The following is a 56199-nucleotide window of genomic DNA, read 5'->3' as shown; positions in this document are numbered from 1 at the left end:
CTCGCGGCGGCGCTCCTTCTGCTCGCCGGGTGCGGGCTCAAGCCGGCGTCGGCGTTCATCCCGCACATCGAGCCCGGCAGCATCCGTCCCGTCCCGGACCTGAAGGACGCGACGATCCGGGTCACCTCGAAGGAGTTCACCGAGCAGATCATCCTCGGCAAGATCGCGGTGCTGGCGCTGACCGCCGCCGGCGCGAACGCGGTCGACCACACCAACGTCCAGGGCAGCGTCACGTCCCGCAAGTCGATCGTCAACGGCGACAACGACCTGATGTGGGAGTACACCGGCACCGGCTGGATCACCTACCTCGGGCAGGAGAACCCCATCCCGGACCCGCAGAAGCAGTTCCAGGCCGTCCGCGACCTCGACATGAAACGCAACCGCATCGCCTGGCTGGCGCCGCCCGCACCGCTCAACAACACCTATGCGATGGCGGTCACCACCGCGAACCAGAAACGGTTCGGGCTGACGGACCTCTCCGACATGACGAAGGTCCCGGCGGGGCAGCGGACGTTCTGCGTCGACCCCGAGTTCTTCGCCCGCAACGACGGGCTGCGCGGAATGCTGAAGGCGTACGGGCTGTCGTACGGGTCGAGCGTCCCCGCGACCAATGTCCGGCAGATGTCGTCCGGCGTCGTCTACAACGCCACGTCGAGCGGGAAATGCACCTTCGGCGAGGTGTTCACCACCGACGGGCGCATCCAGGCGCTCCGCCTGCACGTCCTCGGCGACAGCAAGCACTTCTTCCCGAACTACAACCCGGCCATCACCGTCCGCGATTCGGTGCTGCGCGCCCATCCGGAAATCACCGGCCTCTTCGCGCAGATCAGCCCGAAACTGACGACCGGCGTCATGCGGAACCTCAACAGCAAGGTCGACGTGGACGGCGACGACCCGGTATTCGTCGCCCGCGACTGGATGCGCGAGCAAGGTCTCATCAAATAGCGGGAGCGCCTCCCGGCGGCACCACTCGCAGATCGTGCGGCGCGCCGTTCTCGATGAGCCGCCACAGGGCGTCGGTGTCGAGATGCCGCTCGACGAGGTCGCCCAGCGCGTTCAGCGTCGCCTCCCGCAACGCGGCGAACCCCACGTCCGGCGCCGGGGTGAAATCGCGGCCGGCCGTTTCCGCGACGTCCTTCAGGAACGCGCGCCGGAATCCGTCGTTCTCCATGGCGCCGTGCCAGGTCGTCCCCCAGACGGCGCCCGAACGGCACCCGTCGAGGAAGGGCTCGCCGCCTTCCACGGTCACGATGCCGTGGTGGATCTCGTAGGCGTCGACGTCCTCGCCGTATGCACTTCCTCTTGGGCGCCCAAGGGTTTTATCCCTCTCGAAAACGACCCTCGCCGGCAGCAGGCCGAGCCCTTCGACGCGGCCGGTCCCCGATTCGACCCGGTCCACGATCTCCTTCGCGAGCATCTGGTGGCCGCCGCAGATGCCGAGCACCGGACGCCCTTCCCGGGCCCGCCGCACGATCTCGTCCGCCATTCCCCACTCGCGCAGCCACGCCAGATCCTCGACCGTCGCCCGCGTCCCCGGCAGCACGACGAGATCGGCCTCCGCGAGATCGCCGGCGCTCGCGGCGTACCGCACCACGACGCCCGGCTCGCAGGCCAGCGCGTCCAGGTCGGTGAAGTTCGAGATGCGCGGGAACCGCACCACCGCGATCCGCAGCGTCTGCCTGCCGAACGGCGCGGCGGCATCGGGACGCGGCGCGTCCAGCGCGAGGGTGTCCTCGGAATCGAGGTACAGCCCGAGCGTCCACGGCAGCACGCCCAGCACGGGACGGCCCGTCAACCGCCGCAACTGCTCAAGGCCCGGCTCCAGCAGTTCCTTGGCGCCCCGGAACTTGTTGACGACGAACCCCGCGATGAGCGCCTGATCGGCCGGCTCCAGCAGCGCGACCGTGCCGAAAAGCGACGCGAACACCCCGCCCCGGTCGATGTCGCCGACCACGACGACGGGAAGGTCCGCCATTCTCGCGAGGCCCATGTTGACGATGTCCCCGGCGCGCAGATTGATCTCCGCCGGGCTTCCCGCGCCCTCGCAGACCACCACGTCGTACTCGCTCCGCAACTCCTCCAGGCTCTCCTTCACGACCCCGCGGAGCCATTCCTTGTGGTCGCCGTACTGGAGCGCGTCCACCTCGGCGACCGGCCGGCCCAGCACCACGACCTGGCTGCGCCGGTCGCTCCCCGGCTTCAGCAGAACCGGGTTCATGACCGCTCTCGGCTCCACCCCCGCGGCCTGCGCCTGCATGTACTGCGCCCGCCCGATCTCGGCGCCGTCCGCGGTCACCATCGAATTCAGCGACATGTTCTGCGCCTTGAAAGGCGCCACCTTCACGCCCTGCCGCGCCAGCCAGCGGCACAGCCCGGCGGTCACCACGCTCTTCCCCGCGTCGGACGTCGTCCCCGCGACCAGCAGACCGCTCACCGCAGCCCCCACACCAGCGCCGCCGCCGCGAACGTCGCCGCCGCCGACAACCGCACCGCCCTCCCGATGTCCCGGACCTCCGGAGTCCGCCCGTCGCCCATCTCGGGCCGCCTCTCCACCGCGCCGCCGTACGAATTCGTCCCGCCCAGCCGGACGCCGAGGGCACCCGCGAACGCCGCCTCGCACCGTCCCGCGTTCGGGCTCGGGTGATTGCCGCCGTCCCGCCGCAGAACGCGCCACGCGTCCCGTCCCGAACAAAGGACGACGAGCATTCCCGTCAGCCGCGCCGGAACCCAGTTCGCCGCGTCGTCCAACCGCGCCGCGGCCCATCCGAACCGTTCATAACGCGGATTCCTATAGCCGACCATCGCGTCAAGGGTGTTGACGGCCCGATAGGCCAGCAGCCCAGGAACACCGCCCACGGCTCCCCACACCAGCGGGGCGATCGCCGCGTCCGAGGTGTTCTCCGCCACCGATTCCACGGTCGCCCGAGCCAACGCGGCCTCGTCCAGGCCCTTGGGATCGCGCGCGCACAGATGCGAAAGCCGGTCCCTGGCGGCGTCCAGATCGCCGTCCTTGAGAACCCGTTCCATCGCGAGCCCTTCACGTCCCAAAGACGTCCCGCCGAGAACGGCCCACGTGGCGGCCGCCGTGACCGCGACCCTCAACGGCCCCCGCGCCGCCCGCTCCAGCAGCACCCCCGAAGCCACGGCCCCGCCCACCAGAACCCCGGCATAGACAACACCCGCCGCCCGCGAATCCCGGTAGACGAGCCGCTCGAACCTCGCCGCCAACCGCCCGAACCCCGCGACCGGGTGCCCCCTGCGCGGATCCCCGAGCAGCGCGTCCAGCGCCACCCCGAGAAGCAGACCCTCAGCAGAGCCTCGCATCAAGCTCATCCCAGTGACGCTCCAACCAGTCCTGCGCCCGCCGGATCCGCGGGCCCGCCCCACCCTGCCAGATCCGCGCCCAACCTCCGCCTTCGGCCGCCCTCGCCCGCATCGCCTCGTACGACCGCTCGAACCGCACCCGCGCCGCCGGCAGCACGTCCCGCCGCCGCTCCCGGTCCAGCCCGTACGCGTCGCAGAGGATCCGCACCCGCCGCGCGACGTCCGCCCCGTACAGCAGCGCGTCGCGGTCCGCCGGATCGGCGATCGGCGCCCAGTGCCGCAGCGCCGTCACCACGTCGTACAGCCGCGTCGTCGGCCGCGCCAGGTCGAAATCGATCAGCGCCGCCGGGGCTCCCCCGCGGAACACCACGTTCTCCGGCGTCACGTCGCAGTGCCCGATCAGCTCAGGCGGCCCGTCCAGATTGGACGCCTCCCGGTCCCAGTCCCCGTCGGGCACCCCGTAGGGGGCCACCGCGTCGTGGTACCGGCGCAGCAGCACGCCGACGCCCCGCAGCGCGTCCTCGGACACCGCATACCCCGGCAGCGGCCGGTGCGGCACGTCCCCCGGCACCCAGCTGAGGATCTCCCGCCCCCGGTCGTCCACGCCCAGCACGCGCGGCGCGCCGTCGAACCCGGCCCCCTCCAGGTGCCGCAGCAGCCCGTGCACCGCCGCACTGTGCGCCCGAAGCGGCCTGCGCACCGTGTTCCCCACCCGCACCACGCCCTCCGTCACGTCCCCGCCGGAGAGCGGCACCTCACTGTCCACCGCCACAGCAACCCAAGATATGACCCCTCGCCCACCGCCTCGTCCCGGCGCGTCGCCTGGTGGCACCGTTATGGATGTGGAGCCGGAGGACGCGCAGCCTTACACTGTGTCCCGGCGTCCCGCCGGGCCGCCGAGCGCCCGTAGCTCAGCTGGATAGAGCATCGGTCTTCTAAACCGACGGTCGCGGGTTCGAATCCTGCCGGGCGCGCCACCCCTGACCAGCATAAACGCGTACTTACAAACCAAGCTCCACGCCTGGAATGTCCGCACGTCAGCTCGATGTTCGCTCGGATGCCAGACCCCTGTCGCCAGCGCGTCGGTCACGACGTCGTGCGCGGTTTCGGAGCATCGGTATGCACGCTCGACGGCACCCCGCCGGTCAAGTCCCGGGCCGACAGCTCTACAAGCGGAAGATCCCGCCCTACCGTCTACGTGGTGCGAGTCCGGCCTCGAAGGCGATGATCGCCAGGTGGACGCGGTCCCGGGCCTCGAGCTTGGCGAACAGGCGCGCGACATGAGTCTTCGCCGTCGCCGCGCTGATCACCAGCCGCTCGGCTATCTCGGTGTTCGACAGTCCCTGTCCGACCAGTGCCAGCACCTCTCGTTCCCGGTCGGTGATCTCCGCGATGAGACGTGAGTCCGCGGCGGGCTCGGCGGCCGGTCCGGGGGCCGGGGTGGCGGGCGTTCCGGCGAAGTCCGCGATCAGCCGCCGGGTCACGCTCGGTGCGATCAGCGCGTCGCCGGCCGCCACCACGCGGATCGCGTCCAGGATCGCGTCCAGGGCCATGCTCTTGAGCAGGAATCCGCTGGCCCCGGCGCGCAGTGCGCCGTAGACGTACTCGTCGTCGTCGAAGGTCGTCAGCACCAGCACCTTGGGCGGGTCCGGCTCGGCGGTCGCCTGCCGGGTCGCCTCGATCCCGTCCATGCCCGGCATCCGGATGTCCATCACCACGACGTCCGGACGCAGCTCACGCACCAGGCGCACCGCCTCCCGGCCGTCGGGGGCCTCGCCGACCACCTCCAGGTCGTCGGTGTCGCCGATCAGAATCGCGAGCCCGACCAGCAGCAGCGGCTGGTCATCGACCAGCAGCACCCGCACGCTCATGCCGGGAGCCTCGCCGTCACCCGGAATCCGCCCTCCGGACGCCGGCCGGCGCTGAACTGGCCGGACAGCAACGTCACCCGCTCGCGCATGCCGAGCAGGCCGAAGCCGCTCCCGCCGGCCGCGGTGAGCCTGCGACGGCCCGGCCCGCCGAGACCGTCGTCCCCGTCGTCCACCACCTCGATCGTCACTCCTTTCGGCTCATAACCGACCGCGACCCGGCACGTCCGCGCCCCGGAATGCCGCACCACGTTCGTCACCGACTCCTGGATGATCCGGAACGCCGACAGTTCGATCTCCGGCGGCAGCGGACGCCGCTCGCCCCGCCAGGTCACGTGGACCCGCACCCCGGCGTCGGCCGTGCGTTCGGCGAGCTGCGGTACGTCGGCCAGGCTGCCGGCCGGCGCCAGCGGAGCGGCCTGCGGCATGGCGTCGTCCGGCTCGGCGCGGCGCAGCGCCCCGAGCATGCGCTGCAGTTCGAGCAGCGTCTCCCGGCTGGTGGTCTCGATGCCGGTCAGCGCCTGCCGCGTCTGCTCGGGCTTGGTCTGAACGACCCGTGCCGCCGCTCCCGACAACACCGTGATGATCCCGATGCTGTGCGCGACGCTGTCGTGCAGTTCGCGGGCGATCCGCAGCCGCTCGGTCAGGACGGCGCGGGCCGCCCTCTGCTCGTCCAGGGCTTCGAGGTATTCACGGCGTTTGCGATACACCCCGCCGAAGACCCACGCGACCGCGAAAAACAACGCGAGCCCCCCGGCGAACTGGGCCGCGTCGCTGACGGTCTCCCCGGGGATGTGGGTGACGTTGACGAACGCGGCCGCGACGGCCGCGACGGAACCGACGGCGGCGGCCTTCGGCCGCCGGACGGCGAGGTACCCGCCCAGGGCGACGAGCAGGACGAACACGATCGAGGGCCGCGCGCCGAAGATGTCGCCGATGACCGCTTCGCCGAGGACCGCCGCGAAGACCGCCGGCGGCAGACGGCGCACGAGCAGGACCGGAAGGGCGAGCACGAAGAAGAGCCCGGTCCGAGAGGCCGGCATCGTCCAGACGAGCATCAGCGCGTAGAAGCAGGCGGTGGCCAGCACCATGGCCTGTGACATCAGCCAGGTCACGCGCTTCGACGTCGAGAGTCGCTGGAGAAGCTCTTCCATGCGCCGATCGTATTCAGCGGCGTCGGATCCGCGCGTCGCCCCGGGGATGTACGCCGGTACACCGCCGGGCCGATGGCCTGGGGATACGGTGACATCCGCCGGCCGACGCGACGGACGGCGTTCTGTTCCTAGCTTCGTGGACATGACGAATGCACCGCTGATCGATCTTCGTGACGCGACGAAGAAATACGACGACGGCCCGCCCGCGCTGGCCGGTGTGACCTTGGCCGTGGCGTCCGGTGAGTGCGTGGCGATCCTCGGCCATTCCGGCAGCGGGAAGTCCACGCTGCTGAATCTGATCGCGGGCCTGGACAGGCCCTCCAGTGGCAGTGTCACCGTCGCCGGCACCCGCGTCGACCGGCTCGGTGAGACCGGTTCGGCGAAGTACCGCCGGGCCTCGATCGGCATGATCTTCCAGTTCTTCAATCTGCTCGACGACCTGACCGTGCTGGACAACGTCATGGTTCCGGCGCAGCTGGCGGGGATGGGGAAGGGTGAGGCGAAGCGGCGGGCCATCGAACTGCTCGGCTCGCTGGGCATCGACCGGCATGCCGGCGCCTACCCGCAGCGGCTGTCCGGCGGGCAACGGCAGCGGGTGGCGGTGGCCAGGGCCCTGATGAACAAGCCCGCGCTGCTGCTGGCCGACGAGCCCACCGGCGCGCTGGACTCGAACTCGGCCGAGGGCGTGCGCCGGCTGCTGCTGGATCTGAACAGCGAGGGCCAGACCATCTTGCTGGTGACCCACGATGCGCAGCTGGCCGCGAGCACCGCGCGCCGCACGATCGAGCTGGTCGACGGCGTGGTCGAGCGGGACGTCATCAACGACGGCAGCGGTGCCGGCTTGGCCGCCCGCACGCCGCTGTCCCGTCCGACGGGAGCGGCCGGATGACACTGTGCGAGCCGCCGATGCCCCGGCGCCTCTTCGAGGCCGCATTCCATGCCATGTCCCGCGTGCTGCCGGCGGTGAACCGGTGAGCGCCCTGGGCAAGGTCGTGCGCTCCGGCGTGGGCCGACGCCGGGCCCAGTCCTTCGTCATGGCCCTGACAACGTTCGCCGCGGTGACGTCCGCGGTACTCTCCCTCGGCCTGCTGGCCGTCGTGCAGGCCCCGTTCGAGCACGCTTTCAGAGCCCGCGACGGCGCGCACCTGGCGGTCCAGTTCAACGGTTCGAAGGTCACGGCCGCGCAGGCCGCCGCCACCGCCCACGCCGCCGGCGTCACCGAGGCCGCCGGACCGTACCCGATCGCCGCCGCCCTGGACACGACCGTCGGCACGGACTGCCCCAAGAAGGGTCGGGCCGGTCACGACAACGGTCCGATCACCGTCACCACCCGGCCCGGCCTGGGCCGCACCTCCGGGATGGACCAGCTGGCGCTGACCCGGGGGCGCTGGCCGTCCGGCCCGGGCGAGATCGCCCTGCCTGGGCAGCACTACGCCATCGACTGCTTCGGCGGTTCGGTGGTGTTCTCCTCCCTGCCGGGCAAGCCGTCGTTCAAGGTCGTCGGCTTCGGCGGCTCGGTGACCGACAGCGCGACCGCCTTCGTCACCGCCGATGGTTTCGCGCGGCTCACCGCCGCCGGCGCCGAGTCCGACGAGCAGATGCTCTACCGGTTCGCCAAGGCCGGCACCGCCGCCGACATCGCCACCGGCAAGCAGGCGGTGGCCGCCGCCGCGCCGGCCGGCGCGGTCCAGAGCGGCCAGTCGTACCTGATCGCGGAGCAGCAGGCGACCGGGAACGCCAACGCCTACGTGCCGTTCCTGATCGCCTTCGGGATCCTCGGGGTGTTCCTGTCGGTGCTGATCATCTCGATCGTGGTCAGCGGGGCCGTGGCCTCGGGAATCCGGCGCATCGGGATTCTGAAGTCGTTGGGCTTCACCCCTTCGCAGGTGGCCCGCGCCTACACCGCGCAGGCCATGATCCCGGCGACACTCGGCGTGGTGCTCGGCACGGTCTTCGGGAACCTCCTGGCTGTGCCGATCCTCGATGGGGCCACCAAGCAGCTCGGCGCGGCCGGTACCACGATTCCGTTGTGGGTCAGCGCCGTGGTGCCGCTGGGCACCCTGCTGATCGTCGGCGTCACGGCGTTGATCCCGGCACTGCGGGCCGGCCGGATGCCGACGGTGCGGGCTCTGGTGGTCGGCCGCGCCCCCAAGGCCGGGGGCGGTCGGACGGCGCAGCGTCTGGCCTCGCGGCTACCGCTGCCCCGGGCCATGTCGCTGGGGCTGACCCAGCCGTTCGCCCGGCCGGGCCGGGCCGTCCTGGTCGGTACGGCGGTGCTGTTCGGCGTGGTGAGTGCCACGTTCGCGGTGGGGCTGGAGACCGGGTTCAACAAGTACCTGGACGTGAACTTCTCGGGCTTCAGCGAAGGGTCGAAGATCGTGATACCCGCGGCCGACGTAGGCGTGCCCTGGGGTCGCTACGGCCCCAACGACCCGCGCAACCCGCACCTGGACGCCGCCAAGGTGGCCGCCGCGCTCGCCAAGACCCCGGGTACGAAGGCCGCGTTCGGCTGGGGCGACAGCGGCGCGACCATGCTCGGCGGCCCGCCCGGCGGCGAACCGACGACGGTGTACACGGTCACCGGTGACTTCTCCTGGACGCACCTGGAACTGCTGTCCGGCCGCTGGTACTCGGCGCCCGGCGAGGCCGTGGTCGGCGACAAGCTGGCCACGGCGGTGGGAATCCACGTCGGTGACGACGTCACCGTGGTGCAGCAGAACAAGCGACTGTCGCTGAAGGTCGCCGGCATCAACTTCAACACCAACATGGGCGACTACACGGTCATGACGGATGCGGCCACCTTCACCGCCGCCGGACTGACCCCGCACATCGACCAGTTCAACGTCGAGCTTGCCTCGAACGTCAGCGGATCGGCCTGGTCCGCCTCGGCCGCCGCCGCGCTGACCCCGCTGAACGCCTCGGTCCAGGGGAACTCGGACGGGGGCGAGAACGTCGTGGTGATCATCATGGGCGCCCTGGTGGCCACGCTCACGCTGATGCTGATCGCGGTCGCCGCGCTCGGGGTGCTGAGCATGGTCGTGCAGGACACCCGGGAGCGGGTTCATGACCTAGGGGTCTTCAAGGCCCTCGGGATGACACCCAGGCAGACCATCGCGATGGTCCTGACCTCGGTGACACTCACCGGCCTGATCGCCGGGCTGATCGGGGTCCCGATCGGGGTCGCGGTGGAGAAGGCGACGCTGGCCCCGATGGGGAACGCGATCGGCCGGCACCTCCCGCCGAGCGTGAGCCACACCTACACCGCCGGGCTGCTCGTCCCCCTGCTGGCCGGCGGGATCGTGATCGCCCTGCTCGGGGCACTGCTGCCGGCCGGCTGGGCGGCACGGACCCGGACCGCCACCGCGCTGAGGACCGAGTAGGACCGAGCAGAGCCGCCGGTCGCCGCAGAAACAGCGGTGCCGGGCACTGCACGGCGCGGTAAGAACGCCAATGCCGACCTCCCCCGGTTGATCCCCTCGGGAGGTCGGCATTCCGGCGTTCTTCCCTTAGCACAAAGGCGTGAGAGGCACCCAGCATGGCGGTCAGCGTTTCGACCTGTTGCCCGCCGCGCCTCCGCCGGGACGCCGCCCGGAGCCGGCGGTGGCCAGCCAGGTCTGGAGGGCCCAGCGCCAGGTGAGGGCGTGGGCGAGGGTCTGCGCGGGCGGGGGCGGGGCCGCGAAGTCGGTGAGGGCGCCGAACTTGCGCAGCCGGTGCTTGACGGTGTTCGGGTGGACGTGCAGGGCATCGGCGGTGCGGCCGGGGTGCTCGCCGTGGTCGAGGTAAGTGAGGGCGGTCTCGGCGAGGAGGCGGTGGAACTCGTCGGACGGGTCGAGGCGGGCGAGGTGCTCGCGGGCGAGGACGGCGCCGAACTCCGGGTGGGCGTCGAGGGCGACCGGCATCGCCAGGTCCGTCAGCCGGCACAGGCCGTCCAGGCCGCGGCGGCGGGCGGAGGCGAGGGCGGTGCGGCAGAGGCGGTAGACGGCCGGGAGGTCGCGGGGGCGTACCGGCGGGCCGGCGACGGCGAGGACGCCGGTGCGGTCGGGCAGCCGGGTCGTGACGGCGCACCAGTGGCCGTCGACGAGGCCGGAGACGCCGTCGGGCAGGGCCATGCAGGCTTCGGTGCGGCGGGCCTCGCGGGGGTCGCCGATGTCGGTGACCAGGCAGTGGTAGCGGCGGGTGGCGGACAGGCCCGCGTCGGCGGCGCCGGCGGGGCCGCCGCCGAGCAGGTCGCGCAGGGCCTGGACGCGGGTGGCGTGCGCCGACTGGGCGAGGCTCACCTCGGACTCGCGGTAGGCGTGGATCAGCCGGTTCTGCAGGTTGTTGGCATAGCGGTCCAGCTCCATGATCTCGCCCATCATGGAGTCGAGGGAGACGCCCGCGGCGCGGGCCTCGTGCATGAGGCGGGTCAGCACGTAGGAGCGGCCGCCCTGGAACCCGTCGAGGAGCGCGGCCAGCGGGACGCCCTGCAGCGCGCGGTCGGTGGCGAGCCGGTCGGCGGCCCGGGTGTCCTCCTCGCTGAGCCCGGACGTGTCGATGAACGCGGCGGACACGACGGCGAGCAGCGCGGCGATGTGCCGCCGCACCTCCTGGACGGGCAGCGCCGCGATCGGCGGGGACTCGGCGCGGGCGGCCTCGACGACGGCGTCGAGCAGGCCCGGGTCGGCGCGCATGCGTTCCATGAGCCGGCGGAGCACGGTGCGTTCCGACATGTCCTCTCCCGCAGGGGGCGCCGCAGGATGCCTGCGGCGCCCCAGTCTGCCCGGTTCAGCCGGCGGGCGTCAGGGCCGCGACGGCCTCCGGGGCCGCCAGGCCGGTGCGTTCGCGTTGCGGGAAGACGCCCACGGGGACGCGGGCGACCTCCTTCGCCGTGGCGTAGTCGATGACCGAGACGGCGTTGGCCTTGCTGAGGGAGACGAAGCAGCGCGTCCCGTCGGCGCTGGTCGTGCCCCAGTACGGGAGGCTGTTCACGGGGTAGTTGAAGATGCCCTTGGTGGACAGGTCCGAGGTGTTGACGATGGCGGTGTAGTCGTCGATGGTGCCGACGTCGCACAGCTGCCGTCCGTCTCCGGACAGCGCGAGGCCGTGGTGCGCGGAGTTCTGCGGGTAGTCGTCGGGGCTCAGCGACTTGCCGTGGTCGCTGTACGGCATCGTCACCGTGTTGACGATCTTCCCCTGGTTCAGGTCGTACTTGATGAACCCGTTGAGGTAGGACTGCTGGGCGTAGAAGGTGTTCCCGTCGGGGGCGATCAGGTTCGGCCGGATGCCGTGCGGGAACTTCCACGTCTTGACGACCTGGAGCGTGTTCGCGTCGACCTTCTCCAGCAGGAACGAGCCCTTCAGCAGTTCCAGCGACTTCGGCAGCGACGTGATGCCGATGCTGGTGTTGTAGATGTAGCGGCCGTCCGCGGTGAAGTCGTTCTGGTGCGGATAGGTGCCGGTGGAGAACTTGCCGGTGACGGCGCCGGTCCGCGGGTCGAGCACCTCGGCGACCTGCGCGGTCGTCGCGGAGATCACGTACTTGGTGCCGTCCGGGGACAGGGCGGCGTGGTCGGCGTGGAAGCCGTCGAGCCGGGTGTGCCACAGCTCCTTGCCGGTGACGACGTCGAAGGCCGCGGCGTCGTCGAGGTTGCCGCGCGACACGTACAGGGTGCGGCCGTCGGCGGCGAGCTGGACGTCGTCGACGAACCGGTCACCGCCCTCGATCTGCTTGACGGTCTCGTATCCGGCGCGCTGGACGACGGTCATGTCCGCGAGGCGCTGCTGCAGGTCGGGGATGACGTTGAACGAGCCGAGGTTCTGGTAGGTGCGGCCGTCGATGAAGCTGACGCTGCCCGACTGGCTGTTGCCGACCAGCAGGACGTCCCGCAGCGCCGCCGCGCCGGCCGCCGGCGCCGCCGCCACCGGCGCCGCGAGCGCCGCCGCGGTCGCGGCCGTCGCGGCGCAGGCCGTCAGGGATCTCCGTCTTCTGGACATCGCGTCTCCTCAGGAAGTCGCCCCCGTGGGATGGGTAGCGTCAAGTGTGAGGAGCGGGACGGGCGCGGCAAAGGTCGCGGGAGCCAACGTGCGGGCGGCCGGATGTCGGCGCGCGACAACCGTCCGGAGCCCGCCGTGCGCCGGCGTCCCCTCTGATCGCCGGCGCACGCGTTCCGCTATGACGTTGTCAGCGGACGACGTCGTAGGTCAGGTGCGTCGCGGTCGATGTCGGGGCCACGCTCCGCCGCACCAGCGTGCGCGGCGCTCCGCCGGTGAAGAGCGGCGTCCCCGAACCCAGCAGGACGGGCGCGAGGTGCAGCGTCAGCACGTCGACCAGCCCGGCGCCGACCGCCGAGCCGACCGTGGCGCCGCCGCCCATGAGGACGACGTCGAGGTCCTTGCCGCCGTCGGCCGACGCCGCCTCCGCGCGCTCGCGGGCGGCGGTGACGGCGTCGGCCAAACCGGTGGTGACGAACGTCCAGTCGAGTTCGGCGAGCCGCAACGACTCCGGCGGGGAACTCGTCACGACGACGAAGGCGGGCCTGCCGGCCTCGCCGGCGCCGTAGCCGACCTCGTCGTCCCAGCCGTCCGGCCCGTCGACCACGTCGAAGAGCCTGCGGCCAAGGACGACGGCGCCCGAGCGCGCGGTCGCCTCGCGCAGGACCCGGCGGTCGCCGGGGTCGTCGGAGAACGCCCAGGTGTGCAGGGCCTCGCCACCGGTGCCGAGACCGTTGCCGGGGCCGGGGTCGGGCCCGGTGACGAAGCCGTCGAGGGAGACCGAGATGTCGGCGATGATGCGCGTCATGCAAGGACAGACCGGATCCGCCGCGCAAACTCATCGGCGTGATCTCCACCGCGATCGGGGCCGTGCACGGCCGTCCGCCATCAAGCGCTGGGCGAGCGGGTCACATCGCGATCAGGGTTCGCAGGAGGTCGAGGTCGAACCAGTCGCCGTTGCCGCCGTGTTGGTGCAGGTAGGCGCTGCTCGCACGGGCCTGGCAGCAGGCCAGGGCGAGTTCCGGGTCGACGCCCGCCGCCGAGCCGTAGCGGCGGATGCGGGCGAGGACGGCCGCTCGCGCCATGAGGCGGGACGGTCGTTCGGTGATGACCGTGAAGGCGTCGAACGCGGCCGTTCCCCGTCGCCCCTGGGGATCGATGGCCAGCCAAGGCTCGCGTGACGCCTTCAGGACGTTGGCGTAGTGCAGGTCGCCGTGCAGCATCGTCGGGGTCGCGTCGGCCGCGAGTGCGCCGATGACCGCCCGGGCCCTGTCGACCGCCCCCGCGGGAAGCAGTCCGGGCGCGGCGGCGGCCTGCTGCAGCAATTGCCGTTCCCACAGGCGGGTCGCGTCCGCTAGAGACGGCATCTCCGGAGGGGCGGGCACTGCCAGGCGGCGCGCCAGTCCGCCGGCGATCTCGATGGCCTCGTCGACCGACGCCACCGAATCCAGGGTCCGCGGGCCCGCCCGCTCCAGCAGCAGCGCGAACGCGTCGTCATCGCTCTCCAGGACCCGCACGGCACCGCGGCCTGCGAAACAACGCAGCGCGATCGCCTCCGCGCGGCTGCGCCGGTGCGGATAGGAGATCTTGAGCACGGCCGGCCCACATGCGCACGCCACCGGCAGCGCGACCGCCGTCTCACCGTGCCATGCCGGGCCCGCGGGCTCGCATCCCCACTGGTCGGCATGGCGGACGATCAGCTCCGGCAGGGCGGCGATCCACTCACGTCCCGCCTCGCCCTCGCGGCGCACGACCGACTCGGCCAGCGCTGTCGGGATCGTCACCATCACCGGAACATTACAACGCGGCCCCATGTCATCGGCCGGTCTCGACCGGCACCACCGTTCCGCGACCGGGGGCGAAACTCGTTGGCTCTCACAATTCTTCTCCGGCCTTTCGCGGCGGAACCCGCGAAGGCGGAGAGAAGGCCGGGATCGGGCCTGTTCGTTGGCGATATGTTCCGATCGTGAGTTGGGACAGCGAGGGTGTGCTGGCGGGCCGGTACCGGAGGCTGGGGCGGATCGGGCAGGGCGGGATGGGCGCGGTGTGGCGTGCCCACGACACCGACCTGGACCGCGAGGTGGCCATCAAGGAACTGCGGGTGCCCGAGCAGGTCACCGAGCAGGAACGGCGCGTGTGGTACGCGCGGATGGAGCGCGAGGCCCGGGCCGCCGCCCGGCTGAGGCACCCGGGGATCGTCACCGTCTACGACCGGGTGATGGGCGAGGACGGTCGTCCGTGGATCGTGATGGAGCTGATCCACGGGCCGTCTCTGGCGCAGGTGCTGACCGAGCAGGAAGCCCTGCCCGAGCAGCGGGTCGCCGCGATCGGGCTGGCGATGCTGGCGGCGTTGTCGGCCGCGCACGCGGACCGGATCGTGCACCGCGACGTCAAGCCGGCCAACGTGCTGCTGGAGGGCGATCGGATCGTCCTCACCGACTTCGGCATCGCCGCGGTGGAGGGCGACGCCACCCTCACCCGCCCGGGGACGGTGCTGGGCACGCCCGCCTACATGTCCCCCGAGCAGGTGGCCGGCCGGGCGGTCACTCCCGCCTCGGATCTGTGGTCACTCGGCGCGACCTTGTACGCGGCGGTGGAAGGGCGCCCGCCGTTCACCGCTCGGACGCACGGGGCATTGTTCATCTCCATCGCCACCCAAGACCCCGCTCCACCCGAATGCGGCGAGCCGCTCGCGCACGTCCTGAACGGCCTGCTGCGCAAGGATCCGGCCGACCGGCTGTCCGTCGCGCAGATCCGCGCTCTGCTCACCACCGTGACCGGCTCTGGCGGCAGGCCCGGCCCCCAGGCCCGGCAGCCCGCGACCCGCGCCGACACCCTCCGCTACACCCGCGACCTGCGCGTCGCACCTTTTCCAGACGACAAGGGGCCGTCCCAACCGGGTCGTGCCTCCGGGGGTCTGCCCGAACAGGAGGCGGTCGCCAAATACCGGCAACTGGCCGAAGCCGATCCCGACCGCTACCGCGCCGACCTCGCCCTGTCACTGCGCACCCTCGGCCTCGCATTGTGGAAACTGAACCGTTTCGCCGAGGCGGCGTCCGCGGAACAGGAGGCGGTCGCCAAGTACCGGCAATTGGCCGAGGCCGATCCCGACCGCTACCGTCCCGACCTCGCTCTGTCCTTGAGCAACCTCGGCAGAACGCTGAAGGATATGGACCGCCATGCCGAGGCCGCGCCCGTGAGACAGGAGGCGGTCGCCAAATACCGGCAATTGGCCGAAGCCGATCCCGACCGCTACCGCGCCGACCTCGCCTCATCGCTGTACAACCTCGGCGGCACACTGTGGAAACTGGACCGTTTCGCCGAAGCGGCACCCATGGAGCAGGAGGCGGCCGCCATCCGCCGGCGGCTCGCGGAGGCCGACCCCGACCGCTACCGCCCTGCCTTCGCCGCGGCGCTGAGCAGCCTCGGCGTGACGCTGTGGAAGCTGGACCGTTTCGCCGAAGCGGCACCCGTGGAACAGGAGGCGGTCGCCATCCGCCGGCAGCTCGCCGAAGCCGACCCCGACCGCTACCGCCCCGCCCTCGCCTCGTCGCTGAGCAACCTCGGCAGCACGTTGAAGGACTTGGACCGCCATGCCGAGGCGGCAGCGGTGAGACAGGAGGCGGTCGCCAAGTACCGGCATCTCGCCGAGGCCGATCCCGGCCGCTACCGCGCCGACCTCGCCCTGTCGCTGCACAACCTCGGCAGCACGCTGTGGAATCTGAACCGTTTCGCCGAAGCGGTGCCGGCAGAGCAGGAGGCGGTCAGCATCCGCCGGCAACTCGCCGAAGCCGACCCCGGCCGCTACCGCTCAGCACTCGCCTCATCGCTGCACAACCTCAGTCTCACGCTGAAAAAGCTGGACCGCCATGCCGAAGCGGCCCGCCTGAAAAAGGAGGCGGACGCCATCCGCAAGGAGTTGGGCCGAAGCTGACCCGCGGATTCAGCATTTGAAATGCTATCCGGCGATCTTGGCGGCCGCCGTACTTGTCGCCGCCCTCTTGTTCGTCAGCGTTTCTGGTCCTCTCCGGGTTGGGCGAGGGGTAGGTGGAGAGCCACGCGCAGGCCGCCGGACTGTGGGGATGCCAGCTCTATGCGGCCGTGCATGGCGGATATCGCGGCCTCGGCGATGTGCAGGCCGAGTCCTGTTCCGGGGAGGTTCTCGGTGGCCGCGGAGCGGTAGTACGGCTTGAGCACCTGGTCGAGCTCGTCCTCGGGAATCCCGGGCCCCTCGTCGGCGATCACGATCGAACCGTGCTCGCCCTCGGTGCGCACAGTGATCGAGACCCGCCCTTCGGGGGCGTATTTCTCGACATTGCCGAGGACCAGGAGCAGGCATTGGCGAAGGCGGACCGGGTCAGCGTGCACAAAGAGGCTTCGGGGCGCCGAAAGCAGTGACCGGTTCGCCACCGGGGGAACGCTCTGCAGCGTGCGGCGCACCAGCGACGGCACGTCGACGAGTTCGGTCGTCGGGACGGCCCGGACGGCGGGCAGGTCGGCGTTGATGGCCACGACCAGATCGGCGATGACGCGCCGCATCATCTCCACGGCATCGTGGATCGCCTCAAGGGACTTCTTCGCGTTCTCCTCGGTGACGACATCGTCGAGCAACTGGGCATGGCCATGGATCATGGTGAGAGGGGCATGCAGTTCGTGTTGCGCGGAGACCAGCTTCAGGTGCCGCCCGTGGTCCAGTCGCAGGCCGGCCGTTCTGTCGACGAAGACGGCGGTGAGCAGCGAACCGGCGGGCGCACCCGCCGATGCCGAACACGAGACCTCCACCCGCAGCGAGCGGCCGCCGCTCATCGTCATCCTCGCGATGCCGGAGCGCATCCCGGCGAGGTCCACCGCCTCACCGCCCTCGTCGGTCAGGGTGAACAGGTCGGTGACGCGCCGCCCGACGGCTCGGGCGGCGGGCGTGCCGGCCAGCCGCGCCATCGCCGGATTCCAGGCCACCACCCGGCCGGACGGCTCCATCGCCAAGACGGCGATGTCCGAGGGGCCGGTGGGAGCGCTTGAATTGGAACGCTCCAAGGCAAGGTCGGCCGACGGCCGGGCATGCGACCAGAACACGTCCGTGCGCACGCCGTCGTCCTGAGCGCGCCGGAGGCGGTCCGTCCGGACGAGCGGGCGGCTCCGCCCGGCACTGCGCATCCCTCGACCCCGCCCACCGGGCACACGGGATCGGAAGCGGAGTGGAGCGACCCACGCCGACCGGCCGGGCCCCATGATCCGCTGGTTCCATATTCCGCGCATGCCGAAGTTCTCTACCCAGGCACTTGCTTTCGCCAGGGCCGACAGGAAAGTGGAATCGGGCCGATAAAGGTTAAGAGGCATACCAAATCCGATCCATCGGCAGAAGGAACCGTCCTCCTCGCCAGAGACGCGTTCGCAAGCCCACCTTGGCCGCCGATGCGGCCCCGCGTCCTTGGCACACGATCGGCGAACCTTGACGTCGCGTCACCGGTTGGACGCCTTGGCCGGCGTCCGGCCGGGAGGCCGCCGGCATCGTCCGGGGGCGGGAGCACGTCAGAGCACGGGCACGACCGCCCGCATGACGGGGCGCCGACCGTGGGGGGTCCAAGATCATGGTCGAGGTTACACGGGTTGGAGCGCTCCAGGCCATCGTTTCCTCGCCCGGCCCGCGGCTGCGTCCTTCGCCGGCGAGGCGGAGTGACCAGGCCCTTGGAGCTTCCAGGTGCTCACCCGGCTCCGATTCGCGCGCGGTGGCGGTACTCCTTCGGGGGGAGACCGTAGGCGGCGCGGAATGCCCGGGTGAAAGTCGAGTGATCGCGGAAGCCCCAGCGGACCGCGATTCTGTGGACGGGCACCGCCTGCAGAGCCGGGTTACTGAGATCCCGGCGAGCGCCTTCGAGCCGCTGCCGCCGGATCCACGCCGCCACCGTGGTGTCACGGGCGCCGAACAGCCGGTGGAGGTGACCGAGAGATATGTGGTGGGCGCCGGCGATCGTCTCGGGCGACAGATCCGGGTCGCGCAGATGCTGCCGGATGAACGCTTCGATGCGCAGCAGCAGGCCGTGGCGGTGCGAGTCGTTCTGCAAGGCCGGATCGGCGTCGAGATGATGGGCCACGGCGGCCGCGAGCAGATCGTGCGCGATCGCGTCCAGGCGCGGGAGATCGGCCGGCCGGTATTCGGCGGCCCTGGCGGCGAGATCGGTGAGGTACCGGACGAGCAGTCCGCCCACGCCGGTCCGGCCGGGCAGCGGCATCGCCAGGAGCCGCCCCATCGCGTCGGCGGGCATGCCCACCAGCGCCCGCGGCAGATGGGCGCGCACCAGCTTCGTGGTCTCACCGTCGACGGCGATCTTCAACCGGAAAGGCAGCGAACTGTCGTACAAAGCGAAATCACGGGTGGTGAGGGCCGCTTGACGATCGGCCTGGCTCAGAATCAACCGCCCCTGAACGGGAAAGATCACCGAGCATAGTTCGGGGTCGGATCGCCTGACCAGGCGAGTGGTGCGCAATACCTCCGACGAGGGCAACGTCAGTTCCACCACATTGACCGTTCCGAGGTCCAGCGTCCGCATGCTCGTCCGGAACGTGTCGGGAGAATCGCTGAGCAGCCGCATCGGGTACGGGCTTTCAGCGAAGATCTCGTCCAGCCTGGCCAGGTGGCCCTTCGGCGGCGGATCGTCTCTGTTCAACGTCATTTGCTTCATCGGACGTCCTCGGATACTCCTGCCCTTCCGCACTGGGTGAGTCCGCGGAGCCCCGGTACCCGCCACCCTTGCTCAAGGCCGCAGGCCTGCGAAGGCCCCACGATACCGGCGTGCGAGGCGAACGGCCAGAGCCGTCTGCGGTGCGCATCAGCGACTGTCTGCGCAGGCGGCGGTGTCCGTCATGCGGCGGAGCGGGCGGGCCGGCCGCGGGCCGGGCGATCGCCGATGGCCACCCCGGGGCTCGCCAATGCCGTGCCCAATTCGAGGACCTTTCCTTGAATGGATGGCTTATCCCTGCGAAGGCTCAGGCGGCTTAGCGGCGCCGCCCTCCGCCGCTCTCTGGAGCACCATCCACGGCTAGGCGTTTTCGTGATCATTTTCAGCGTTCGGGCTTACTCACGGCAGGGCAGAGCTTGGAACGAACCAGGAGGAAAACTTGTGATCATCATCAGTTCGTCGGAAACAGCGCGGCGGGCGGCGCTCCGCCGGTTCGGCGGCGCGGCCGCGCTTCTCACGGGCCTCGTCGTGACCGGAGCGGCGGCGGCCGCCGGCGCCGCCACGGCGCCGGACGCGGACGCGGCCGGCCCGCGAGCCGGAACGTCGCAGGCCAGGGCCTGGACCGGGACGAAACGGCTGCCGGTCAAGCGGATCGAGAGAACGCTGCAGGCCGATGGCCACGTGAGCAGCAGCGGTGTCCTTGAGGTCGACATCGACCGCAAGGACCTCCACGTCACCGGGGGCCAGCCCCGGGTCAGGTTCGAGGACGGCTTCCAGATCCAGCACGAGTTGTACTTCCAGTCACTCGGCCACGGGAAAGCGATCCTCAACGGCGACCTGGCCCTGCGGCCCCAGGAGATCCAGCCGGTCATCGACGCCTTCATCGCCCACGGGCTTACCTTCCAGGCACAGCACCAGCATTTGTACGATCTGCGCCCGATGGTGTGGTTCCTGCACTTCCGTGCCGTCGGCGACCCGGTCCGGATGGCCGGCGCCGCGCGCGCCGCCATCGGCAAGACCTCCACACCGCTGCCGCAGCATGCGCCGCCGCACCCCACGACCCCGCTCCCCGAGCGGAGGCTGGCGAAGATCCTCGGCGGGGACGCCATGGTCGGCGAGAACGGGATCGTCACGGTGACCGTCCCGCGCACCGACAGGATCAGGCTGGGCGGCGTACTCGTCGATCCGGACCTGGGAGTGTCCACCAGCGTCCAGTTCCAGCCGCTCGGCAAGGGGAAGGCGGCCGTGGTCCCCGACTTCTCCATGACCGCGAAGGAGACGCAACCGGTCATCTCGGTCATGCGTCGCCGCCACTGGCAGGTCGGCTGCCTCTACAACCAGGAGACGGCCGAGTTCCCGCAGCTGTACTTCTCGCACATGTTCCGCGTCGGCGACCCCGTCGCGCTCGCCCGGCAGGTCCGCAAAGGGCTCGACCGCACGGCCGTCAAGCACTCCTGACCGGCCGGTTTCACGGGGCTCCGCCATGAGGTGACGGCGGCGGAGCCCCGCCGGTCAGCCGAAGGCGTCCTTGTGGTCGCGGACGAACTCGCCGAAGCCGGTGGGGTGCCGTCCGGTCAGGTCGCGGACCGTCGGCAGCACGGTGTCCGCGCCGCCGTCCCGGTACGCGCGGCCGACCTCGACGAGGCTGTCGGCGTGGAACTCCGGGAGGCCGCGGTCCAGGAGCATGCGCCGGGCCTCGTCGTCGGACATGCCGATGTACCGGATCGTCCGTCCCAGCTCGTCCGACAGCACCGCGGCGGCCTGGTCGTAGGTCAGTGCCGCGGGGCCGGTGAGCGCATACGTCCTGCCGTCGTGGACGCCGCTCTCCGAGGAGTCGCCGGCGAACATGCCGGCCGCGCAGCGCGCGACGTCGCGGACGTCGACGAAGCTGATCGGGGCCTTGGCCGCGAGCTGCGCGAACTCGCCGTCCGCCCGGATGGAGGCGGCCATCTGGCGGGTGAAGTTCTGCATGTAGAAGTTCGGTCGCAGGAAGGTGTAGGCCAGGCCGGACGATTCCAGTGCCCGCTCCACCGGACGGTGCAGCCGTGCGATCGGCGTCAGTTCCTCGTCCGCGCGCCACACCGACAGCTTGACCACCCGCCGCACGCCCGCGGCCGCCGCCGCCTCGACCATGGTGAGCTCGTGGCGGGTCTGGTGCGGGCTCATCGCGCCGAGCAGGAAGACCTCGTCGACGCCGCGCAGCGCGGGCGGCAGCGAGGCAGGATCGCCCAGGTCGAGGGCGACGGCCTCCTGCCCGGCCGCCCGCGCCCGCTCGGCCTTGGACGCGGTGTGGTACCCGGCCCGCGCAGGCCGGCCGGCGGCGCGCAACTCGTCCAGCAGTGCCGACCCGACGGCGCCCCCGGCGCCGGTGATGAGAATCATGAGGCGATTATCCCGGCCGCCCCGGCGCGGGCCCGCGAGGCGCCGCCCTTCGATGACGGTCGGTTGTCCGACTCCGGGAAATGGCCCGTCACAATGAGGTGCGAGAGCCGTGCGGGCGAGCGCCGGCGGAGCGACAGTGGCCTACGTGAGGGCGGCGGAGCGCGAGGAGCAGATCGTCGCGGCGGCCATCCGGGTGCTCAGCGAGGTGGGCGTCCCCGGGACCACGCTGCGCGCCGTCGCCGCCGAGGCTGGCGTGCCGCTGGGCACGCTGCACTACGGCTTCCCGAGCAAGGACAAGCTGTTCCGCGCCGTCATCGCCACCGTCATCCGCGACATCTCGGACGCGCTGGCGGCCGGTCTGGAGCTCGACAGGGGCGTGGAGCACGCGCTCCGCCAGGGCGTCACCAGCTTCTGGAGCACGCTGGTCGAAGGCGGCGTCGGCCTGCAGCTCATGGAGTACGAGCTGGCCGCCTACTCCCTGCGGAGCGAGCCGGAGGGCGGGCTGGCGCGGCTGCAGTTCGAGCGCTGCGGCTCCGACGTCACCGAGTTCTGCGAGCAGGCGGCGCGGGCCGCGGGAGAGCGCTGCGCCGTCGGGTTCGACACCCTCGGGCGTATCGCGCTCGCGCAGGTGGACGGCCTGATCCTGCAGTACGTCGCCAGGCCGGATCCCGTCCGGGCCCGCCGCGACCTCGACCACGCCCTGGACATGCTCGTCCTGTTCGCCGTCCCCCGGCCCGTGCCGCACGGCGCGACGGAGCGTTCCCGGTGACTCCCGGCTGAGGCGGTCCGGACCGCCCTCTTGCCTACCCGTGGAGCCGGCCGTACGTAACTCGGACGGACGTCCGCCCGCATCGCCCATGATCCGCCGCTGCCCGCGAGCAGGGCCGAGCTGGAGCAGGGCACGTACATGGGCTCGGTGTACAAGGCGGTCGCGGTTCACGACCGTCCCTTCTGGCGGGAGCGGGACGGCCACGCCGAGTTCGTGGTCCTCGGCGAGCCCGGTGCCGCCGTCTTCGACACGTCCCCGCCCGACGGGCTATCGATGCCGTCCGAGCCGGTCGGCGACGTCCACTGGGCCGGGACCGAGACCGCGGGCGAGCACGCGGGGTACATCGAGGGCGCCATCGAGTCCGGCGAGCGGGCGGCTCGCGAGGTGGTCGAGAGCCTGGCGGGTGCGCGCCGGAAGGAGCGTCCCTAGGCGTCGGCGGCCTCCGGTGGCGGCGCCGCCGGGGTGTAGATCACCACGTGCAGGTCGGGGTGGTCGGCGGGGGCCAGGCGGTGGTGTTCGTAGTGCAGGACGCCCTGGACGGGGTGGTGGAACCTCCGCAGGCGGGAGGCGAAGCCCTCGATGTGGTGGTCCTGCCAGGCGTCACGGAACGGCTCGCTGGTCCGCAGGAGGCGCTGGACGACCGGGGAACGCGCCAGGTCGCCGAGGCGGGGCCCGGCCTCGGCGCGGAACTCGGCGACGAAGCGCCCGCTCGTGGTCTCCCAGTCGGGCAGCAGTTCGCGGACGTAGGGGTCGGTGAACACCAGCCACAGCAGGTTCCGCTCGGACGGGGCGACGGCGGCGGCGTTCGGGTACAGCGCGGCGTAGGCGGCGTTCCAGCCGGTGATCGTCCAGTCGGGTGCGATGGCGTAGGCGGGGCAGCCGGCGAGCGCGTCGAGCAGCCGCTGCACGTGGCCGGGCGCCGCCAGGTCGACCGGTTCGGCGGCCGTGGGCAGCTGCGTGTACCCGGCCAGGGAGAGCACGTAGGCGTGCTCGGTGGCGGTCAGGCGCAGGGTGCGGGCGAGGGCGTCCAGGACCTGGCGGGACGGCTGGATGTCGCGGCCCTGCTCCAGCCACGTGTACCAGGTGGCGCTCACCCCGGAGAGGGTGGCGACCTCCTCGCGGCGCAGGCCGCCGCGGCGGCGGGGCCCGGCCGGGGGCAGGCCCACCGCCGTGGGGTCCAGGTGCGCGCGCCTGGCGCGCAGGAAGCTGCCCAGTTCCGCCCGCCGCTCGGCCGCCGTGTTCACCCCGTCAGGGTAAGTGCTGGTAGTGGGACTGCTAGTAGTGCGGGCGTCTTCGCCGCCAGGCCGCGCGCCGCGAGCATTGCGGCATGCCACAGCTGAGATCACGTACGGTCACCCATGGACGGAACATGGCCGGGGCCCGCGCCCTGATGCGCGCCTCCGGCGTCGCGGCGGAGGACATCGGCGCCAAGCCGGTCGTCGCGGTGGCCAACAGCTTCACCGAGTTCGTCCCGGGCCACACCCACCTGCAGCCGGTGGGCCGCATCGTCAGCGAGGCCGTCGCGGCGGCGGGCGGGATCCCCCGCGAGTTCAACACCATCGCCGTCGACGACGGCATCGCGATGGGCCACGGCGGGATGCTGTACTCGCTGCCGTCGCGGGACCTCATCGCCGACTCCATCGAGTACATGGTCCAGGCGCACTGCGCCGACGCCCTGGTGTGCGTCTCCAACTGCGACAAGATCACGCCGGGGATGCTGATGGCCGCGCTGCGGCTGAACATCCCGACCGTGTTCGTCTCCGGCGGCCCCATGGAGGGCGGGCGCGCGGTCATGAGCGACGGCACGGTCCGCACCGGGCTGGAGCTGGTCAGCGCCATGTCCGAGGCGGTCAACCCGGCGGTGCGGGACGAGGATCTGGCACGGATCGAGGAGGCGGCCTGCCCGACCTGCGGGTCCTGCGCGGGCATGTTCACCGCCAACTCCATGAACTGCCTGCTGGAGGCGCTCGGCCTGGCCCTGCCCGGCAACGGCTCCACGCTCGCCACCCACACCGCCCGCCGCGCCCTGTACGAGGAGGCCGGCCGGACGGTGATGGAGCTGGCCGGCCGCTACTACGGCAAGGACGACGACGGCGTCCTGCCGAGGTCCATCGCGTCGCGCGCCGCGTTCGACAACGCGATGGCCTTGGACCTGGCCATGGGCGGCTCCACCAACACCGTGCTGCACCTGCTCGCCGCCGCCCACGAGGCCGGCCTCGGCTACACCCTGGCCGACATCGAGGCCCGCTCCCACGACGTGCCGTGCCTGTGCAAGGTCGCGCCCAGCAGCGCCTACCTGATGGAGGACGTCCACCGCGCCGGCGGCGTCCCCGCCATCCTGGGCGAACTGCACCGCGCCGGGCTCCTCCACGAGGACGTGCAGACCGTCCACGCAGGCTCGCTCAAGGAATGGCTGGCCGCCTGGGACGTCCGCGGCCCGTCCCCTTCCCGCGAGGCGGTCGAACTGTTCCACGCGGCGCCGGGCGGCACCCGCTCGTCGGCGGCGTTCTCCCAGTCGGCGCGCTGGGAGACGCTCGACCTCGACGCCGCGGACGGCTGCATCCGCGACGCCGCCCACGCCTACTCGCCGGACGCGGGCCTGGCCGTCCTGCGCGGCGGCCTCGCCCCGGACGGCGCGGTGGTCAAGTCCGCCGGGGTCCCGGAGGGCATGCAGGTGTTCACCGGCCGGGCGGTGGTGACCGAGTCGCAGGAGGACGCCTGCGAGGCGATCCTGTCCGGACGCGTCACGCCCGGCACCGTCCTGGTCATCCGCTACGAGGGGCCGCGCGGCGGCCCCGGCATGCAGGAGATGCTGTACCCGACCGCCTACCTCAAGGGACGGGGCCTGGCCGGCTCGTGCGCGGTGGTCACCGACGGCCGCTTCTCCGGCGGCAGTGCCGGCCTGTCGGTCGGCCACGTCTCGCCCGAGGCGGCCGCCGGCGGGCCGCTGGCCCTCGTCCGGGACGGCGACGCCATCACCATCGACATCGCCGCCCGGCTCCTGCACCTGGACGTCGCCGGGCCGGAACTCGCGGCCCGGCGCGCCGACCTGGAGCAGGGCACCGGCTACCGGCCCCGCGACCGCGACCGTCCCGTCTCCACCGCGCTGCGCGTCTACGCGTCCGTGGCGCAGTCCGCCGACAAGGGCGCCGTGCGCGCGATCGAGGACCGCTGAGACCGGACGGTCAGGACGCGGCCGCCCCGACCACCCGGTAGTGGTAGTCGCTCTGGCCGAACATCGCGTCGATCACCAGCAGCCGCTTCAGGTAGTGGCCGACGGCCAGCTCGTCGGTCATGCCGATGCCTCCGTGGGTCTGCACGGCGGCCTCGCCGACGGCGCGTCCGAGCCTGCCGACCTGGGCCTTGAGCACGGACAGGTCGCGCGGGGCGGCGCGACCCGCCTCGGCGAGCGCCGCCGTGTACAGCAGGGTCGCCCGAGCCTTGGTGCAGGCGATCTTCATGTCGGCGAGCCGGTGGGCGACGGCCTGGAAGCGCGCGATCGGGGTGCCGAACTGCTCGCGCGCGACCGCGTACTCGCCGGTCTGGCGGAGCAGGGCCCCCATGGCTCCGACCGCCTCGGCGGCCAGGGCGATGACGGCGCCATCGACGGTTCGCGTGATCGCGCCGTGGGCGTCGGCCGACAGGCGGTTCTCCGCCGGGACCTCGACCGCGTCGAAGCCGACGTGGGCGGCGCTCCTGCCGTCCACCGTCGTGAAGGGGGTGACCCGCACACCCGGGGCGCCGGGCTCGACGAGCAGCAGGGCCAGGCCCCGGTGCTCGCCGGGCTCGCCGCCGGTACGGGCCGTCACGACGAGCACGTCGGCGTCCGCACCGCCCAGGACCAGCCGCTTCTCGCCGTCGAGCCGGTACCCGCCGGCCGACTCGCGGCACCGCACCGCCACCTGCGACGGTTCGGCCGTGCCGCCGGCCTCCTCATGGGCGAACGCCGCGAGGGCCTCCCCGGCCATGATCCGGCCGAGCCAGTGCTTCGCCGCCGGCTGCTCGCCGGCCTCGGCCAGCGCGCGCCCGGCCAGGAGCACCGACGCCACGTACGGCTCGACCAGGAGGTGTTCGCCGAACAGCTCGCCGACGGCGACGAGGTCGACGACCGAGCCGCCGAGGCCGCCCGCCGCCTCCGGGAACGGCAGCGTCAGCAGCCCGAGGTCGGCGAACGCCCGCCAGACCTCGTCCGAGTGCGGGCGGCCGGACCGCAGGATCGCCTGCCGCGCCTCGAAGGAGTGGTTCTTCGCGAGGTAGCGGGCCACGCTCTCGCGCAGCATCGCCTGCTCGTCGGTGAAGCCGAAGTCCATCGTCGCCCTCCTGCGGTCAGCGGTTCGTGAGCGAGCGCGCGATCAGGTCGCGCTGTACCTCGTTGGTGCCCGCGTAGATCGAGGTGGCCCGGCTGTTGAGGTAGTACGGCATGGCGATCAGGTCGAAGCCGTCGCCGAGCGGGTCGGCTCCGGCGCCGACCTCCAGCGCCTGGAGCTGGAGCGCGAGCCCTTCGAGGCCGCTCACCCGCGCCATCAGGGACGTCAGGCGCTGGATCAGCTCCGAACCGATCGTCTTGTTGAGCGAGGGGAAGGCCGGGTCGGCGGCGATCGGATGCCCGCTGACCGCGAGCCTCTCCAGGTGCTCCACCGACGCCACGTCCGCCTCCAGCTCGCCGAGGTCGCGCTGGAAGACCGGGTCGTCGGCGAGCCGCCCGCCGAACGGCGAGGTCCGCTCCCCGGCCGCCGCGCGGATCATCCGGACGAACCGGTGCAACCACGGCGACTGCATCGACCCGCCGCGCTCGTACCGCAGCAGGTGCTTGGCGACCGTCCAGCCGTCGTTCTCCGCCCCGACCCGGCCCGACCGCGGGACGCGGACGTCGTCGAAGAACACCTCGCACTGCTCCGGGAAGCCGTCGAGCCCGACGATCGGGCGGATCTCCATGCCGGGGTAATCGACGCGGTCCAGCAGCAGGAAGGTGATCCCCTGCTGCTTCTTGCCGGCGCTGCTGGTGCGCACCAGCATGAACATCCGGTTCGCCCGGTGCGCGAGGGTCGTCCAGATCTTGCTGCCGTTGATGACGTAGTCGTCGCCGTCGGGCACGGCCGTGCAGGTCAGCGAGGCCAGGTCCGACCCGGCGCCGGGCTCGGAGTAGCCCTGCGTCCAGTAGTCCTCGCCGGCGAGGATGCCGGGCAGGTGCCGGCGCTTCTGCTCGTCCGTCCCGAGGTCGATGAGCAGCGGGCCGATCATCTTGAGGCCGTTGGGCAGCAGCGGCGGCAGGTCCCGCCGGCAGTACTCCTCGGCGAACACGAAGCGCTGCTCGGCCGTCCAGCCGGTGCCGCCGTGCTCCACCGGCCATTCCGGCGCGGCCCAGCCCTTCCGGTGCAGGATCCCGTGCCACTGCATGACCTCGTCGAAGGGGGCGAAGACGCTGGTCGTCTTGCGGCCCGCCTCGCGGATGGCGTCGGTCGGCGCGGTGTCGAGGAACTCGGCGACCTCGCGGCGGAAGTCCTCGATCTCGGGGCCGGATTCCAGGTTCATCAGCGCGTCACTCCGATCGGGGGCGGGTGGTGAAGGCGGCGATCCGCTCGTGCATGTCGGGGCCGTGCCCTTCGCTCTCCATCACTTCCCATTGCAGGCCGGCGTCGAGCGGGCCGCCGTCGGTCGCCTCCAGCAGCCGCTTGACGGCGGCGTGGGTGAACGCGGAGTTCGCCGCGATCCCCTCGGCCAGCGCCTCGATCTCGGCGTCGAAGCGGCCGGCCGGCACGGCGTACTCGGCGAGGCCGATGCGGACGGCCTCGTCCGCGTCGATCATGCCCGCGGTGAACATCAGCCGCTTGGCGGTCGCGGTGCCGACGCGGCGCGGCAGCCGCTGGCTCATCCCCCAGACGGGGGTCAGCGCCCATCTGGCATGCGTGTCACCGAAGCGGGCGTCGTCGGCGGCGACGATGAAGTCGGCCGCGAGCGCCACCTCCAGCGCGCCGGTGTAGCAGTGGCCGTGCACGGCCGCGATCACGGGCTTGGGCAGCCGCTCCATCATCCGCAGCGTCTCGCTGTGCCAGCCGGGCGACGGCGGGCCCTCGCCTTCGGCGATGGCGGACAGGTCGTGACCGGCCGAGAAGCACTTGCCGGCTCCTCGCAACACCACGCACCGGACGGCGTCGTCGTGCCGCAGGTCGATGACGTGCCGGCGCAGTTCCCCGAACATCTCGACGGTCAGCGCGTTGAGCTTGGCGGGCCGGTTCAGCGTCAGCAGGGTCCATCCCTTCCGGTCCGTCCGGCTCACGAGGTCTGCCATGGGAACTCTCCTGTCCGAGGGGGCGCCGGCGCGGCCGGGCGGGCGCGGCCGGCGGCGGAGGACGCGACGAGGCCGACGATCGCGGTGATCCTGACATATCACCCCAGGTCTGGCATAGATCCTGCCAGGATCCTCCGCGGCTCCGGACCGCTACGGCGCGGGGGGCCGGACGATCCGCTGGACGACGGCGACGGCCCGGGCCAGGTGCGGTTCCGTGCGGTCGGTGCGGTGCGCGATCGCCAGGTCGACGGTGACGGCGGGACGCGCCAGCGGGCGGAAGACGACGCCGTCGAGGGCGAGGGCCGTCACCGGCTCGGGGACGACGGCGGCGCCGAGGCCGCCCGCGACGAGCGTGACGAGGGTGGAGGTCTCGCCGACCTCGTGCCGGATCCGGGGCTCGACGGCGGCGTCCCGGAAGAGGCCGAGGACGACGTCGTACATCACCGAGCGGCGGTCCGCGGAGTGCACGATGAGGTCGGCGTCCGCCAGGTCGGTGATCGCGATCCGGGGCAGGGCGGCGAGGGGGTGGTCGGCGGGGGCGGCGACGACGAGCCGGTCGCGGCGCAGCGGCAGCACGGTGAGGGACAGGTCGGCGATCGGCGGGCGCAGCAGCGCGAGGTCGATGTCGCCGGTGCGCAGCGCGGCGGCCTGGTCGGGCACCAGCATCTCGCCGCGGAAGGAGAAGTCGACGCCGGACAGCTCCCGGGACAGGCCGCGGGAGAGGGCGGGCAGGAGGCTGTAGGTCGCCGACCCGACGCAGCCGATCGTGAGGTGGCCGACGGCGCCGGCCGCGATGCGGCGGGCCTCGTGCGCCGCGTCGTCGACCTCGTCGAGGATCCGGCGGGCGCGCGCGAGGTAGCCGCGGCCCGCGTCGGTGAGGTCGACGCGGCGGGTGCTGCGGTGCAGCAGTTCCACGCCGAGGTCGGCCTCGAGCCGGCGGATCGCCTGCGAGAGGGGCGGCTGCGCCATGTTGAGCCGGTCGGCGGCGCGTCCGAAGTGCAGTTCCTCGGCGACGGCGACGAAGTACCGCAGCTGACGTAGATCCATATGCAGCACGTATCAATGGAAGCGAATATTGATACTTCACTGTATCAAGGGAGGCCACCTAGCCTCGATGGCATGAGCACCTATCTCTACTCGGCCGTCCGGACCCCGTTCGGGCGGTTCAACGGCGCCCTCGCGGGCGTCCGGCCGGACGATCTCGCGGCGGGCGTGATCGCCGCGCTGCTGGAGCGCGCGCCGCGGCTGGACCCGGCCGCGATCGGCGAGGTCGTCTGGGGCAACGCCAACGGCGCGGGCGAGGAGAACCGCAACGTCGGCCGGATGGCGGCGCTGCTCGCCGGGCTGCCGACGAGCGTGCCCGGCTCGACCGTCAACCGGCTGTGCGGCTCCAGCCTCGACGCGGCGATGATCGGGTCCCGGACGATCGAGACGGGCGACGCCGGCGTGGTGCTGGCCGGCGGGGTCGAGTCGATGACGCGGGCGCCGTGGGTGCTGCCGAAGCCCGCGAAGGGCTTCCCGGCGGGGAACGTCACCGCGGTGTCGACGACGCTCGGCTGGCGGCTGGTGAACCCGCGCATGCCGAAGGAGTGGACGGTCTCGCTCGGCGAGGCCAACGAGCTGCTCCAGGAGAAGTACGGTGTCGGCCGGGACCGGCAGGACGCGTTCGCGCTGCGCTCGCACCGGCTCGCGGCGGCCGCCTGGGACGAGGGCTTCTACGACGACCTGGTCGTCCCCGTCGAGGGGCTGAAGCGCGACGAGGGCATCCGCGCCGACACGTCACTGGAGAAGCTGTCGGGGCTGAAGCCGAGCTTCCGCCCGGACGGCACCATCACCGCGGGCAACGCCTCGCCGCTGAGCGACGGCGCGTCCGCCCTGCTGCTCGGCTCCGCCGACGCCGCCGGGCGGATCGGCCTGGAGCCGCTCGCGCGGATCGCCGGGCGGGGCGCGTTCGCCCTCGACCCGCAGGAGTTCGGCTACGCCCCGGTCGAGGCGGCGAACCGCGCGCTCGCGCGGGCCGGGATCGGCTGGGACCAGGTGGGCGCGGTCGAGCTGAACGAGGCGTTCGCCGTGCAGTCGCTGGTCTGCGTCGACGCGTGGGGCGTCGACCCGGAGATCGTCAACACCCGGGGCGGCGCGATCGCGATCGGCCACCCGCTCGGCGCGAGCGGCGCCCGCGTCCTCGGCACGCTCGCGAAGGTGCTCCGCGAGCGCGGCGAGCGGTGGGGCGTCGCGGCCATCTGCATCGGCGTCGGGCAAGGCCTGGCGGTCGTCCTAGAGAACACGGAGACCTCCAAGTGAGCCGGACGGAGATCCTGGAGAGCATCGACGAGGCCGTCCGCGGGATAGAGGACGGCAGCACCGTGCTGGTCGGCGGGTTCGGCTTCGCCGGCATGCCGTTCGACCTGATCGACGGGCTGATCCGGCAGGGCGCGGCGGACCTCACCATCGTGTCCAACAACGCCGGGAACGGGGACGTCGGGCTCGCCGCGCTGCTCAAGGCCGGACGCGTCCGGAAGGTGATCTGCTCGTTCCCCCGGCAGAGCGACTCCTACGTGTTCGACGAGCTGTACCGGGCCGGGCGGATCGAGCTGGAGATCGTGCCGCAGGGCAACCTCGCCGAGCGGATGCGCGCGGCGGGCGCGGGCATCGGCGCCTTCTACTGCCCGACCGGCGTCGGCACCCCCCTCGCGGAGGGCAAGGAGACCCGGACGATCGACGGGCGCGAGCACGTCCTGGAGTACCCGATCAAGGCCGACGTGGCGCTGATCAGCGCCCACCGCGCCGACACGATGGGCAACCTCGTGTACCGCAAGACCGCCCGCAACTTCGGTCCCGTCATGGCGACGGCCGCGGCCACCACGGTCGTGCAGGTGGGCGGGGTCGTCGCGGCCGGGGAGCTGGATCCGGAGGCGGTCGTCACGCCCGGGATCTACGTCGACCGCGTGGTGCGGGTCGAGGAACGCCATTACACCGTTCAAGGAGCGCGCTGACATGTCCGTCGCCACAGGGCCTCTCACGCCGGACGAGCTCGCCGCGGTCGTCGCCCGCGACATCCCGGCGGGCTCCTACGTCAACCTCGGCATCGGCCGCCCGACCAAGGTCGCCGACCATCTCCCGGACGGCTCTGGCGTCGTGCTGCACACCGAGAACGGCATGCTCAACATGGGCCCCGCCGCGACCGGCGAGCGGATCGACCCCGACCTCACCAACGCCGGGAAGGTCCCGGTGACCGAGCTGCCCGGCGCGTCGTACTTCCACCACGCGGACTCGTTCGCGATGATGCGCGGCGGCCATCTGGACGTGTGCGTGCTGGGCGCGTTCCAGGTGTCGGCCGTCGGCGACCTCGCGAACTGGAGCACGGGCGCCCCGGACGCGATCCCGGCCGTCGGCGGCGCGATGGATCTGGCGATCGGCGCGAAGCAGGTCTTCGTGATGATGACGCTGTTCGACAAGCAGGGCCGGTCGAAGCTGGTGGCCGAGTGCACCTACCCGCTGACCGGCGTCGGCTGCGTCAGCCGCGTCTACACCGACGTCGCCGTCATCGACGTGGACCCGGACGGCGCGTCCGTCCGCGAAACGTTCGGCATCACTCTGGACGACCTGCGCGCCCGCGTCCCCGTCCCCCTCAAGTCCGCCTGACACGTTGAGTTGCGGCGTGTCGGCCTTAAGAACCCTGTTTTAAGGCCGACACGCCGCAAGTCAACGAAGGGCGTTCGCGGACGACAGCGGGATCGGCGTGAACATCGGGGGCTCGTCGGACGGGTCCAGGGCGGTCGGGCCGTAGAGCCAGTCGACGAACGCGTAGTCGTAGGTGTCGCGCTCGCGCAGCAGGACGTTGCGTTGCTGCCGGGCAAGGCCGTCCAAATGCCACAGCTCGCCCCAGGCGCGCGACGTGGTGACGACGCGGCGGCAGTGCTCGGGGCGGACGGCCTGGTAGGCGGCGAGGACGGCGGCCCAGCCCTCGTCTGCGAGGTGCCGGGCGGCCTGCTCGCCGAGGACCCAGCCGTCCTCGATCGCCATGATCGCGCCCTGCGCGATGTACTGGAGCGGGGGGTGCGCGGCGTCGCCGAGCAGCGCGATGTTCCCGTCGACCCAGGTCATGATCGGGTCGCGGTCGTACATCCGCCACCACCGGTCGCGCCACATGTCGGGCAGCCCGCCGCGGACGAAGTCGCAGGTCGCCGCGAACGCCGCGTCCAGCTCGTCGGGCGTGCCCCAGTCCTCCTCGCCGGCGCGGGCCTTGGGCGACTCGAAGACGGCGACCTGGTTGAGCAGCTCGCCGCCGCGCAGCCCGTAGTGGACGAAGTGGCAGCGCGGGCCGACGTACACGACGACCTCGGACAGGTCGACGTCCGCGGCCCGGCCGCTCGCGGTGGGCGTGGTGCCGCGGTAGGCGACGTACGCCGACGACACCGGCTCGTCGTCCGCGATCAGCTTCCGCGCCACCGAGTGCAGGCCGTCGGCCGCGACGACGATCCGCGCCTCCTCGACGCGGCCGCCGGCGAGCGTCACGCTCGCACCATCGGCGGTGTTCGTGCAGGCGGTGACCTGCTGCGACGTGCGCAGGTCCACGCCGGCGCGCTCGCAGGCGCGCAGCAGCATGGCGTGCAGGTCGCTGCGGTGGATGACCAGGTACGGGAAGCCGTAGCGGCGTTCGAGGTCGCGCAGGTCGAGACGGGTCAGCTCGGTGCCGTCGACGGCGTCGCGCATGATCATCGCGTCGGGCAGCACGCCGAGGCTCTTCGCCTCGTCCAGCAGGCCGTAGTCGTCGAGGATGCGCGTGCAGTTCGGGGCGAGCTGGATGCCCGCGCCGACCTCGCCGAAGGCGGAGGCCCGTTCGAGCACGCGGACCGCGAGGCCGCGGCGGGTCAGGGCGTAGGCGGCGCTCAGCCCGCCGATGCCGCCGCCGACGACGATCACATCAGGGTCGGTCATGGTCTCTTCCTTCTCCGGCGCCTCAGAGCCAGGGGCCGAGGGACGGGGCGCCGGCGAGCGCGTGCGGCCGTCCGGCCAGCCAGGCGGCGACCTCGGGGAGCGGGCCGTCCGGGAGCGCGTCCAGCTTCCGCTTGGCGGCGATGTCGGTGACGAGGGCGTCCAGGAAGCCGCCCGGAAGGTCGGCGAACGCGACTCCGCGATGCAGGTCGACGGCGTGGACGAAGGTCTCCCGCGACCGCATCCAGGGCACCTCGGTGGCGGGGACGGTGCGTCCCTGCGCCGTGACCACCTCCGCCTGCCACTGGCGCTCGGTGAGCGCGTCCATCGCCGTCCGCAGCTCCGCGCAGGACCGGGCCAGCCAGCCGGCCAGCTCCGCGGCGCTCATCTGCGGGCCGCGCTCGATCCCGGCCGCCCGCTCCTCCGGCGAGGCGTACATCGGAGTCTCCTCGCCGGTCGCGGCCCAGTGCACCAGGTTGCCGAGCGCGTCGGCGTTCGCCGCGACGTGCGCGACGAGGTGCCTGCGGGACCAGCCGGGCAGCAGGGTCGGGGCGCCGTACTCCGCCTCGGTCAGTCCATCGGCGGCGTCGAGGAACAGTTCCGTGCCCTCCCGCGCCCAGCGGACGGCGTCGGCGAACGTCCGGGCCATCAGGCGTCCTTGACGACGCGGTTGGTGCACGCGCCGATGCCGTCGACCTCGGTCACGACCGTCTCGCCGCCGGTCAGGTAGACCTTCGGGTCGCGGGCGTGGCCCACGCCGGCCGGGGTGCCGGTCGCGATCAGGTCGCCGGGACGCAGCGTGATGATCGTGGAGACGTACTTGACCAGGAACACCGGGTCGAACAGCAGCGTCCCGGTGTCGTCGGACTGCATCTCCGCGCCGTCGACCACCGTCCGCACCCGCAGTGCGGGACGGACGCCGCCGACCTCGTCCGGGGTGACCAGGTAGGGGCCGACCGGGGTCGAGGAGTCCCAGATCTTGCCCTGCGTCCACTCGATGGTGCGGAACTGCCAGTCGCGCACCGACACGTCGTTCATGACGGTGAACCCGGCGATCGCCGCCTCGGCCTGCGCGTCGTCCGCCCGGCGGACCTGCTTGCCGATGACGACGGCGAGCTCCACCTCCCAGTCCAGGGCGTCGGTCTCGGCGGGCTTGACGATGTCGTCGTTCGCGCCGATCAGGGAGTCGGCGAACTTCGGGAACAGCGTCGGGTACGACGGCAGCTCCCGCCCCATCTCCTTGATGTGGTTGGAGTAGTTGTGGCCGACGCAGATCACCTTCGACGGGCGCGGCACGACGGGCGCGAAGTCCACGCCGTCGAGGTCGTGGGCCTCACCGGAGGCGCCGGCCGCCTTCGCCCGCCAGTCCGGGTCGTCCAGGAGGGCGCCGACGTCGGGGTACCCGAGGTCGACGAGCCGGTCGCCGTCGAGGCGGACGGCGCGCGTACCGGCGGCGGTGCGGATGGTGGAGAGCTTCATCAGGCGTTGTCCTCGGCGGTTCAGCGGGTGGCGGTTCGGTGGGTGGCGGTTCGGTGGGTGGCGGTTCGGTGGGTGGCGGTCCGGTGCAGTTTCAGGGCCTCGAAGACGGGCGCGTCGCCGAAGCGGAACAGGTCCAGGGCCCCGGAGTCGGAGTCGGACGGCCCGGCCTCGGACCGCACCGAGAACGGTTCCCAGGACGGGACGACGAAAAGGTCCCCGCGCGTCACCGACCAGGTCCGGTCGCCGACCGTCACCGTGCCGGAGCCGTCGAAGACCTGGTAGACGCTGGATCCGGTCTCGCGGACCGGGGCCGTCTCGGCGCCCCGGGCGACCCGGTGGAACTCGGCGCGCAGGGTCGGGAGCACGTCGGTGCCGTCGGCGGGGTCGGTGTAGCGGACGGCGGCGTGGCCGGGCTCCACCGTCGCGGCGTGCCCCTCCTTCTCCAGCGCGAGCTGGTCGGCCAGGGCGCGGTCGGTGTGCTCCCACTTGTAGGAGAGCAGCGGCGAACCGGGCGTGGTGTGCGCGACGCCGACGGGGCGGAGCCCGGGGTGGCCCCAGAGCCGCTCGGCGCGGGACCGCTCGGGCGTGATGCGCTCGGCGTCGGAGATCTCGTCGCGCCCGAACTCGAAGAACTGCGCCTCGGTCAGGTACTGGAACGGGATGTCGAGGCCGTCGATCCACGCCATCGGACGGTCGGTGGCGTTGTGGTGGGCGTGCCAGTTCCAGCCGGCCTGCGGCAGGAAGTCGCCGCGGTTCATCGGCACGGGGTCGCCGCCGACGACCGTCCACACCCCGGAGCCCTCGACGACGAAGCGGAAGGCGTGCTGGGTGTGGCGGTGCTCGGGCGCGTCCTCGCCGGGCATGAGGTACTGGATCGCCGCCCACAGCGTCGGCGACGCGAACGGGCGGCCGCCGAGCCCCGGGTTGGCGAGGGCGATCGCGCGGCGTTCGCCGCCGCGCCCCACCGGGACGATCCGCCCCGCCTGGTCGGCGAGGCCGACCAGCCGGTCCCACTTCCACAGATGCGGGACGGCGCTGGAGCGGGGATGGGGCGGCATCAGGCCGCCGATCTCCGTCCACAGCGGGACGAGCAGTTCGGCCTCGAAGCCGCGGTAGAGGTCCTCCAGCTCGGGGGTGACCTCCGGCTGGCCGGGCGCGTCCACGGCCCGCAACTTCACGGGCGATTCCGCCGGAGCAGGCCCGAGGGTGTCGGCAGGAGTGCTGGTCATACCGGTCATCGTCCTGCGAGTACGCTCTGAAGAATAGGAAATTCTGCTCTACAGAACTCGGGGACCCGCGTGGACAAGCCGCTCAAGGCGCCGCCGCCGTACGCCATCGCGAGCGTCGACAACGCGCTGCGCATCGCCGCGATGCTGCAGCTCGAAGGGCCGCTCACGGTCACCGAGGTCGCGCAGCGGCTCGGCGTCGCGAACTCGACCGCGCACCGGCTGCTCGCGATGCTCGTCTACCGCGACTTCGCGGTCCGCGACGAGGGCCGCGCGTACCGCGTCGGGCCCGTCCTGGAGCTCGCCGCCCACTCCCAGTCGGCCGCGGCGCGGCTGCGGGCCGCCGCGCTGCCGCACCTGCACCGGCTGGCCGAGCGGCTCGACGAGTCCGCGAACCTCACCGTCCGCACCGGCGCCACGGTCCGCTTCATCGCCAGCGTCGAGTCGCGGCAGGCGCTGCGGGTCGGCTCGCGCGAGGGCATGGTGTTCCCCGCCCACCGCACCACCGCCGGGCTGCTGCTCCTCGCCGAACTGCCGCCCGAGCAGCTGGAGTCGCTGTACGCCGCCGAGCGCTACGACGAGCGGCCGGGCGACCGGCCCGACCCGGACGTCCTGCACGCGGACCTGGCGGGGGTGCGCCGCAACGGGTTCGCGCTCAACCAGGGCCGGTCGGAGCGGGGCGTCGTCGCGGTCGGCGTGCCCGTGCGCGCCCCGGAGGGCGAGGTCGTCGCCGGGCTGTCGGTGTCGATGCCGAGCGCGCGGTACGAGAAGGAGCGGCTGCCCGCGCTGGTCGCCACGCTGCGGTCGGCGGCCGACGCGCTGGAGCGCGACCTGGGGGACTGACGCCGCGGTTCCGGGGCGGGCGCGCGGCCGGTCAGCGCGCGCCGATCAGCCCGAACCAGCTGTCGGTCAGCTCCGCGAGCATCTGCTCGCGGTCCAGCTTCCAGTCGGCGCCGGCCCAGTTCTGGGCCACGTAGTCGAGCTGCGCCATCGCGAGGACGCCGCGGAAGTGCCGCTGGTGCGGCTCGAAGCGCCCGGCGGCGGTCAGGCCGTCCTCGACGTCGCTGATCGCCTCCTCCAGCCAGCGCTCCACGAGGTTGCGCAGCTCCGGTTCGGCGGCGGCGGCGTCGCGGCCGATCCGGATGATGGGGTGGATCTCGGGCCACCGCTCGGAGGTCTGCGCGAGCCAGGCCGCGATCGTCGCGCGGCGGCCGTCCCGCACCGCTTCCACCAGGTCCAGCGCGGTCGACCCGTGCTGCGGGGACCTGCTGCGCCGGAGCACCTCGTTGAGGCGCTCGGCGATGAGCGCCTTCATCAGCTCGCCCTTGGACGGGAAGTGCGCGTAGAAGGTGACCCGGGTGGTGCCGACCGCGCCGGCGATGTCCTCGACGGTGGTGGCGAGGTAGCCCTTGGCGGAGAACAGCTCGAGCCCCGCGTCGAGGATCAGCCGCCGGGTCATTTCCTTCTGTGCTTCGCGCAGGCTCGCCACCCGGCAACCCTAGCGCACGCGTCAGCACTCCTTTCGGTCTACCCGCTCAGCATACGTGCAGGTTGTTCACTTGACGTGATGTAAATCCATGTGACACCGTGCGTCCACGACGGGTGATCTCACTCACACGGCTCCGGCCCGGTGAACGCGAGGACGCCCCGCACCCACAAGGAGTCCCCAATGACGCGCTACAGCCACGCACGGAGGCCGTCATCCGGCGCGCGCACGCCGGGCCCCGCCCCGACGGTGGTCGCCGGCTGCTTCGCGGTCCTGCTCGCGCAGGTGGCGTACTCGCTGCCCGGCGCCCTCAACGGCACCTTCCAGCAGGAGTTCGCGACCACCGGATCGCAGCTCACCTGGATCACCGCCGCGTTCGCCATCCCGATGGTGGTCCTGGAGCTGACCACCGGCGTGATCGGCGACCTGTTCGGCCGCAAGCGGCTGCTCCAGGCCGGCGCCGTCCTCACCGTGATCGGCTCGCTGGTCTGCTGCCTGGCCGGGACGGTCCAGGTGATGTGGGCCGGCCAGGTCGTCGCCGGCGTCGGCGCGGCGATCCTGTACCCGATCTCGCTCGCGATGATCGCGGCGGTCGCGCCGGACCAGGAGGCGCGCACCCGGGCCATCGCGCTGTGGGCGGGCTTCCTGTCCATCGGCGCGGCGATCTCGCCGCTGCTCGGCGGCGCCTTCGCCGAGAACGGCGGCTGGCGCGGCGCGTACGCCGTCGTCATCGGCGCCGCCGTGCTGTCGTTCCTGATCACCTTCGCGGCGACCGACTCGTCCGCCCCGCAGGGCCGCAAGCTGGACGTGCCCGGCCAGATCACGCTGGCGCTCGGCCTCGTCGCGCTGCTGTTCGCCGCCACGCAGGGGTCGGAGAGCGGCTTCACCCGGCCGGAGATCCTCGCCGCGTTCGCCGCCGGCGTCGTCCTGCTCGCCGCGTTCGTCGCGATCGAGCTGCGGACGCCCGTGCCGCTGCTGAACCTGCGGCTGTTCGCCAACCGCGCCTACGCGATCGTCGCGATCGCCACGGTCGTCGGCATGTTCGCGTTCCTCGCCACCTGCTACTCGATGAGCATCTGGCTCGGCGCAGTCCAGCACCAGAGCGCGCTCAAGATCGGCGTGCTGTTCCTGTTCATCCAGGGCCCGGCGTTCCTGCTGGTGCCGGTCGTCTCCCGGCTCATCCGCACGGTCTCGCCGCGGTGGGTGCTGTCGGGCGGCTTCGCGCTGATGGCCGCCGCTGACATCTGGTGCTCGACGTTCGACGTCGCCGACATGGGCTGGACCAGGTTCGTCGCGCCGATGACGCTGCTCGGCTGCGGCTTCGCGCTGACGGTCGGCTCCATCACCGCCGTCGCGATCAACACGGTCCCGGTCCGGCTCGCGGGCATGGCGAGCGCGACGACCAACCTGCTGCGCGACTTCGGGTTCGCGCTCGGCCCGGTGCTGATCGCCGCGCTCGCGATCGGCAAGGCCAACGACGCCCTGCTCGCCGGGCTCGGCCGGGTGATCGGCGCCTCCGGCCTGCAGGCGCCGTACTCCGGCGTCGCGGGCGGCATCGCCCACGAGGGCGGCGCCATGGCGATCAACTCGATGCCCGTGGTGCCGGGCGCCGGTCCGGGCGCTCGGCCGGTGCCGATGCCGCATCAGCTGCACCAGCTCGCCTTCGAGTCGCTCGGCTCCGCGTACAACACCGCCTTCCTCGTCGCGGGCCTGTGCGCGGCGGCGGCGGGCGTGCTGACGCTGGTCGGCCTGGTCGGCCACCGCGAGGCCGCGCCCGAGGCGGACGGCACCGGTGCCCGCGATCTGGTAAGTCTTACATGACGCAAGTTCACTTGACGTGACGTAAAGGGCCGACGAAAGGAAGTGCCGATGACCGGCGCACAGACCGCCGAGAGAAGCACCGTGAACACCGTCCTCGGCCCCGTCCCGGCGGACGACCTCGGCGTCGTCGCCGTCCACGAGGCCCTGCTCTCCGTGGTGCCCGGCGCCGAGCACGCGTTCGACGTCGTCATCGACCGCGCGGAGATCTTCGAGACCCTCGCGGCGAAGCTGGCGGACTTCCGCGAGCACGGCGGACGGACGATCGTCGACAGCACCGGCATGTTCCACGGCCGGGACGTGCCGCTGTACGAGGCGCTGTCGCGGGCGACGGGGGTGCACATCGTCGCGTCCACCGGCATGGGCCCGGAGGAGATGCTCGGCGGCTACTTCCTGACTCCGCAGACCAACCCGCCGACGCCGTGGCCCGCGGAGCGGTTCGCCGACCTGTTCACCAAGGAGATCACCGAGGGCATGGTGGTCCCGCGCGTGGAGCGGCGGGGCGCCGCGGGCCTCGTCGCCACCGCCGCGACCCGCGCGGGCATGACCGCGACCGACGAGAGCCTGTTCCGCGGCGCGGCCCGCACCGCGTCGGCCACCGGTGTCCCCCTCTCCGTCCGCTACGGCAAGGACGCCGTGCACGACCTCGACGTCGTCCTGGACGAGGGCCTCCCGGCCGACCGGGTCGTCGTCGGCGGCCTCGACCGCAGGGACGCGGTCGAGGCCGGCGCCCCTCTCGCGGTCGCCCGCCGCGGCGCCTACGTCGCGATCGACCACGTCGGCCTGAACGACGACGGCGCGCACGTCACCGACCGCGAGCGCGCCGCCCTGGTGCTCGACCTCGTCGGGGCCGGCCACGGCGACCGGATCCTGCTGTCGGGCAACGCGATCGGCGTGGCCAAGGGCCAGGCCGCCTACGACCTGCCGTTCAGCCACGTCGCCTCGGTGTTCGTCCCCCTGGCGGCGTCGCTGGGGCTCGGCGGCGAGGACGCCGAGCGCATCCTCGCCGGCAACCCGCGCGACCTGCTGACCGTGCGCTGATCTTCCTGAGGTTTGGAGCGAGACGAATGTCGAGGGTGAACACCGTCCTGGGGCCGATTCCCGCCGAGGAGCTGGGGGTCGTGGCCGTCCACGAGCACATCGGGTACGGGATGCCCGGCTCGGAGCTGGACACGAAGTGGTGGAAGACGCCGGAGGAGCGGTACGCCGAGACCGTCCCGAAGCTGCGCGCGTTCCGCGAGCACGGCGGCGGGACGTTCGTGGACGTGACCGGCATCTGCAACGGCCGCGACGTCGACTACTACCGGTCGCTGTCGGCGAAGACCGGCGTCCACATCGTGGCCTGCACCGGGTTCGTCGGCGGCGACACCGCCCTGCCGTTCTTCGCGCGGGCGAGCGTCGACTACCTGGCCCGGCACTTCGTCCACGAGATCACCGTGGGCATCGGCGGCACGGGCGGCCGCGCCGGCGTCATCAAGGTCGGGGTGAGCCGCGGCGGCCGCATGACGGAGCTGGACAAGCGCATCTACCGCGCGGCCGCCCGCGCGTCCAAGGCGACCGGGGCGGGCATCCTCACCCACCTGGCCATCGACGCCGAGAACGCCATCGCGATCTTCGCCGAGGAGGGGCTGCCCCTCGACCGGGTGCTCTTCGGGCACGTCGACGACGGCGTCAACGCGGACAAGACCCGCGACACCTGGATCGCCGACCAGGGCGGCCGGATCGGGTTCGACACCTTCGGCTACGAGACCGAGCTCCCGGACCCGCCGTTCTGGGCCCGTCCGCGCAAGGAGCGCCTGGACCACTTCCTCCGCTTCATCGCCGGTGAAGGCCGGCTCGGGCAGGTGCTCGCCTCGGCCGACGCCAACTGCAGCCCGCTGGGCTGGCCGGGCGTGAAGGGCCACACCGTGAACTACATCTTCGAGGACCTCATCCCGGACCTGCGCGCCGCCGGGCTCGACGACGCCGCCATCAGGACGGTCTTCGTCGACAACCCCGCCGACTTCCTCTCCCTCAAGAACTGACAAGGACCCCAGCTCTATGCAGTCCTCGGACCTGAAGAAACTGAACATCGCCGTCGTCGGCGCGGGGTACGGCGGCGCGGCCGCGGCGAAGGCCCTGAGCCTGCTCGGCGCCACCGTCACCGTCTACGAGCAGGCGTCCCGGATCCGCGAGGTGGGCGCCGGCATCGGCCTGCGCCCGTCCACCATGGACCGGTTCCGCCGGTGGGGCATCGCCGACGCCATCCGGAAGGTCAGCTCCCCGAGCGACTACTTCGAGATCCTCACCGCGACCGGTGAGCGGATCATGGTCGAGGCGTGGCCGGAGATCGACGCCTTCGGCGAGACCACCCACCTGATCCACCGCGGCGACTTCATCGAGGCGCTGCTGTCGGTGCTGCCCGCCGGCATGGTCCGCCTCGGCCACAAGCTGGAGAGGATCGAGGACCGGGGCGACGGTGCCGTCCTGACCTGCGCCAACGGGACCACCGTCGAGGCCGACCTGGTGGTCGGGGCCGACGGCATCAAGTCGGTGGTCCGCGAGCAGCTGTTCTCCGCCGCCGGACCGGTCTTCTCCGGCGAGCACGCCTACCGCGCCGTCATCGACATCGACGACGCGTCCGGCATGGTCGTCGACGACAACCTGCGGATGTACATCGGCCGGGGCACGAAGGTCTACCTGCTGCCGCTGCGCCACCGCGGCCAGGTCTCCTTCGACATCACCGCGCTGTGCCCCGACGGCACGTGGGCACCGTCCGTCACCAAGGACGACCTGCTCAGGACGGTCGAGGGCTTCGACGAGCGGATCGTGGACATCACCCGCGGCCTCGACATGGACACCGTCAACTGCCGCGCCGTCTACGACATCGACCCGGTGCGCACGTGGCACTCCGGCTCCGTCGTGCTGCTCGGCGACGCGGCGCACTCGATGCTGCACCACCAGGGCCAGGGCGCGAACTCCGCGATCCTCGACGCCGGCGCCCTCGCCGACGCGCTCCAGGAGGCGGACTCGGTCCCGGAGGCGCTCGCGCTGTACCAGGCGACCCGCAAGCCGGTGACCGACGAGCTGCAGCGGATCTCGCGGCAGGGCTGGAGCGAGGACGAGGTCGACGAGGTCTTCCCGGGCCAGAAGCCCGCGTCGCAGCGGCCCGCGCAGAGGGCGGAGGTCTGAGGCCATGCCGCTGCACCCCGAGATCGCCAAGGCCCTCGCCGCCCTGCCGGCGCCGCCGCCCGGTCCGCTGAACCCGGCGGCGATGCGCGCCGGCGAGGAGGCGCAGGTCGCACCGGTCGCCGACCGCCTGCCGCTGCGCTCCGTCGAGGACCGCACCGCGAGGACCGCCGCAGGCGAGGTCCCCGTGCGGATCTACACACCGGACGAGGCGGGCGCGCACGGCCTGCTGGTCTACTTCCACGGCGGCGCGTTCTTCCTCGGCAGCCTGGAGACGCACGACCACGTCGCGCGGTCCCTCGCCAAGGAGACCGGGCTCAAGGTCGTCTCCGTCGGGTACCGGCTGGCGCCCGAGCACGCCTTCCCCGCCGGTCTCGACGACTGCTACGCCGCGGTCCGGTGGGCCGCCGAGAACGGCGACGCCCTGGGCTGGGACGGGACGACGCTGGCCGTCGCGGGCGACAGCTCCGGCGGCACGTTCGCGGCGGCGGTCGCCGCGATGGCGCACGACGACGGCTTCGACCGGATCACCCACCAGGTGCTGTTCTATCCGTCGCTCGACCTGGACTTCGCCGTCGACCGCTACGCGTCGCTGCGCGAGAACGCCGTCGGCCACGGCCTAGAAACGGCCGGGCTCAAGCCGTTCAACGCCTTCTACCTCGGCAGCGGCGCCGACCCGGCGGACCCCCGCGTCTCCCCGGTCAAGCGGGCGGACCTCGGCGGCCTGCCGCCGGCGCTGATCATCACCGGCGAGCTCGACCCGCTGCGCGACGAGGGCGAGTTGTACGGCCGGAGGCTCGCGGACGCCGGCGTGGACGCGACCGTCAGCCGGTACGCCGGCGCGGGGCACGGCTTCGTCCAGCACTTCTCGTGGATCCCGGAGTACCAACGGGCCTACGCGGAGACCCGCGACTTCCTCGCCCGCCGCCTCGGGGAGGGCCGGTGAGAATCCACCCGCTGGTCTCGCCGTGGGGACGGTTCGGTCTCTACAGCTTCTTCATCGACGCGCCGGAGCCGGCGATCGTCGACACCGGCATCGCATCGTCCCCCGCCGAAGGCATGGCGCCCGCGCTCCGGGCCATCGGCCGCCGGATCGAGGACGTCCGCTGGATCCTGCTCACCCACGGCCACATCGACCACGTCGGCGGCGCCCGCGCGCTGTGGGAGCTCACCGGGCGGCGCGCGCAGGTCGTGATCCACGAGGCCGACGCGCCGCTGCTGCGCTCGCGCCGGGCCCACGTGGACGAGTACCTCGCCGGGCGCGGCCGCTACCTGGACGACCCCGAGGGCGAGGCGAAGGTGACGGCCGCGGCCGAGGCGGTCATCTCCGGCGAGATGGAACCGTCCGTGCTGGTCAAGGGCGGTGAGACGATCCCGCTAGGCGGCGGCGTCACCGTCTCCGTCCACGCGATCCCCGGGCACACGCCCGGCTCGGTCGCCTACGTGGTCGACGGGCGGCGGTCCGTCTTCGTCGGCGACGCGGTGCAGGTGCACGGGGCCGCCAACGGCTTCCCCGGGTTCGAGGACCCGGCCGCCTACCGCGCGAGCCTGGAGTACCTGCGCGACGAGATCCGTCCGCGGCACCTCTACCTGGGCCACCCGTACCGGCGCACCGACGGGACGCCGTACGGCGTCGAACTCGACGCAGAGCAGGCCGCGGAGGCGCTGCGCGAGAGCCTCGACGTCGAGGGCCGGGTCGGGAACGCGGCCCGCGCCTGCCTGTGCGCGGGCCTCCAGGAGACGGACTCCGCCTACTCCCCCTTCGCGCCCGTGGCCGAGGAGGTCGGCTACACCGCCGACCCCGCGCTGGAGCCGTCGCCGTTCTTCACGTCAATGCACGGCTACCGCACGCACTTCACCCAGAACCCGTGACGAAGGAGAGCTTCGCGTCCATGGCCGACTTCCAGATCATCAAGGCGGGGCTGGACGAGATCGCCGTCCGCAAGGACCTCCGCGTGCCGATGCGGGACGGCGCCGTCCTGGCGGCCGACGCCTACCAGGGCGCGGGCGACGAGCCGCGGCCCGCGCTCGTGGCGCTGAGCCCGTACGGCAAGGAGCTGCAGGCGCTCGCGCTCACGACGCCGCCGCAGCGGCGCCCCAGCCCGATGTGGGACGGCTGCATCGAGGCGGGCGACATCGCGCGGGTCGTCAAGGAGGGCTACGTCCACGTCATCGGCGACCTGCGCGGTTCGGGCGCGTCCGAGGGCGAGCACATCGGCAACTACAACGCGGGCGGCGTCCCGCTCGGGCAGGACGCCTACGACTTCATCGAGTGGGTCGCGGCGCAGCCGTGGTGCGACGGCAGCGTCGGCATGATCGGCATCTCGTACTTCGGCTCGATGCAGGTGCTCGCGGCGGCCGAGCGCCCGCCGAGCCTCAAGGCGATCTTCGTCAGCGGCGGCCACTACGACTTCTACGAGACCACCTACCACGGCGGCGTCATGTGGTTCATGCCGCGCGCCGCGCGCGAGGGCCGCGGCGGCGACTCCGGCTGGGCGTTCACCGACCGCGTCAAGTCCCGGATGCTGGAGACGTACTCCCCCGAGGAGATCGAGGAGCGGGTCGCCGAGCGGCTCCGGGACCCGGACGTCGCCGCCTGGCCCAACCTCGTCCACGTGCTGAACTACCCGAAGAACCACGAGGCCTGGTTCGACATCGTGATGAACGAGGTCGACGGCGAGTGGTACGAGGAGCGGAACCCGGTCACGCTCGCGCCGGACATCGACATCCCCGTCTACCTGCAGATCGACCAGGGCCGCGGCTGGACGATGGACGGCACCGTCGAGGTCTTCGACGCCTTGAAGGGCCCGAAGAAGCTCGACATCGGCCCGTATCCGCCGATGCAGTCGCGCCCCTTCATCGAGGAGCACGACAAGATGTTCCGCTGGTACGAGTACTGGATCAAGGGCGTCGACAACGGGGTCATGGACGAGCCCGCCGTCACCGTGCACGTCGAGGGCTCGCGCGAGACGGTCACCGGCGCGCAGTGGCCGCCGAAGGACGTCGAGTACAAGGCGCTCTACCTGCGTCCGCGCCGCAAGCTCTCGTTCGAGCCAGAGCCGATGGGCGCCGAGCACGCCGCGCCCGACGGCTTCTACCAGGCGCCGCTGACGGTGACCGACGAGGTGGAGATCCTCAGCTGGAGCACCGCCCCGTTCGACGAGCCCACGGAGATGATCGGCCAGGGCGCCGCGCACCTGTTCGCCGAGATCGACCAGCCCGACACCAACTTCATCCTGCGCCTGTGGGACGCGGCCCCGGACGGGAAGCGGCAGCTCATCACGACCGGCTACCTCAAGGCGTCGCACCGCGAACTCGACGAGGAGCGCACCACGGAGGGGAACCCCTACCACCCGCACACCCGCGCGGTGCCGGTCGAGCCGGGGCGGATCGAGGAGTACGTGCTGCGCGTCTACCCGTTCGCGGCGACGTTCCTGCCGGGCCACAGGCTGGTGGTGGAGCTGTCCAACGACGAGCCGCTCGCCGACGAGCACAACGCGCTGCTGCCGCCGGACGCGTTCCACCTGCCGGTGGGCCGCCCGGTCACGCACAAGATCTACCGGGACGCCGCCCATCCGTCCCGGCTCGTGCTGCCGTTCACGGCGCGCGCGGCGGAGTGATCCCGGGGCCCCGGCGGCCGCAGCGCCGGGGCCAGCCAGCGTTCGAGGAGGGCGCGGAGCCGCTCGTCGCCCTGCGGCGGCTCGCTGGGGTGCTGGAGCAGCGACGTCAGCAGCCGCATGATCACCTCGGCGAGGCCGATGAGGTCGTCCTCGCCGACCCCGGCGGCCTCCCAGTCGACGGGGAAGCGCCGCAGCATCCGGGCGCCGTAGGCGACGGCGTCCGCGGCGGTGGCGCCGCGCCCGAACGCGCTGGAGTCCTTGAGCTGCAGCAGCAGGCTGAGGTGCGGCTCGTCCGGGATGGCGCGGACGCAGAACAGCATGCCCTCGACCACGGCCTCCGCCGGATCGGCGACGCCCTGCAGGTGCGCGACCAGCCGGTCCACGAACGACTCGGCGCCCTGCGCCGCCACCTCGCCGACGATGTCGCTGATCCGGGCGAAGTGGCGGTAGACGGTCTGGCGCGTGACGCCGAGCTCGCTCGCCACGTCGGAGAGGGTCGTCTTGGCGACGCCGTGCCGGTCGATGCAGCGGGCGGTCGCGTCGACGATGCGCTGCCTGGCCTCGGCATCCGTCGCGGGGGGCCGGCCTCCCCAGCCGTGGTGCGCCATGGCCCTAGGATCGCACAGGCTCCGCGGCCGGTTCGGGCGCGTTCACCCGCAGTACGGCGAGGATGAAGGCCGCCGCGGCGACCGTGCACAGCGCCGCGTACCAGAGGCTGCCGATCGGGGTGCCCTGCTCGGTGACGCCTCCGGTGGACGCGAAGTACGCCGGCAGCGCGACCAGCCACAGGACGACGAGGACGACGAGGTAGACCGCCGGGTAGATCCGCGCGAACACCGGCGACGCCGCCTGCCGGACGCCGCCCGCGCGCACCGCCCGGTAGGCGTCCGCGAGCAGATAGAGCCCGGCGATCCACACCACGGCCAGCTCAGCGGACAGGATGCCGCGCTGGATCCCGATCTGGTCGTCGCCGCGGAACGCGCCGCTGGGCGCGCTCACGATGATCATCGCCAGCGGGGTCACGGCCCCGGCGACGACGGTCCGCCACGCGACGCTCCACCCCGGCAGCGTGCCGCGGCCCGTTCTCGGACCGGCCAGCCGGACGACGAGGTAGGTCATCGCCCCGAACGAGACCGACGCGAACAGCAGCATGCTGTTCATCGGCACCGACGCGAGCGCCGGCTGGTTGATCATCCGGTTGCCGGGGTTCCACGCCCACCACTTCAGCTGCGGGCCGAGCTGGTCGAAGATCTCGTAGAACACCTGGCAGGCGAACGCGACCGCCACCGACCCGGCCAGCGGCCCGCGCCGCGCGAAGACGCCGAGCGCCCGGACCAGCTCGTAGGCCAGCTGCGAGATCGCGGGATAGAACGCCACGATGTAGAGCGGCAGCCGGTCGTACATGAACTGCACGGTGAACACGTTGTGCGAGAAGATGAACCCGACCTGCTTCTCCAGCCCGAACCAGCCGGGGAAGTAGAGCGGCGGCTCGATCACCGCGAGGTAGGCGACCGAGGCGAACCACAGCGAGATGTTGACCGGGTCGCCGTCGCGCCGCCACCGCCGCCACGCGTGCACGAGCGCGAACACCGCCCCGCCGACGATGAGCACCTCGAGGACGGGCATCGTGCCGTTCGCCAGGTCGAACGGGTTGCGGAACGTGATCAGCGGATCGGTGTGGTGGCAGGAGAAGCCGAGCTTCTCGGCGACGCGCTCGGCCGCGGGGTCGCAGGTGTAGCCCATCGTCTCGCCCTCCCTGGTCAGGCGCTGACCCGCTGCGCCGGCTTGGACGGCGCGGCGCCGGTGTAGCCGGTGAAGTCGGTGCCGGGCGGGTCCTGCCGGTCGTCGAAACCGCCGGGGACGACCGTCCGGCCGAGCCGCTGCCGCAGCTTGTACCGCGCGATGCCGAACCAGAACCGCGGGTCGCGCGCCATCTCGGCGAGCGACCTGTCGAGGTTGAACACCTCGGCGAACGTCCGCTCGACGTGGCCGTCCTCGCGGCTCGCGGCGTTGATCGCGTTGAAGATCGGCCAGCTGAGCCGCGCGGCGATCCGGCGCCGCCAGCGCGGGGCGACCTCCGTCCCGGTCGCGAAGTCGTAGGCCTGGTCGCGGGCCATCGCGAGCATCCACGGCACGTCGAGGGACTTCTTCTGGCGGGCGAGGAACTCGCGGAAGAAGGCGGGGTCGAGCGCGTCGCGGGCGCGCAGCATCGCGCCGAGGATGAGCGCGGACCGGGCCGCCGAGCTCATCCCCTGCGCGTAGAACGGGTTGAACGCGCAGATGGAGTCGCCGACGCACACCAGGCCCGCCGGCGGCACGTCGAGCAGGTCGTAGCGCCGCCACTTGTTGCCGGTCGAGCGGGTCAGGTGCACCTCGGACGTCGGCGTGCACTCGCGGGTCGCGCGCCCGAAGAGGGTGGCCCGCACCCGGTCCACGGCGTCCTCGAACGCCTCGGTCCTGCGCGGCATCTCGATCCCCCACGACCCCATGCACACGATGGCGCGGTCGCCCTCGATCGGGAAGAAGTTGCTGAGGAACTCGTGCTCGTCGGGGTGGTCGCCGGTGTCCTGCGTCGGGGTGACGACCAGGTGCTTCCACCACCACGTCTCGGGGCGCCGGTCGGCGGGCGGCAGGTCGTACCAGCGCGAGGTGTAGGTGACCTTGGCGTCGAGGGTCCGCTCCGGCGGCGCCGTCCAGCCGGCCGCGCCCAGCCAGTCCGCGACCGAGGAGCCGCGGCCGAGCGCGTCGACGACCAGGTCCGCGTCCAGGTGCGCGTCGTCGCCGCCGGCGGTGCGGTACTCCACGCCCTCGACGCGTCCGCGTGCCGTGCCGCCGGCATCGGTCCGCAGGCCGGTCACGGTGACGCCTTCGCGGATCTCGATCGCCGGCAGCTCGCGGACCTTGTCGCGCAGGACGCGCTCGATGAGCACCCGGGAGCTGTAGACCATCGTCATCGACCCGGACTTGCGCGGCGCCCAGCCGTCGTTCTCGCAGTACGCCGCGTCCATGGACGGCATCAGGTGCATCCCGCCCGCGGCGATCAGCGCCTCCTCGAACCCGGGGAAGATCTCGCCGATCGCGCGCCGCCCGGAGTTGAGCAGGAAGTGCGGGTGCTTGCTCTGCGGCACGCCGCGGCGGTGCTCCGCGTCCGGCGGAAGCAGGTCCCGCTCCAGCACGACCACCTCGTCGAAGTGCCGGGCGAGCACCCCCGCGGCGCACAGCCCCGCCACGCTCCCACCGAGCACCACGGCCGTCCTGCGTCCCATCCCGCCGCCCTCCATTCATACAGATTATGGATGAATGTATGATTGCGATGAAGGCGCGTCAAGGCCCCCGGGCCGGTCGGCTGGACGGCACGGGTTCCCTTTCGTCATGATTCGCGAATGTGGCGTGAGCTGATCGACGAACACACCCGCCAGGCCCGCTTCGCCCCGCCGGCCGACGAGCACGAGCTGCAGCGGGTCGAGGAGAGCCTCGGGCACCTGCTCCCCGACGACCTGGCCAAGCTGCTCGGCGAGACCGACGGCGTCGTCGACGCCAACGGCTACAACCTGGTCTTCTCCGCCGACCAGCTCCTGCAGGGCAACCTGGAGATGCGCACCTACCCCGCCCTCAAGCGGCTCTACATGGCGTTCGACCAGCTGCTCTTCTTCTCCGACGCCCCCGGCGACGGCAACCTGTTCGGCTACGCGCTCGTCCCGGAGGGCCGGCCCGACATCTTCGTCTGGGACCACCGGACCGACAACCGGCGCTGCGTCGCGCCGTCCCTGGAGCACTTCATCGCGGACTGGCTCAGCGGCCGCATCCGGCTCTGAACCGCCCACCCGGGGAACGCGTCAGAGCCGGGCGATGACCAGGCCGATGTCGTCCGGGCCGCCGGCGGCGACGCCGAGCCGGGCCAGCACGGTGTCGGCCAGTCGCGCCGCGTCGTACCGGGCCGCGTCGGCGAGGGCCCCGGTGAGGCGGCCGAGACCGACGTCGATGTCCTCGCCGTGGCGCTCGATGAGCCCGTCGGTGTACAGCACCAGCGTGTCGCCGGGCTCGTAGGAGGCGTTGGCCTGCGGGCGCGGCACGGCCTGGACGCCCAGCGGCGGATCGGTCGCCTTGTCCAGCAGGTCGTGCCGGCCGTCCGCGCGCGCGAGCACCGGCGGAGGGTGCCCGGCGCTGCTGTAGGTGATCACCTGGTTGCCGGTGTCGACGACGGCCTGGACGACGGTCGTGTTCAGCGCCGCCTCGAGCGACCCCGCGTACAGCCCGAGGACCTCCAGCGCCGGCGCGGGACGCCCGACCGCGCGCACGGCCGCGCTCAGCGCGCTGCGGAGCATGCCCATCGCCGCGGCCGCCTCCAGCCCGTGCCCGACCACGTCGCCGACCGCCAGCGCGAACCGGTCGGGCGGCAGGTCGACGACGTCGTACCAGTCGCCCCCGACGCTCAGCCCCCGGGTGGCGGGCAGGTACCGGACCGCCACCTCGCCGTGCAGGTCCAGGTCGGGCGTCGTCAGCATGGCCCGCTGCAGCGTGAGCGCGACCTGCCGCTCGCGCGCGTGCGCCCGGCGCAGCTCCGTGTTCAGCCGCTGCAGCTCGCGCGCCCGCGCGTACAGCTTGGCCTCCAGTGTCTGCGCCGTCTCCAGGTGCGCGCCCCTCCACACGCCGGGACGGTCGCCGCGCACCGCGCTCGGACCGGACGTCACGTAGGGGGTGACGTCCTCGGCCTGGTGGACGATCCACGCGATGCGCCCGTCCGCGCCGGGCACCGGCACGTTCACCGGCGCCCACCAGCGCTCCTCGACGCCCTCCGGTCCCGGGATGAGGTGCTTCTGCAGCGGCATCGTGTCGGGTTCGCCCGTGGCGAGGACCCGGTTCAGGGACTCCTCCAGGTTCCGCATGCCCTCGTCGTCCGCCTCGCGGGGGAACGCCCGGCGCACGTGCAGCCCGACCAGTTCCTCGCGGGTCCGTCCGGTGGCGTCCACGAAGGCGCGGTCGACGTCCGCGATCACCAGGTCGGGGCCCATCACCAGCGACGGGCTCGGCAGCGCGGCGAACAGCGCCGCGTGATCGACCCCCGCCGCCGTGCTCACCCGCTCTCTCCCTTCCTCACCTGCGCCGACATTCCCCGCGGCACAGGCCCCAACCCGCCGCCGCGGTGCGCGATGCACCGCCCGATACGGGCGTTTCGCACGATTCTCAAGGTTCGTGGGGAAATCAGTGAGAGCCGCTGGAAGCGGGGTAGGGCGTCCCGCTGACAGGCATGACACAGAAGTCTCAAGGTCAGGCCGGTGCGCAACGGACCGCCGGCCCCGGCAGTAAGGACGTCTTCCATGCTCTCCTGCCTGCGCATCCTGACGGCCGCCTCGCTGGCCGCCGCGGCCACCGGGGCGATCGGCGCGGCGTCCGCCGCGTCCGCCGCCGAACGGCCGGGACGGCCCGCCGCCGACTTCAGCTGCTCACGGCTGGTCCTGTCCACCAGCGGCCTCGCCCGCGGCATCGCGGGCTGCCGCCCCGAGAAGGCCGGCGCCCGCGCCTCCGGCGACATCCACGGCACCTTCACCGTCCGCGGCTTCGTGCCCGAGAAGGCCAAGCCCGTGACCGTCACCTGCCGGCCCGACCCCGACCTGCCCGCCGACCCGTCCGGCGCCTACGTCCACGAGCTCTTCGGCTTCCACTGCTCGTAGGCCCGGGCTCAGGGCGGCGGGGCCAAGGGGAGTCTGAGGACGAACCGGGCGCCCCGCTCGGAGTCCTCGACGCGCAGGGTGCCGTTGTGGGTCTCGGCGACGGCACGGCAGATCGCCAGGCCGAGGCCGCTGCCGCCGGGATCGCGGCGGCGGCCCTCGGCCAGCCGGGTGAAGGGCTCGAAGACGCGCTCCCGGTCGCCCGGGGCGATCCCCGCCCCGTCGTCCTGGACGGCGACCGCCGCGTCGCCGTCCGCGCGCAGCACCGTGACCCGCACCCCGGTGCGCGCGTGGCGCTGCGCGTTGACCAGCAGGTTCGCCAGCACGCCGGCGAGCTGCACCCGGTTGCCGGTGACGGTGAGCTCCTCGGGGGCACTGACCTCCACCGGCGGCCCGCCGCCGCGGCGGGCGGCCTCCTCGCGCGCCAGGGCGGCCAGGCCGACCGGCTCGACGGCCCGCGGCCCGGTGCTGATGCGGGTGAGCATCAGCATCTCCTCGATGATCGACTGGAGCCGGCCGGCCGTCGCGAGCGCGTCCCGCACGCCGCGGTGCGGGTCGGCATCGGGGAACAGCAGCACCTCCTCCAGCTGGGTGCGCAGGCCCGTGAGCGGCCGGCGCAGCTCGTGCGAGACCATCGAGCCGAACCGGCGCTGGCGCTCCATCGCGTCCTCGAGCCGGTCGAGGGTCTGGTTGGCGGTGCGCGCCAGCCGGGCGATCTCGTCGTCACCGGACGGCTGCGGGACGCGCAGGCTGAGGTCGCTGATGGTGATCTCCGCGATCTGCGCCCGCATCGCCTCGACGGGGCGCAGGGTGCGGCCGACCAGCGACCAGGTGACCCAGCTGGTGAGCAGGGACGCCGCCAGCACGCCGGCGGCGACGAGGGCCTCCAGCCGCTGGCTGCCGAGCAGCGCGGGCCGCGGCATCGCCGCGTAGACGATGTGGCTCTGGCCGGCCCACAGCCGGGCGGCCTTCTCCGGCGGGACCAGGCCGGCGGTGAGCAGCAGGCACCGCCCGTTCGCGCACTGCACGCGGCTCTGGATCCGGTCGCCGACGGGCGGCCGGAGCATGCTCAGCGCGGGCAGCCCGCTCGCCGCCCGGCTGGCCGACACCACGCTCCCGTTCGCGTCGACGAGCTGCAGGTACGGGACGCGTTCGCTGGTGATCGGCTGCGGCGGGGTGGGCGAGCGCATCGAGTCGATCCATTCGGTGGCCGCCCGCTGGGTGTCGCGGAAGGAGTCCCGCTCGATGCGGTTGTGGACGGCGGTGTCCACGCCGACGCCGATGACCGCGTAGACCAGCAGCGAGACGCCCGCCATGGCCAGGGTGAAGCGCGCCCGGATCGAGGTCGGCGCCAAACGCGGACGCACCCCTCCGTCACCCCCGATCGCCGCCGGATCCGTCCCCTTCATCTATTAGGCGGCACCGTGGCGCGGCCCTTGGTAGGCGCGCTCTAAAAGCGGCGTAACGCCTCCCCTACGAACCCGGAAACCCCGCGGAGCCAGGGGCGGCGCCGTGCCCGCGGAGGGCGGGGCGCGCGTGTAACGATGGGGTGAGTGCGTACCGATGTGGGGAGGCGCGGGGTGTCCGAGCGGACGGGTGATGCGTACGGCGGGCGCCGGCCGACCAGCCATGAGCGGACGAACGGGCAGCCGTGGGACGAGTCGTACCGGGCCGCGGAGCCCGCGCCCTGGGACGCCGGGCGCCCGCAGCCGGCGGTCGAGCGGCTGGCGGGCGAGGGCGCCTTCACCGGCCCGGTCCTCGACGCGGGCTGCGGCACCGGCGAGAACGCCCTCCGGATCGCCGCCACCGGGGCGCACGTCACCGGCGTCGACATCGCCGGGACCGCGCTGTCGATCGCGCGCGAGAAGGCCCGCGAACGCGGCCTCGACGCGGAGTTCGCGCTCGCCGACGCGTTCCAGCTGGCCCGCCTCGGCCGGACGTTCGAGACCGCCCTCGACTGCGGCCTGTTCCACACCTTCGACGACGGCGAGCGGCGCGAGTACGTCGAGAGCCTCGCGGCGGTGACCGCTCGCGGAGGCCGCCTCTTCCTGCTGTGCTTCAGCGACGCCGAGCCCGGCGACTGGGGCCCGCGCCGCGTCACCCGGCAGGAGCTCCGTGCGGCCTTCGACCGGCCGCACGGCTGGGACGTCCTGTCGATCACCCCGGACCGGCTGGTGACGAGCTTCGACGCCGACGGCGTCCAGGCGTGGCTCGCCGCCGTCCAGCGGGTCTGACGCGGCAGGCCAGCACGGCGGCTAGCGCGGCGGGCTCTTCACGGCGTCGCCGGCGGTGCCGGTCGCGCCCGTTCCGAGGTGCTTGACGCGCCGCTCGACGTCCTTGCGGGCGCCGTCGGTGGCGGCCTCCTCGGCGAGCGTCCCGCGATTGCCGCTCGCACCGGTCCCGACGTGCTTGACGCGGCGCTGCACGTCCGCCTCGGCGTCGTTCCTGCCGGATCCCTTGCCCATGGCACGCTCCCCCGTAGCCGGCGTCCGTCCTGGCATGCGCCGGTACGCGCGCCCGGGCTGCCGCCCGAAGCACGCGCACCGCCACATACCAGCTGGTACCCCGCTGACCAGGGGACAAGCCTCTCGCGAGGCGCCCGGGCCCGGCGTGCCTCAGCCCCGCGCGAGACCCGCGTCGATCGCCTCGATGATCCGCGGACGCAGCTCCGCGGCGCCGATCACGGCGTCCACCGAGCCGACCTCGACGGCCCGCCGGATGTCGTGCACGCGGTCGAACTCCGCCGCCACCTCGCCGAGCTTCTCGGCGCGCACCGACGAGCGCAGCTCGTCGAGCTCGGCGGTCAGCGTGGCGCGCTCGGCGCCGGTGGCGGGCGCCACCCGCGCCTCCAGGTCCCGGACGCGCGGGTCGGCCGCGGTGCGGGCGTCGACGTCGCGGGCGAACACCACCGCCGCGGCGGGGGCGCCGCCGAGCACCGAGGCGAACGAGCCCTCCAGCGCGAACACGGTCATGTTCGGGTTCAGCGCCTTGGAGAACACCACGAACGCGCCGCCGTGGTAGCGCGAGATCACGCAGAACACGATCGGCCCGCGGAAGTTGACGATCGCCCGGCCGATCTCGGCGCCGTACTCCAGTTGCAGCTTGCGCATCGACTCCGGCGAGCCGTCGAAGCCCGACAGGTTCGCCAGCACCACCAGCGGCCGGTTGCCGCTGGCCGTGTTGATCGCCCGCGCCGCCTTCTTCGACGACCGCGGGAACAGCGTGCCCGCGGTGTAGGAGTCGGGGCCGTCGGTGGGCGGGAAGCCGCGCCGCGGCACCGCCCGCGACTCGATGCCGAGCAGGCACACCGGGATGCCGCCGAGATGCACGTCCTGGACGACGGCGGTGTCGGCGTCGGCCATGCCCGCCCAGCGCTCCAGCACCGGGTGGTCCTGGTCGGACAGCGCCCGCATCACGGTGCGGATGTCGAACGGCTTCTTGCGGTCCGGGTTGGCCGCGGCGGAGAAGATCTCGCCGACGGTGGCGAACTCGCTGCCCTCCACGACGTGCGGGAAGTCCGACACGTCGCGGCCGGCGGGGTCGGTGGTCGGGACGCGGCGCGGCGCCTGCTCGCCGGGCGCGACGTAGGTGTGGTCGTAGTGCGCCATGAGGATGTCGCGGGCGGCGGTCAGGTTCGGCGCCCAGTACTGCGCCTGCCCGTTCGGGCCCATCACCCGGTCGTAGCCGCCGATGCCGAAGTTGTCCTCGGCCGACACGCCGCCGGAGAAGTCGAGCGACTGCTTGCCGGTCAGCACCATCGCCGAGTCCGGCGTCATCACCAGGACGCCCTTGGTGTGCATCAGCATCGTCGCCTCGGCGTTCCAGTACGGCTGGGCGCCGACGTTGATGCCCGCGACGACGATGTTGATCTCGCCGCCGTCCTGGGTGAACTCGACGATCCGCTTGAGCGCCGCGGCCACCCAGTCCATGTTCTCGGTGCCGGACTCCATGGAGATCCGGGCGCCGGCGGACAGCGCGTACCACTCCAGCGGCACCCCCATCCGCTCGGCGAGGTCGAGCGCGGCGATCACGCGGCGGCACTCCGGCTCCGACAGCGCGCCGAGCGCCTTCGTCGGGTCGCCGAGCAGCACGACGCGGGTGACGCCCTCCGGGTGCCGCGCGGTCGGCGTGCTGACGACGCCCGCGACGATCGCCGCGGTGTTGCCGCCGCGCGGCCGGTCGACCGGCACCAGGGCGTGGGAGCCATCGAGGTCGTGCTCGGCGAAGTCGCCGAGCATCTCCGTCAGCTCGTACGGGTAGACGGTGTTGCGGGCGCTCGCCCGCAGCACCTTCTGCCGGTAGCCGTCGAGCGGCTCGATCGGCTCGTCCGACGGGTCGCCGACCGACAGCCGCACGCCGCCCGCG

51 protein-coding genes and 1 tRNA gene (2 of these 52 running past the window's edge) are annotated in these 56199 nt (G+C 72.5%); 23 read left to right on the top strand and 29 right to left on the bottom strand.

Annotated features, from left to right (window positions below):
• Positions 1-945, top strand: the 3' portion of a protein-coding gene (locus J4709_RS37420; protein ID WP_208248252.1) for a glycine betaine ABC transporter substrate-binding protein. Its footprint begins 27 nt before the window's first position; 945 of the gene's 972 nt are visible here — the last part of the coding sequence; the start codon falls outside the window, past its left edge; the stop codon is at positions 943-945.
• Here J4709_RS37420 and J4709_RS37415 read toward each other — a convergent pair.
• From J4709_RS37415 to J4709_RS55875, 3 genes are read right to left on the bottom strand one after another with little or no spacing between them, the layout of a single operon-like run.
• Positions 938-2434, bottom strand: coding sequence for a cobyric acid synthase (locus tag J4709_RS37415; RefSeq protein ID WP_208248250.1), 1497 nt, complete (start codon positions 2432-2434; stop codon positions 938-940). The genes J4709_RS37420 and J4709_RS37415 overlap by 8 nt on opposite strands.
• Complete coding sequence (locus J4709_RS37410; protein WP_208248248.1) at positions 2431-3333, bottom strand: cobalamin biosynthesis protein; 903 nt, start codon at positions 3331-3333, stop codon at positions 2431-2433. The genes J4709_RS37415 and J4709_RS37410 overlap by 4 nt, the downstream gene beginning before the upstream one ends.
• Positions 3308-4096 carry a phosphotransferase enzyme family protein gene (locus J4709_RS55875; RefSeq protein ID WP_307801884.1) on the bottom strand — a complete coding sequence of 263 codons (789 nt, stop codon included), beginning with the start codon at positions 4094-4096 and terminating at the stop codon, positions 3308-3310. The genes J4709_RS37410 and J4709_RS55875 overlap by 26 nt, the downstream gene beginning before the upstream one ends.
• A gap of 128 nt (positions 4097-4224) precedes the next feature.
• On the opposite strand from J4709_RS55875, the gene J4709_RS37400 reads away from it, so the two are divergent.
• Positions 4225-4301 (top strand) — tRNA-Arg (locus tag J4709_RS37400).
• A gap of 210 nt (positions 4302-4511) precedes the next feature.
• Here J4709_RS37400 and J4709_RS37395 read toward each other — a convergent pair.
• Both J4709_RS37395 and J4709_RS37390 read right to left on the bottom strand, forming a co-directional pair.
• A complete protein-coding gene (locus J4709_RS37395) occupies positions 4512-5195 on the bottom strand; it encodes a response regulator (RefSeq protein WP_208248246.1) in 684 nt (227 codons plus the stop codon).
• Positions 5192-6346, bottom strand: a complete 1155-nt coding sequence (locus J4709_RS37390) for a sensor histidine kinase (RefSeq protein ID WP_208248244.1) — start codon at positions 6344-6346, stop codon at positions 5192-5194. The genes J4709_RS37395 and J4709_RS37390 overlap by 4 nt, the downstream gene beginning before the upstream one ends.
• A gap of 142 nt (positions 6347-6488) precedes the next feature.
• On the opposite strand from J4709_RS37390, the gene J4709_RS37385 reads away from it, so the two are divergent.
• Both J4709_RS37385 and J4709_RS37380 read left to right on the top strand, forming a co-directional pair.
• Positions 6489-7235 (top strand): ABC transporter ATP-binding protein, encoded by a 747-nt coding sequence (locus J4709_RS37385; protein ID WP_208248348.1) that lies wholly within the window; start codon positions 6489-6491, stop codon positions 7233-7235.
• A gap of 145 nt (positions 7236-7380) precedes the next feature.
• The gene (locus tag J4709_RS37380) at positions 7381-9726 is read left to right on the top strand and encodes an ABC transporter permease (RefSeq protein ID WP_208248242.1); all 2346 of its coding nucleotides are present in this window, start codon (positions 7381-7383) and stop codon (positions 9724-9726) included.
• A gap of 162 nt (positions 9727-9888) precedes the next feature.
• On the opposite strand, the gene J4709_RS37375 is transcribed toward J4709_RS37380, so the two are convergent.
• From J4709_RS37375 to J4709_RS37360, 4 genes are all read right to left on the bottom strand, one after another.
• Positions 9889-11055 (bottom strand): PucR family transcriptional regulator, encoded by a 1167-nt coding sequence (locus J4709_RS37375; RefSeq protein ID WP_208248240.1) that lies wholly within the window; start codon positions 11053-11055, stop codon positions 9889-9891.
• A gap of 55 nt (positions 11056-11110) precedes the next feature.
• Positions 11111-12319 carry a YncE family protein gene (locus J4709_RS37370; protein WP_208248238.1) on the bottom strand — a complete coding sequence of 403 codons (1209 nt, stop codon included), beginning with the start codon at positions 12317-12319 and terminating at the stop codon, positions 11111-11113.
• A gap of 187 nt (positions 12320-12506) precedes the next feature.
• Entirely contained in the window at positions 12507-13124 is a 618-nt protein-coding gene (locus J4709_RS37365; RefSeq protein ID WP_208248236.1) for a dihydrofolate reductase family protein, read from the bottom strand.
• A gap of 100 nt (positions 13125-13224) precedes the next feature.
• A complete protein-coding gene (locus J4709_RS37360) occupies positions 13225-14103 on the bottom strand; it encodes an aminoglycoside phosphotransferase family protein (protein ID WP_208248234.1) in 879 nt (292 codons plus the stop codon).
• A 179-nt stretch (positions 14104-14282) separates the two neighbouring features.
• Between J4709_RS37360 and J4709_RS37355 the strand changes: the two genes are divergently transcribed.
• Positions 14283-16250: a serine/threonine-protein kinase gene (locus J4709_RS37355; protein ID WP_208248232.1), complete on the top strand. Its 1968-nt coding sequence runs from the start codon at positions 14283-14285 to the stop codon at positions 16248-16250.
• A 74-nt stretch (positions 16251-16324) separates the two neighbouring features.
• On the opposite strand, the gene J4709_RS55870 is transcribed toward J4709_RS37355, so the two are convergent.
• Positions 16325-17401 (bottom strand): PAS domain-containing sensor histidine kinase, encoded by a 1077-nt coding sequence (locus J4709_RS55870; protein WP_208248230.1) that lies wholly within the window; start codon positions 17399-17401, stop codon positions 16325-16327.
• A 617-nt stretch (positions 17402-18018) separates the two neighbouring features.
• Complete coding sequence (locus J4709_RS37345; RefSeq protein WP_208248228.1) at positions 18019-18996, bottom strand: AraC-like ligand-binding domain-containing protein; 978 nt, start codon at positions 18994-18996, stop codon at positions 18019-18021.
• A gap of 438 nt (positions 18997-19434) precedes the next feature.
• Here J4709_RS37345 and J4709_RS37340 point away from each other — a divergent pair, with 438 nt between their 5' ends.
• Positions 19435-20451 carry a DUF1259 domain-containing protein gene (locus J4709_RS37340; RefSeq protein WP_208248226.1) on the top strand — a complete coding sequence of 339 codons (1017 nt, stop codon included), beginning with the start codon at positions 19435-19437 and terminating at the stop codon, positions 20449-20451.
• Between the two features lie 54 nt (positions 20452-20505).
• On the opposite strand, the gene J4709_RS37335 is transcribed toward J4709_RS37340, so the two are convergent.
• Positions 20506-21375, bottom strand: a complete 870-nt coding sequence (locus tag J4709_RS37335; protein WP_208248224.1) for an SDR family oxidoreductase — start codon at positions 21373-21375, stop codon at positions 20506-20508.
• 136 nt (positions 21376-21511) lie between these two features.
• Here J4709_RS37335 and J4709_RS37330 point away from each other — a divergent pair, with 136 nt between their 5' ends.
• Positions 21512-22144 (top strand): TetR/AcrR family transcriptional regulator, encoded by a 633-nt coding sequence (locus J4709_RS37330; protein WP_208248222.1) that lies wholly within the window; start codon positions 21512-21514, stop codon positions 22142-22144.
• Between the two features lie 138 nt (positions 22145-22282).
• The gene (locus J4709_RS37325; RefSeq protein ID WP_208248220.1) at positions 22283-22573 is read left to right on the top strand and encodes an FAD-dependent oxidoreductase; all 291 of its coding nucleotides are present in this window, start codon (positions 22283-22285) and stop codon (positions 22571-22573) included.
• Here J4709_RS37325 and J4709_RS37320 read toward each other — a convergent pair.
• Positions 22570-23388: a helix-turn-helix transcriptional regulator gene (locus J4709_RS37320; protein WP_208248218.1), complete on the bottom strand. Its 819-nt coding sequence runs from the start codon at positions 23386-23388 to the stop codon at positions 22570-22572. The genes J4709_RS37325 and J4709_RS37320 overlap by 4 nt on opposite strands.
• Before the next feature lie 83 nt (positions 23389-23471).
• Here J4709_RS37320 and ilvD point away from each other — a divergent pair, with 83 nt between their 5' ends.
• Positions 23472-25319, top strand: coding sequence for a dihydroxy-acid dehydratase (gene ilvD / locus J4709_RS37315; protein WP_208248217.1), 1848 nt, complete (start codon positions 23472-23474; stop codon positions 25317-25319).
• A gap of 10 nt (positions 25320-25329) precedes the next feature.
• Here ilvD and J4709_RS37310 read toward each other — a convergent pair whose 3' ends face one another.
• From J4709_RS37310 to J4709_RS37295, 4 genes are all read right to left on the bottom strand, one after another.
• Positions 25330-26454, bottom strand: a complete 1125-nt coding sequence (locus J4709_RS37310; RefSeq protein WP_208248216.1) for an acyl-CoA dehydrogenase family protein — start codon at positions 26452-26454, stop codon at positions 25330-25332.
• Between the two features lie 16 nt (positions 26455-26470).
• Positions 26471-27676, bottom strand: coding sequence for an acyl-CoA dehydrogenase family protein (locus tag J4709_RS37305; RefSeq protein WP_208248215.1), 1206 nt, complete (start codon positions 27674-27676; stop codon positions 26471-26473).
• Positions 27677-27683: 7 nt separating this feature from the next.
• Positions 27684-28433: an enoyl-CoA hydratase/isomerase family protein gene (locus J4709_RS37300; RefSeq protein WP_208248213.1), complete on the bottom strand. Its 750-nt coding sequence runs from the start codon at positions 28431-28433 to the stop codon at positions 27684-27686.
• Positions 28434-28583: 150 nt separating this feature from the next.
• Positions 28584-29480: a LysR substrate-binding domain-containing protein gene (locus tag J4709_RS37295; RefSeq protein ID WP_208248211.1), complete on the bottom strand. Its 897-nt coding sequence runs from the start codon at positions 29478-29480 to the stop codon at positions 28584-28586.
• A 72-nt stretch (positions 29481-29552) separates the two neighbouring features.
• Between J4709_RS37295 and J4709_RS37290 the strand changes: the two genes are divergently transcribed.
• Genes J4709_RS37290 through J4709_RS37280 form a run of 3 tightly spaced genes read left to right on the top strand, consistent with a single transcriptional unit; the run spans position 29553 to position 32075 of the window.
• Positions 29553-30734 carry a thiolase family protein gene (locus tag J4709_RS37290; RefSeq protein ID WP_208248210.1) on the top strand — a complete coding sequence of 394 codons (1182 nt, stop codon included), beginning with the start codon at positions 29553-29555 and terminating at the stop codon, positions 30732-30734.
• Positions 30731-31426 (top strand): 3-oxoacid CoA-transferase subunit A, encoded by a 696-nt coding sequence (locus J4709_RS37285; protein WP_208248208.1) that lies wholly within the window; start codon positions 30731-30733, stop codon positions 31424-31426. The genes J4709_RS37290 and J4709_RS37285 overlap by 4 nt, the downstream gene beginning before the upstream one ends.
• A 1-nt stretch (position 31427) precedes the next feature.
• Complete coding sequence (locus J4709_RS37280) at positions 31428-32075, top strand: 3-oxoacid CoA-transferase subunit B (RefSeq protein ID WP_208248206.1); 648 nt, start codon at positions 31428-31430, stop codon at positions 32073-32075.
• Between the two features lie 60 nt (positions 32076-32135).
• On the opposite strand, the gene J4709_RS37275 is transcribed toward J4709_RS37280, so the two are convergent.
• The 4 genes from J4709_RS37275 to J4709_RS37260 are packed head-to-tail and all read right to left on the bottom strand — an operon-like array spanning position 32136 to position 36076.
• Complete coding sequence (locus J4709_RS37275) at positions 32136-33371, bottom strand: FAD-dependent oxidoreductase (protein ID WP_232384631.1); 1236 nt, start codon at positions 33369-33371, stop codon at positions 32136-32138.
• Between the two features lie 22 nt (positions 33372-33393).
• The gene (locus J4709_RS37270; protein WP_208248204.1) at positions 33394-34017 is read right to left on the bottom strand and encodes a maleylpyruvate isomerase family mycothiol-dependent enzyme; all 624 of its coding nucleotides are present in this window, start codon (positions 34015-34017) and stop codon (positions 33394-33396) included.
• Entirely contained in the window at positions 34017-34847 is an 831-nt protein-coding gene (locus tag J4709_RS37265) for a fumarylacetoacetate hydrolase family protein (protein WP_208248202.1), read from the bottom strand. The genes J4709_RS37270 and J4709_RS37265 overlap by 1 nt, the downstream gene beginning before the upstream one ends.
• A gap of 20 nt (positions 34848-34867) precedes the next feature.
• On the bottom strand, positions 34868-36076 hold the full coding sequence (locus J4709_RS37260; protein ID WP_208248200.1) for a cupin domain-containing protein: 1209 nt from the start codon (positions 36074-36076) through the stop codon (positions 34868-34870).
• 69 nt (positions 36077-36145) lie between these two features.
• On the opposite strand from J4709_RS37260, the gene J4709_RS37255 reads away from it, so the two are divergent.
• A complete protein-coding gene (locus J4709_RS37255) occupies positions 36146-36916 on the top strand; it encodes an IclR family transcriptional regulator (RefSeq protein ID WP_208248198.1) in 771 nt (256 codons plus the stop codon).
• Positions 36917-36947: 31 nt separating this feature from the next.
• Here J4709_RS37255 and J4709_RS37250 read toward each other — a convergent pair whose 3' ends face one another.
• A complete protein-coding gene (locus tag J4709_RS37250) occupies positions 36948-37562 on the bottom strand; it encodes a TetR/AcrR family transcriptional regulator (RefSeq protein WP_307801883.1) in 615 nt (204 codons plus the stop codon).
• Positions 37563-37742: 180 nt separating this feature from the next.
• Here J4709_RS37250 and J4709_RS37245 point away from each other — a divergent pair, with 180 nt between their 5' ends.
• From J4709_RS37245 to J4709_RS37215, 7 genes are read left to right on the top strand one after another with little or no spacing between them, the layout of a single operon-like run.
• On the top strand, positions 37743-39380 hold the full coding sequence (locus J4709_RS37245) for an MFS transporter (RefSeq protein ID WP_208248196.1): 1638 nt from the start codon (positions 37743-37745) through the stop codon (positions 39378-39380).
• Between the two features lie 48 nt (positions 39381-39428).
• Complete coding sequence (locus tag J4709_RS37240; RefSeq protein WP_208248194.1) at positions 39429-40418, top strand: phosphotriesterase family protein; 990 nt, start codon at positions 39429-39431, stop codon at positions 40416-40418.
• A gap of 26 nt (positions 40419-40444) precedes the next feature.
• Positions 40445-41401 (top strand): phosphotriesterase family protein, encoded by a 957-nt coding sequence (locus J4709_RS37235; protein ID WP_232384630.1) that lies wholly within the window; start codon positions 40445-40447, stop codon positions 41399-41401.
• 16 nt (positions 41402-41417) lie between these two features.
• Entirely contained in the window at positions 41418-42548 is a 1131-nt protein-coding gene (locus J4709_RS37230) for an FAD-dependent oxidoreductase (protein ID WP_208248192.1), read from the top strand.
• 4 nt (positions 42549-42552) lie between these two features.
• Positions 42553-43491: an alpha/beta hydrolase gene (locus J4709_RS37225; protein ID WP_208248190.1), complete on the top strand. Its 939-nt coding sequence runs from the start codon at positions 42553-42555 to the stop codon at positions 43489-43491.
• Complete coding sequence (locus J4709_RS37220) at positions 43488-44417, top strand: MBL fold metallo-hydrolase (RefSeq protein ID WP_208248188.1); 930 nt, start codon at positions 43488-43490, stop codon at positions 44415-44417. Before J4709_RS37225 ends, J4709_RS37220 begins: the two co-directional genes overlap by 4 nt.
• Entirely contained in the window at positions 44414-46165 is a 1752-nt protein-coding gene (locus J4709_RS37215; RefSeq protein WP_307801882.1) for a CocE/NonD family hydrolase, read from the top strand. The genes J4709_RS37220 and J4709_RS37215 overlap by 4 nt, the downstream gene beginning before the upstream one ends.
• Here J4709_RS37215 and J4709_RS37210 read toward each other — a convergent pair.
• Genes J4709_RS37210 through J4709_RS37200 form a run of 3 tightly spaced genes read right to left on the bottom strand, consistent with a single transcriptional unit; the run spans position 46102 to position 49431 of the window.
• Positions 46102-46773 (bottom strand): TetR/AcrR family transcriptional regulator, encoded by a 672-nt coding sequence (locus J4709_RS37210; RefSeq protein ID WP_208248186.1) that lies wholly within the window; start codon positions 46771-46773, stop codon positions 46102-46104. The genes J4709_RS37215 and J4709_RS37210 overlap by 64 nt on opposite strands.
• A gap of 4 nt (positions 46774-46777) precedes the next feature.
• Positions 46778-47908 carry a hypothetical protein gene (locus J4709_RS37205; RefSeq protein ID WP_208248184.1) on the bottom strand — a complete coding sequence of 377 codons (1131 nt, stop codon included), beginning with the start codon at positions 47906-47908 and terminating at the stop codon, positions 46778-46780.
• Between the two features lie 17 nt (positions 47909-47925).
• Complete coding sequence (locus J4709_RS37200) at positions 47926-49431, bottom strand: FAD-dependent oxidoreductase (RefSeq protein ID WP_208248182.1); 1506 nt, start codon at positions 49429-49431, stop codon at positions 47926-47928.
• Positions 49432-49548: 117 nt separating this feature from the next.
• On the opposite strand from J4709_RS37200, the gene J4709_RS37195 reads away from it, so the two are divergent.
• A complete protein-coding gene (locus J4709_RS37195; protein WP_208248180.1) occupies positions 49549-49980 on the top strand; it encodes an SMI1/KNR4 family protein in 432 nt (143 codons plus the stop codon).
• Positions 49981-50001: 21 nt separating this feature from the next.
• On the opposite strand, the gene J4709_RS37190 is transcribed toward J4709_RS37195, so the two are convergent.
• Complete coding sequence (locus J4709_RS37190) at positions 50002-51243, bottom strand: PP2C family protein-serine/threonine phosphatase (RefSeq protein WP_307801881.1); 1242 nt, start codon at positions 51241-51243, stop codon at positions 50002-50004.
• A 240-nt stretch (positions 51244-51483) separates the two neighbouring features.
• On the opposite strand from J4709_RS37190, the gene J4709_RS37185 reads away from it, so the two are divergent.
• On the top strand, positions 51484-51837 hold the full coding sequence (locus J4709_RS37185; protein ID WP_173095833.1) for a hypothetical protein: 354 nt from the start codon (positions 51484-51486) through the stop codon (positions 51835-51837).
• An 8-nt stretch (positions 51838-51845) separates the two neighbouring features.
• On the opposite strand, the gene J4709_RS37180 is transcribed toward J4709_RS37185, so the two are convergent.
• On the bottom strand, positions 51846-53201 hold the full coding sequence (locus tag J4709_RS37180) for a HAMP domain-containing sensor histidine kinase (protein ID WP_307801880.1): 1356 nt from the start codon (positions 53199-53201) through the stop codon (positions 51846-51848).
• Positions 53202-53414: 213 nt separating this feature from the next.
• Between J4709_RS37180 and J4709_RS37175 the strand changes: the two genes are divergently transcribed.
• A complete protein-coding gene (locus tag J4709_RS37175) occupies positions 53415-54068 on the top strand; it encodes a class I SAM-dependent methyltransferase (protein ID WP_208248176.1) in 654 nt (217 codons plus the stop codon).
• Between the two features lie 21 nt (positions 54069-54089).
• Here the strand turns inward: J4709_RS37175 and J4709_RS37170 are convergent, their stop codons facing one another.
• Positions 54090-54299, bottom strand: a complete 210-nt coding sequence (locus tag J4709_RS37170; protein ID WP_208248174.1) for a hypothetical protein — start codon at positions 54297-54299, stop codon at positions 54090-54092.
• A gap of 150 nt (positions 54300-54449) precedes the next feature.
• A protein-coding gene (locus J4709_RS37165; RefSeq protein ID WP_208248172.1) for an ATP-binding protein crosses the window boundary here: on the bottom strand, positions 54450-56199 show its 3' portion. It continues 3752 nt past the right edge of the window; 1750 of the gene's 5502 nt are visible here — the last part of the coding sequence; the start codon falls outside the window, past its right edge — the gene reads right to left on this strand; its stop codon occupies positions 54450-54452.

The organism is Actinomadura violacea (assembly GCF_017573465.1).
Classification (GTDB): Bacteria; Actinomycetota; Actinomycetes; order Streptosporangiales; family Streptosporangiaceae; genus Spirillospora; species Spirillospora violacea.
This window is presented reverse-complemented; position numbering and strand designations above follow the sequence as displayed.

Excerpts from the sequence above, each read along its gene's own strand:
- J4709_RS37410 (WP_208248248.1), bottom strand. The coding sequence starts at position 3,333 with ATGAGCTTGATGCGAGGCTCTGCTGAGGGTCTGCTTCTCGGGGTGGCG.
- J4709_RS37395 (WP_208248246.1), bottom strand. The coding sequence starts at position 5,195 with ATGAGCGTGCGGGTGCTGCTGGTCGATGACCAGCCGCTGCTGCTGGTC.
- J4709_RS37390 (WP_208248244.1), bottom strand. The coding sequence starts at position 6,346 with ATGGAAGAGCTTCTCCAGCGACTCTCGACGTCGAAGCGCGTGACCTGG.
- J4709_RS37385 (WP_208248348.1), top strand. The coding sequence starts at position 6,489 with ATGACGAATGCACCGCTGATCGATCTTCGTGACGCGACGAAGAAATAC.
- J4709_RS37380 (WP_208248242.1), top strand. The coding sequence starts at position 7,381 with ATGGCCCTGACAACGTTCGCCGCGGTGACGTCCGCGGTACTCTCCCTC.
- J4709_RS37375 (WP_208248240.1), bottom strand. The coding sequence starts at position 11,055 with ATGTCGGAACGCACCGTGCTCCGCCGGCTCATGGAACGCATGCGCGCC.
- J4709_RS37370 (WP_208248238.1), bottom strand. The coding sequence starts at position 12,319 with ATGTCCAGAAGACGGAGATCCCTGACGGCCTGCGCCGCGACGGCCGCG.
- J4709_RS37365 (WP_208248236.1), bottom strand. The coding sequence starts at position 13,124 with ATGACGCGCATCATCGCCGACATCTCGGTCTCCCTCGACGGCTTCGTC.
- J4709_RS37360 (WP_208248234.1), bottom strand. The coding sequence starts at position 14,103 with ATGGTGACGATCCCGACAGCGCTGGCCGAGTCGGTCGTGCGCCGCGAG.
- J4709_RS37345 (WP_208248228.1), bottom strand. The coding sequence starts at position 18,996 with ATGAAGCAAATGACGTTGAACAGAGACGATCCGCCGCCGAAGGGCCAC.
- J4709_RS37335 (WP_208248224.1), bottom strand. The coding sequence starts at position 21,375 with ATGATTCTCATCACCGGCGCCGGGGGCGCCGTCGGGTCGGCACTGCTG.
- J4709_RS37325 (WP_208248220.1), top strand. The coding sequence starts at position 22,283 with ATGGGCTCGGTGTACAAGGCGGTCGCGGTTCACGACCGTCCCTTCTGG.
- ilvD (WP_208248217.1), top strand. The coding sequence starts at position 23,472 with ATGCCACAGCTGAGATCACGTACGGTCACCCATGGACGGAACATGGCC.
- J4709_RS37310 (WP_208248216.1), bottom strand. The coding sequence starts at position 26,454 with ATGGACTTCGGCTTCACCGACGAGCAGGCGATGCTGCGCGAGAGCGTG.
- J4709_RS37305 (WP_208248215.1), bottom strand. The coding sequence starts at position 27,676 with ATGAACCTGGAATCCGGCCCCGAGATCGAGGACTTCCGCCGCGAGGTC.
- J4709_RS37300 (WP_208248213.1), bottom strand. The coding sequence starts at position 28,433 with ATGGCAGACCTCGTGAGCCGGACGGACCGGAAGGGATGGACCCTGCTG.
- J4709_RS37295 (WP_208248211.1), bottom strand. The coding sequence starts at position 29,480 with ATGGATCTACGTCAGCTGCGGTACTTCGTCGCCGTCGCCGAGGAACTG.
- J4709_RS37290 (WP_208248210.1), top strand. The coding sequence starts at position 29,553 with ATGAGCACCTATCTCTACTCGGCCGTCCGGACCCCGTTCGGGCGGTTC.
- J4709_RS37280 (WP_208248206.1), top strand. The coding sequence starts at position 31,428 with ATGTCCGTCGCCACAGGGCCTCTCACGCCGGACGAGCTCGCCGCGGTC.
- J4709_RS37275 (WP_232384631.1), bottom strand. The coding sequence starts at position 33,371 with ATGACCGACCCTGATGTGATCGTCGTCGGCGGCGGCATCGGCGGGCTG.
- J4709_RS37270 (WP_208248204.1), bottom strand. The coding sequence starts at position 34,017 with ATGGCCCGGACGTTCGCCGACGCCGTCCGCTGGGCGCGGGAGGGCACG.
- J4709_RS37265 (WP_208248202.1), bottom strand. The coding sequence starts at position 34,847 with ATGAAGCTCTCCACCATCCGCACCGCCGCCGGTACGCGCGCCGTCCGC.
- J4709_RS37260 (WP_208248200.1), bottom strand. The coding sequence starts at position 36,076 with ATGACCAGCACTCCTGCCGACACCCTCGGGCCTGCTCCGGCGGAATCG.
- J4709_RS37245 (WP_208248196.1), top strand. The coding sequence starts at position 37,743 with ATGACGCGCTACAGCCACGCACGGAGGCCGTCATCCGGCGCGCGCACG.
- J4709_RS37240 (WP_208248194.1), top strand. The coding sequence starts at position 39,429 with ATGACCGGCGCACAGACCGCCGAGAGAAGCACCGTGAACACCGTCCTC.
- J4709_RS37235 (WP_232384630.1), top strand. The coding sequence starts at position 40,445 with ATGTCGAGGGTGAACACCGTCCTGGGGCCGATTCCCGCCGAGGAGCTG.
- J4709_RS37230 (WP_208248192.1), top strand. The coding sequence starts at position 41,418 with ATGCAGTCCTCGGACCTGAAGAAACTGAACATCGCCGTCGTCGGCGCG.
- J4709_RS37225 (WP_208248190.1), top strand. The coding sequence starts at position 42,553 with ATGCCGCTGCACCCCGAGATCGCCAAGGCCCTCGCCGCCCTGCCGGCG.
- J4709_RS37210 (WP_208248186.1), bottom strand. The coding sequence starts at position 46,773 with ATGGCGCACCACGGCTGGGGAGGCCGGCCCCCCGCGACGGATGCCGAG.
- J4709_RS37205 (WP_208248184.1), bottom strand. The coding sequence starts at position 47,908 with ATGGGCTACACCTGCGACCCCGCGGCCGAGCGCGTCGCCGAGAAGCTC.
- J4709_RS37200 (WP_208248182.1), bottom strand. The coding sequence starts at position 49,431 with ATGGGACGCAGGACGGCCGTGGTGCTCGGTGGGAGCGTGGCGGGGCTG.
- J4709_RS37195 (WP_208248180.1), top strand. The coding sequence starts at position 49,549 with ATGTGGCGTGAGCTGATCGACGAACACACCCGCCAGGCCCGCTTCGCC.
- J4709_RS37185 (WP_173095833.1), top strand. The coding sequence starts at position 51,484 with ATGCTCTCCTGCCTGCGCATCCTGACGGCCGCCTCGCTGGCCGCCGCG.
- J4709_RS37170 (WP_208248174.1), bottom strand. The coding sequence starts at position 54,299 with ATGGGCAAGGGATCCGGCAGGAACGACGCCGAGGCGGACGTGCAGCGC.